The following is a 56,001-nucleotide window of genomic DNA, read 5'->3' on the forward strand; positions in this document are numbered from 1 at the left end:
ATTTTTTCCCAATTACTTTAACCAGACTAAACAAAAACGGAATTAAAGTCGCACTAATAATTGTCGTTGCTACTGCAATACCTGTAGCACTATTTTTCTTACTCAAATGAATCACCCCTTTAGTCGTGCTTCAAAAGCTTTCACTCGTGATTCGATTACATCTTCATCTCCATGCCAGATACAGATAAAGCGTGATGGGAATGCATCTTTCTCTTTATAATCTCCATCATAGTATGCCAGCGGGAATAAGTATCCTGCTTTCACTTCATCCAATATGACATCGAAGAATTTCGCGTTATCTCCATCGCTATAATAAGCAAGAAATTTCTTATAATCTCCAGTTAACACGCTATCTAATAACAACAGCGAACTTGAACCGTTCTGTCTGAAGTTAAGATCAATTGCATAAATGGCTCCTTCTTTATCCACAAGCAAATCAAAGCCGGCAATACCAACATATCCTGCTTCTACACCATTTTGCATAATTTCTAATCCTGCATCGATGACATCCTGCGGGATATTATGATCTATAATATTCCCACGATATTTACCGTACTTTTCAGTGATCTGCTGACTTGAACCAATAAACTTAATACCCAGTTCTTCGCTATATGCATACTGTACACAATAATTATGTACCGGCTCAATAAACTGTTCAATAATCATCTGTTCTGTACCTTCTGCTTCTCGCACGCGTTTAATACTACGCTCAACATCTTCCTGCGTATAGCACAGCATAACGCCATATCCACCGGCAGTCGGATGTTCATCTCCTGGTTTAATCACGAAAGGCAGTGACCACTTACGAACAGTATCTTCAAAGTCTTCAATCGCCACAACATCACGTTTCGGCAGGAATTTACCCTTCGTCCATTTATCCAGTATCGATTTATTGTTAAGCGCTAAAAATTTATCACGCGGTACGACATATTTATCGCCTGGTACTAATTCCTCTTCATGGGTATACTGAAAGAATATCTTTTCTCCATCTGCAACTGCATCGCGTAACACCTGCTCATATGATTCACGTGTATTATACACTCTGAAACCATTCGGCATATCAAATCCAACTGCATTAAACAATGCTTCAGTTTTATCTGTCACGGTCGCTTCGTGTACAACGACCGGCATCTCGGCGATTAACAGTTCACGTGCGCTCAGTAAATTTGATTGATGTTCTTCCGGCTGTAGCCATGGATTAAAAGTATAGGATGGACGTGATGAATACATCACTTTCTCTCCATATAAATCTTTCATAACTAATGGTAAGTTGATTGGTTTAGTCCCCATAAATGTTCTCCTTTAATGTTTCATGTAAATGTTTAATGCGTTGTAGTTCTTCAGGTTTCTCGATTAACTCGATTGCCATCGTTGCCATTATTTTAGCACCTTGTAATAAGGCATGGTCTCCGTGTGCGCTCTTCGCTGCTTCACGAAATTCTACCGTGTGTCCAACAAGCGTTGATGGTCCCATCTTAATATGTGGGTGAATCGTCGGTATGATGTGACTCACATTCCCCGTATCCGTTGAACCGAAACCAAAATCATCATGCAGAATCGGCTCATTATGCATAATAGCATGTTTCTCAAATAAATCATCTAAAAATGTATTTCTGATGAATTCATTAACACCATTTTGAATGTGATTGAGCTGATATTCTGCCCCTGCTGTAATCGCCGCACCTTGTGCTACACGATCAACTTTACCGGTTAATACATCTAAATCTTTTCTGCTGATTGCTCGCGTATAAAATCTCGCTTTCGTATAATCCGGAATAATATTTGCTGACTTACCACCATCTAAAATCACACCATGCACTTTATCCGTCTTCTTAATATGCTGACGCAATTGGCCGATTCCATTAAAGAAACTGATCATCGCATCAAGCGCATTAATACCATTATGCGCATTCTCAGAAGCATGCGCAGTCTTGCCAAAAAACTCCACTTCAAACACGTCTACTGCAAGTGTTGGCACGGTTCTAAACGATTCATGCCCCGGATGAATCATCAATGCTACATCACTATCATTAAATAATCCTGCTTTAACGTATGATGCTTTCGCACTACCGTTTACACCGCCTTCTTCAGCTGGTGTCCCAAATACCTGAATAACACCGCCTAAATCATCAATCACTTCTTTTAAAGCAATTGCTGATAATACACTAGATGTGCCGATAATGTTATGACCACATGCATGTCCTAAACCTGGCAATGCATCATATTCTGCTAGATAAGCGATAGTAGGTCCTGCTTTCTCACTTTCATACGTTGCGATAAATCCTGTTTCATGTCCAGCAATATCACGTTCTATACTAAAACCTGCATCTTTTAATGTCTTGCTCAGTAAATTAGAGGCAAAGTATTCTTCATTGCCTAGTTCAGGTCGTGCGTGAATTTCATGACTGATGCGCAAAAATTTATCTCTATGTTCATCTATATATTGCAATACTTTGTTATTCATATTATTATCTCCTCCGTACTTATAAAAAAAAGACATTCCCAGATAGGAATGTCTACACGTTCTTATCTGCCAGCTTACGCTGTAGGAATTAGCACCTTACATTACTGCAGGTTGCTGGATGTCATCGGGCCCTTCCCTCGATCCGTCTTGATAAGTTATTGAATTTAATACTAACTATATAGTTATCTATAAATTCTGTCAAATATCAAAATTAATATGTCGGTAAAGTAATTAAGAATTTCGTGCCGGCCACTGAACTTACAACGTCTATCGTGCCATCATGCAGTTCAACGATTTCTTTTGCCACAGATAATCCCAAACCACTGCCATTATGATGTTCATTCGTTCTATTTCCACGATAGAACTGTTCAAAGATATGCGTCAGATCTTCCTGCGGTATACCTTGTCCGTTATCCGAAATTTCTATGATTGCGTTACTTCCACTCGTGTACGTACTTATCCATACTTCAACATTAACGTTATGCGTAAAACTATTCGACACAATATTCGTCAGTACACGATCCATGCGTGACGTATCAATATGAATCGTCGCATCTTCTTTATGGACGTAGCTTAACCCTTTATTGCCATATTGAGAGACAAATGCATCAATATACGTTCGTAAACACGTTTCTTCTGTATGGAACTGAATGCCATCACTTTTCAGTTGATAGACCATATTCAAATCTTTCAGCAGCTGATCGATATATAATGCTTTATCTTCAATAATGCTGATAAACTTCTTCTGTTCATCCGGTTCAAGCGGCATTCCACTGTTAAGTATTTTTGCGTAACCATAAATTGAACTCAGCGGTGTTTTTAGATCATGTGTAATACCACGTACCCAGTTTTCACGCTGAATATTCATGTTACTTTGGTAATTTTTATCATCTGATAACTTTCCAGTAAGCTTCGCTATCGCTCCGTCGATTGGACTATACATACGATATTTACGGCGCAATCGGCCATTTTTATATATTTTTTCATTATTTAATACGGAATAGTCACCTTTAGCCAGTTGCTCTACCCATGTTGAAAAATGTCTTAATGGTTGTGCTAAACGGTTACCTAAAAAGAATGATAACAGTAAAATAGCGGCTAATACAACAAGATTCATCCATGCATACCAAATTAAAAAGTTTTTCATAACATTCATAAAATCTTTATCATAAATATAGCTGTTTTCTGCAAATATTGCTTTCGTATCAGCGGGATGTGGATTTTTCTGAACAACATAATAATTTTTATTATCTTTAAAATATGAAACAAAGAAATATTTTTGATAATTGTCGTTATTCTTATGCTTGAACAGCGTATTATTCACGACATCTTCATCAAACGCTCCAGAAATTTTAGTTAAACCTTTGCGCTCAACGACAAATAATGCGAGATTGTGTTCGTCCAGATAATTTTGTGCGTCTTTTTCATTTCTCTCTAGTTTACGTCTCGCTTCACTTAATATCGTATTCTGCAGATAGATGACCTGCTGTCCTTTTGGCATCTCCCAAGTCGTAAATTCTTCAGCACGATATGTATTTAACGGGCGCAACTTAAAGCCTTTTTCTGATGAATAAATCACTTCATCATCTTTATTCTTTACTACAAGTACTCCGTCATGTCGCTTAACATAATTAACCATCTCTTTAATCGGTTTAACTTTATCCCCATCAAACTTAAAGTATTCACTGATAGAAAATGAATCTACACGCTGCATATCTTCTTCAAAGAAGCTTTGCTCACTCGTAAACAGGAAATAGACAAAGAAAGCACAAATAATGAATGTCACCGAAAAATAAAAAATCAGAAAATAACGGATAAAGCGAATCATAAATTTTTTGCTGATGCTCATCTATCCTCACCTGATTTTAAAATATAGCCGATACCACGTGACGTTAATAATAATTTCGGTTTACTCGGCTCAACTTCGAGCTTTTCTCTTAACTTTCTGATATGCACCATTACGGTATTATCATCAACAAACTGATTTTCCCACACCGCTTCATAAATCTGCTCTTTCGTACAGATTTCATCCTGATGTTCATATAGGTATTGCATCAATAAATATTGTTTTCCTGAAAGTAGATATTTCTTATCTCTTACAGTTAATTCTGCATTACGTTCATCAAATGAATATAACACCTTTTCTTTTTTACCGGACTTCATGTAACGCTCAACATTGACTTTTACTCTCACTGCAAGCTCCATCGGATTAAATGGCTTTGTAATATAATCATCTGCTCCATTTTGAAAGCCTTTAATCTTATCTCTATCCTGCGTATTGGCTGACACATAAAGAATCGGCGCATCGGTCATTTCTCGTATTTCATTGCCAAGATCATAACCTGACCCATCTCCAAGATTTATATCTAGTAGATACGTATCATAATGCGCACTAATCATCGACTTCGCCTGTGCAAATGTAGAAGCAATATCAACTTTTTCGAATCCTTCACGCACGAGAATAAACTTTATAAGTTCAGCAATCTCAAGTTCATCTTCTACGATTAATATTGACGGCATATTTTCGACTCCTTTAAAAGATGCATTTATTTAGTAATAATAACAAAATTTCCACTATTTTTGTATTATTCTTTAAAATGATAAAAAAATAAGACTGAAGTAATTACTTCAATCTTAGACTTAAATTATTGAAACATCTTCATGAGATGTTCTATCACTATACCAGTCCACTGCTTTTACCGTCATCACAGTTACAAAGATCAGTTTAGACTGTTCATACGTCTGCACATCAAATGGATACATTTTAGCGAGTTCTCTTTTCACACTATTATAGCGTTCCATCTCGCTCGGATAATATTTCAAATAACTGGTAAACGCAGTCATTTCAATAATCTTTTCGTGACCTACAGGAAAAATATAGAGTTGATGCGTTCTGTCACCTGAAATGCGCTTCACATATTGCAGACTATCTTTAAATTCCGGTGTGATGCTTTCATAACCTAAATTGATTAAAGCCATATGCTGTGTTTCAAAGAGCTGCAAACTTTTAGTGACAATCATCATATCAATAATTGGTTTAGCCGACATACCAGGGACTGCTGTTGAACCGATATGCAATATATTATCGGCGTGCTCTTTAATACTATTTTTTAATTTTCTGCTTTCATCTAAAAACAAATGCTGCCAAATACTATCATATGATAAAACAACAATCCTCTTCATATGCCACCAACTTTCAAATTTTGTAATAAAACTATTATATCTTATTGTGACCATGTTCACAAACTATTTCGTTGTTTTCTACTTTATGTCATGTTATTATTAATTCCGAGTTAACCGATAAGATTACTTAAAGTATAGGAGCGGAAAATAATAATGAGCTTACCTTTTATGGATATATTTAAAGACTGGGCATCAGAATACGATAACTTCGTAACTGGTCAGGACCCTGAGTATAAAGATGTTTTTGTGAACTATGACTTTATGATCGCCCAAGCAGTGAAATACGCTAAAGGCGATGTTGTAGAATTTGGACCGGGTACCGGTAATTTAACTAATTACCTTTTACAGCAAGGTTTAAACGTACGTGCGATTGAACCGAGTGAAGAAATGGCTGCCATCGGAGAAAAGAAGACTGGAATTACTTTTGAGCGTGGTGACTTTTTAAACTTTAAACAGCAACCAGCTGACACATTTATCTCTTCATTTGCATTCCATCACTTAACGGATACAGAAAAAGATATCGCTATCGGTAAGTATGCGGAATTATTAAATGAAGGTGGCCGTGTCATCATTTTAGATACAATCTTCAATTCTGAAGAAGAGAAACAGTCGATGATAGAGCATTATACGTCACTTGGCTTTAATAATTTAGTAGAAGATTTAAACCGTGAATACTATCCATTAAAAGAGACAATGGAAAGCATCGCGAGTCGCAACGGCTTCGATTATCACGATACGCAACTGAACCGCTTTGCACATCTGCAAATTTTAGAAAAAAAAACAATTAAAAAACCATTCGATTTAATCGGTCACACACCGATGATAGAAATTACAGCATTTCCATTAAATAAGGGAAATCGTATTTTCGCAAAACTAGAGCATCATAATTTAGGTGGCTCGGTAAAAGATCGATTAGGACTAAATATTATTATGAAAGCGTTAGATCGCGGCGATATTAAAAGCGGTCAAGTCGTAGAAGCAACAGCCGGAAATACTGGTATCGGGTTAGCACTCGTATGCCAGAAGTTTGATTTAAAGTTACGTGTATACGTTCCAGAGAAGTTCAGTGTTGAAAAACAAAGCATCATGCGTGCTTTAGGTGCAGAAATTATCAATACACCAACAGAAAAAGGGATGCTATTTGCACGCGAGGAAGCTTTGAAATATGCACAGGAAACTGGCGCATTCTTCACAAATCAATTCGAATCGCCTGATAATCCTTCTAGTTATGAAGAACTTGCCAATGAAATTATCGCTGATGTTGGACGCGTTGATATGATCGTAGCTGGCGCTGGTTCAGGTGGTACGTTTACAGGACTAGCACATTACTTTAAAGATGCACATAAAGTAATCGTAGAGCCGGAAGGTTCAATATTAAATGGTGGAGCATCAGGCAGTCACAGAACTGAAGGTATCGGTGTTGAAAAATGGCCAGACTTCTTACCGAAAGATTTAATCGATGCAGTTGAAACGATCTCTGATATCGATGCTTTTACAAAAGTGTCAGAACTTGCTAAGCTTGAAGGGTTAATGCAAGGTAGTTCATCTGGTGCTGCATTACAGGCAGCGTTAAATCAGCAACAACACTTTACGAATCAAAATATCGTAGTCATCTTCCCGGATGCAAGTGACAGATATTTATCACAAGCAATATTTAATATTAAAGGAGAATAACAATGAAGAAAAAAACAATGATGATTCATGGTGGACAAACGACTGATGCTTTTACTGGATCAGTCAATGCACCAATTTATCAGACAAGCACATATAAACAAGATGGTATCGGTAACTTACGACAAGGTTATGAGTATTCTCGTACGAAGAACCCAACGCGTACTGCCTTAGAAACATTAATCGCAGACCTTGAACATGGACACGAAGGTTTCGCATTCGGTTCAGGCATGGCAGCAGTATCAACAGTAGTGATGCTGTTAAATGCCGGTGACCATATTGTGGTTGGTAGCGACGTATACGGCGGAACATACCGTGTATTTACTAAAGTATTTGACCGTATCGGTATTAAATCAACGTTTGTAGATACAACAGATGTTGAAGCGGTTAAAGCGGCAATTACACCTGAAACTAAGATGTTATATATCGAAACACCGACAAATCCATTACTCAATGTTACTGACATTCGTGCAATGGTAGAAATCGCACAAGCAAACAACTTAATCTCAGTAGTAGATAATACATTTATGACACCATATTTCCAGAATCCAATCGATCTAGGTGTTGATATCGTATTACATTCAGCAACAAAATATATCGGTGGTCATAGTGATGTTGTAGCAGGATTACTTGTTTCTCGTACTCCAGAATTATCAGAACAAATCCACTTTATCCAGAACTCTGTTGGTGGTATTCTTGGGCCACAAGATAGTTTCTTACTTGTACGTGGTATTAAAACATTAGCACTGCGTATGGAACAAACTGAAAAATCAACGATGAAAATTATCGAATTCCTACAATCACAAGATAAAGTAACAAATATCTTCCATCCATCATTATTAGATGCAGAACGTAAAGCAATTCATGAATCACAAGCAACTGGATTTGGTGGTATGATTTCTTTTGATGTGGGTTCTAAAGAAAATGCTGAACTACTTGTAAAATCTTTAAAATACTTTACATTAGCTGAATCATTAGGTGCAGTTGAAAGTTTAATCTCTGTACCAAGTCAAATGACACATGCATCTATTCCACGTGAACGTCGTTTAGAATTAGGCATCACTGATGGATTAGTGCGTATTTCAGTGGGTATTGAAGATAGTGAAGATTTATTAGCAGATTTAAAAGAAGGATTTTCATTACTTAAATAATTAGGAGGCATATCATGACACAAAAAATGAACGTTGAAAGCTTTAACTTAGACCATACAATCGTAGACGCACCATTCGTACGTTTAGCAGGTATTAAAGAAGGTATCAATGGCGATGTTATTAACAAATACGATATCCGTTTCAAACAACCAAACAAAGAACATATGGAAATGCCTGCACTTCATTCATTAGAACATTTAATGGCTGAGAACATCCGTAATCATACAGATAAAGTTGTAGATTTATCACCAATGGGATGTCAGACAGGATTCTACCTATCACTAATTAACCATGATGACTATGAAGACGTGTTAGTTATCCTGGAAAAAACATTAAATGACGTTCTTGCTGCTACAGAAGTACCAGCATGTAACGAAGTACAATGTGGATGGGCTGCAAGCCACTCATTAGAAGGTGCGCAAGCTATTGCTAAAGAAATGTTAAGTAAAAAAGAAGGCTGGAGAAATATTTATCAAGAAGGTAAAGCACCAGCAGAATAATTAAAAATCCACCTCGTCTGAGGTGGATTTTTTTCTAACTCAATCACAATAATTCATTGATTAAAATCTAATTAAATTAGCGGCTGCATAAACATCATCATATTCGTTCAATACTTTTAACTGTTCATCAACAATATCTAAATGATATGGCCCAGTCATCTCACCAATTTCATACATCTTCGCACGATCAATGTCATCATGCTTCTTAAAGTTAAACGTTACGCTGTAATCTGATTTCTCTCCAGTACCATAAACAAGTTCACCTAAAACTTTAGTCGTACCATTACCTTCAAAGTAAGGTTTCAACTCTAATGGCAATGTAAATCTGAAACGATAATGCGGTGTATTATGCATTAAATAATTGTATAACACACGATCAATTCTATAATCTAAGCGGAAAGCAACACCATTATCGTTTGGCGTTACGACTAAATTCTTCACCATAAAGTGTGGCATATGAAACTCTTTACCTACAGCTTCAGGTGGTGTCGGTTCCGGTTTTACAAGTTCAACATTGACGCTTTTTTTCTTCTCATCATTATGTTTCAAATTTTGTACCTCATCGTTTTGTTTTTGATTTTTCGTTAAGAAATAATAAAGTGCTCCACTCGCTGCAACAAATACAATTGCACCGACCGCACCAGTCGTCTTTTTACAGTTACATTTCATAGTGACGTCCCCTTTATCTACGTTATTTTATTTCACTATACCCCATTCATCCTTCTTTTAAGCGAAACTATTGAAAAACTATAAAAATCTATAAAAAACTATAAAAAAAATAAAAAACATGGTAATGTAGTGTTTGTACTTTAAGAAACGAGGTTTTATGTATGCTTTTTTCACGAACACCAGTAAATAAACTTTTACCGTTCGTATACACAACACTTTTTGTTATTTTTATATTACTTATATTTGAGCAGATGCTACAAATGGTTATTGTTTTATTATTTCCGGACATATATAGTGTATTACCCTTTACTTTAGACATTTTCTTTACAGAAAATATTAGTGAACTTACAAATATTCCTTCATGGATCATTATTCTGATTGTCATCACCATACTTATCGCATTAACATTCTGGATCGTTGAATTACTCGTAAAATATAATGAGCGTCAGGAAGAACTATACATCGGTGATATCACAGATCATCACCTTTACTTAGCCATATTTACACGTCCAAATGTTAATATAACAGATCTACCGATTTACACCGGAGACTTTATGCGTGATAATAAAGGGACTTCAAGCACTTCAAAAACAAATAGTACACCAGGTGAACTCTATAAATTCATGCATGCAGCACTGTTTAGTAAACCACTTGATGAGGTCTTCTATATACAGCATATTAAAGTTCAGAAAGAAACATGGCGAGGACTTAAATTTACAGGTGAAGCGATAACGAATAAACGTAATCTACTCGTACGAAAGCAGAAGAAATTCTTCCTTTCCCGCTCAGTAAACGATTACGATAAAATGAAAACATTCATTAAAAGTATCGCTGAAAACTAACATTTACAGATAATTTACTTTAAATTCACTCCACCTCAATATTAAAGGGGTAAGATGTCTATCATGGAGATGATAGACATGTTTACAGAAAAAGAACGTTTAAACTTAATTATGTCGTATGGTTTAGAAGAATCCATCGATCTTTATAATAAATATTATGATGAAATCCATTCTATAGATTTAAAAAAATTTAAATCAACAATGAGCATCCAGTATGATTTGCCACAAAAACTTGCTGATGCCATATACTTTATAGAATACCATTATAAAAATCGTGGCACTCACTTTGAAGAGATCATGGACTTCTTTAATACTTTACGCGCGATTGAACGACAAGTGATATAAAAATGGCTCACTACAATATGTAGCGAGCATTTTTATTAGTTTCTATTTCAATTCACTCAAATAACTCTCTCCGAACTCAGGTAATTTCACTTCAAAGTTATCTGCAATCGTAGCTCCAATTGAAGCAAATGTGTCATGTCCTGAAAGTTCACCATTACCGATTGATTTAGAATACATCAATAAAGGTACATATTCTCTCGTATGATCTGTTCCAGGCATTGTTGGATCATTACCATGGTCTGCAGTAATGATTAATAGATCATCTTCTCGAAGTTCATCTAATAATTCACCTAAACGCTCATCAAATGCTTTAATCGCATTCATATAACCTTCTTTATCACGACGATGACCATATAAAGCATCAAAATCTACTAAGTTTAAGAAGCTTACACCTTTGAAATCACGTTTTACAACTTCTAATAACTTATCCATACCATCCATGTTATCTTTCGTACGGATTGACTCAGTGACACCTTCTCCATCATAAATATCATTAATCTTACCGATTGCGATTACATCTAAACCAGCATCTTTCATTTCATTCATTACTGTACGTCCGAAAGGTTTCAACGCATAATCATGACGGTTGGATGTTCTCGTAAAGTTTCCAGGTTCCCCTACATATGGTCTTGCAATAATACGACCGATCAAGTATTTAGGATCCTTTGTAAACTCACGCACTTTCTCACAGATTTCATATAATTCATCTAACGGAATAATATCTTCATGTGCAGCGATTTGTAATACAGGGTCAGCTGAAGTATAGACGATCAAATCGCCAGTCTTCATTTGATGTTCGCCCCACTCGTCAATGATTGCTGTACCTGATGCCGGTTTATTGGCAACAACTTTGCGTCCAGTCATTTCTTCGATTGCTTGTACGAGTTCCTCAGGGAATCCATCAGGATAAACTTTAAATGGTTTATCGATATTTAATCCCATAATCTCCCAGTGTCCAGTCATCGTATCTTTCCCAACTGATGCTTCAGACAATTTCGTATAATAGCCAACCGGTTCATCTACCTTATTTACTACTGGAAGATCAGCAATATTTCCTAAACCTAAACGCTCTAAGTTTGGTAGCTGTCCTTCGTAACCTTCTAACGTATGTTTCAAAGTGTGACTACCAACATCGCCAAACTTGTCAGCATCCGGTGCTTCACCGATACCTACAGAGTCCATTACGATTAAATGAATTCTATTAAATTTCATGATTATCTCTCCTTTGCGTTGTGCTGATTTTGGTGGATTTCAGTGGTGACTTGTCCAATATCTCGTGTTTATTGGACACATCGCTCTCACATCCAATCCAATCCAAATCCAACTATTCAGTAATAACTTTATGAATCAATACTGGTGCTTCTGCACTGTCTGCAATTTCAATATTGTCGTAAATCTTATTCATAACGTCTTCTACATTATCTCGGTTTGCGTATATTGTTACAAGTGATTCGCCCGCTTCAACTTTGTCGCCGACTTTCTTACGTAACATCAATCCTACCGCTAAATCAATAACGTCTTCTTTCGTAGCGCGTCCTGCCCCAAGTAACATCGATGCTACTCCTATTTCATCTGCTACAATCTTGCTTACGACGCCACTTGCTTTCGCTGGTACTTCAATCACATATTCTGCTTGAGGTAACTTCGTTACATCATCAACGACTGACGCATCTCCACCTTGGTTTGCAAGGAATGTCTTAAATTTCTCTAACGCTTTACCATTATCAATTACTTCCTGCAATTTCGTACGTGCTTCATCTAATGATTCTGCTTTACCCGCTAACACGACCATTTGACTTCCTAGAGTAAGCACCAGTTCTGTTAAGTCTTCCGGTCCTTCACCGCGTAATGTTTCAATCGCTTCTTTCACTTCTAATGCATTTCCGATTGCAAATCCTAACGGTTGACTCATATCAGAGATAATCGCCATCGTGTTACGTCCAACGTTATTTCCGATTTTAACCATTGCATGTGCAAGCTGCTCTGCATCTTCTTCTGTCTTCATAAATGCTCCGGCACCTGTCTTAACATCTAAACAAATCGCATCTGCTCCTGCTGCAATCTTCTTACTCATAATACTTGATGCGATTAACGGGATACTGTTCACTGTTCCTGTAACATCACGTAATGCATATAATTTCTTATCTGCCGGTGTTAAATTGCCTGTTTGTCCGATAACCGCTAACTTATCTTCATTTACAATCTTAACGAAGTCTTCTTCTGAAATTTCAACATGGAATCCTTCTACCGCTTCTAATTTATCAATCGTCCCACCTGTATGTCCTAATCCACGGCCACTCATCTTCGCAACCGGAATATCAAGCGCTGCTACTAATGGTCCTAATACTAAAGTTGTCGTATCACCAACACCGCCAGTTGAATGCTTATCAACTTTCACACCTTCTATAGCACTTAAGTCAATCTGATCGCCACTTTCAACCATCGCCATCGTTAAGTTAGCACGTTCTTCATCGTTCATATCCTGGAAGAATATCGCCATCGCTAAACTTGATGCCTGATAATCAGGGATTTCACCATTCGTATATCCTTTGATGAAAAACTCGATTTCTTCTTTCGTTAATGCATGTCCGTCACGTTTCTTTGCTATAATGTCTACCATTCTCATCATTAATGACCTCCATTTATTTTGTAAGCGTTTTCTTTTACACTAAAAGTGAAAGGGAATTAATAATCCCCTTTAGCTTCTTCACCTTTTAAAATTTGTACACCAGCTGATGCACCGATACGTGTAGCACCTGCATCAATCATCGCTTTAACGTCTTCATAAGAACGCACACCACCAGATGCTTTCACACCCATATCAGGTCCTACTGTTTCACGCATTAATTTCACATCTGCGACTGTTGCTCCACCTGTTGAGAATCCTGTAGAAGTCTTAACGAAATCTGCCCCTACTTCTTTCGCAATTTCGCAAACTTTCACTTTCTCTTCGTCAGTTAACAGACTTGTTTCGATAATTACTTTCGTCGTAACATCTCCTGCAGCATCGACTACCGCTTTAATATCTTCACGTACTAAATCAAAGTTACCACTCTTAGCCGCACCGATATTAATTACCATATCAACTTCACCTGCACCATTCGCAATTGCATCTTTCGTTTCAAATGCTTTTACTGCTGGTGTGTTAGCTCCTAACGGGAAGCCGATTACAGTACATACTAAAACATCAGTACCCTCTAATAAAGCATGTGCATACTTTACATGTGTCGGGTTCACACAAACACTCATAAATCCGTATTCACGCGCTTCTTGTGCAAGCTGTTCAATTTGGGCAGTCGTCGTTTCTGGTTTCAAAGCAGTATGATCAATATATTTCGCTAAATTCATATTATTTATTCCTCCCTTATATTCAATCCCATTATAACAGATATTGAACAAAAGTAAAAACGATAAATGAAATTACGTTCAAGTTAAATTAATTGCTTAGCCGTAATGCTATCAGTTATCAGGACATTCGGGATACCACCAGCGAGAGCACCTCGAATGGCTTCTACTTTATGTTTACCCCCTGCAACGAGTATGCTTGTTGGAATCTGCTTTAATGTATCCAGCGTCACACCCATCGTACGATCATCGACCCAGACGTCAGCAATTCTCCCATTCTTATTATAAAATCTTGAACAGATGTCACCCACCGCTTCATGCTTCAGACGTTTCACTTCATCGTCCGATAAAAAGCCAAGCTTAAACAACAGTGCTTCATCACGCACTGTACCGGTAGTATATATCGCAACATCACATTCACTTGCCATGTTTAATATCCCTTTAATATGGCGATCTTCACTCACTAATTGTTTCACCTGTTTGTTATCAAAAATAACAGGTACAGGTAAATCACGCGGAATGGAATTAAAGCTCTTTGCAAATAAAGCTAACGTTTCATGCGAATTCGTCTTTATATTTGAGTATGAAATACCACCCTTTAACTGAATGGTAGACACGCCAGTTAAATTTGTCGGCTTCATTAAGTTAGCAGTTTCATACATCGTTTTTCCCCAGCTGATGCCGACAACGTCATTGTTCTTCACATTTTCATGAAGAAATTCTGCAGCTGCTTCTGCTATAGCACTGAGCACAATTTCATATTTATCACTTGATACTTCTTTAATTAAGACATGCTTTAAATTATATTTTTCTTTCAGTAATTCTGCGAGTTCTTCACTTTTCTCATACGGGTCATGAATCGTTATATTGACAATCCCCATATCTTTAGCAAATTGAAGTTGTCTCGATACTGTCGGTCTGGAAATATTAAGTTCATCAGCAATTGCTTTTTGTCCTAAATTTTCCTCGTAATACATTTTTGCGATTCTGATACATTGTTTGATTTTTTCTTCCATTATGCTCACCTCTACTTACATCCATTCTAAGGGAAAACATAAAAAAATACACTTCAATTCCTTTGAAGTGTATCAATTAATTTATTAACTAATGTTAACGCGTTAGATTTTAAATTATCCTAAGAATGATTTTAACATCCAGTTATGTTTCTCAAGGTTTGTAATCATACCTAAGAACATATCAGCAGTCATTTCATCATCTGCTGCTTCAGCAGTAGTTTTACCTTCTTCTAATTGTTTAATCACTTTATCAAAGTCTTTAGATAAATCTTTCACCATATCTTCAGCAGATAAATTTTTCTTAGCTTCTTTAACAACAGATAAATCTAAACTTTCTTTTAACGTTGCAATAGGATTTCCTTCGATAGCTAAAATACGTTCAGCTAATTCATCAATGTATACGTTAGCTTCATCATATAACTCTTCGAATTTAGTGTGTAAACTAAAGAAGTGTGGTCCTTTTACATACCAGTGATAGTTGTGTAATTTCGTATAAAGGACCGTCCAGTTTGCCACCTGTTGGTTTAATGCTGCTACTACTTTGTTTTCTTGTGTTTTTTTAGCCATTCATAATCTCTCCTTTTAATTTCTTATTTATATTAATTATTATATTATAATCATTATAATTAAGCAAGTGATTTTGTCTGTCTCAATTTTAAATAATTGGGTATACTATTTAAAAAAGAGGAGGCCACCATGTTTAGAAAATACATATTACCTATTATTATCGCAATACTCGCTGCTATTATGCTGCTCACAATTGATTACTGGAAACTGCCGTTAACCGATATACTTACTTCTACCCCATATATCGTTGTGTTATGCATATTTGCTGTATTATTTGCTATTATTGCCTATATTTACAGTAAACTTGCCTATAAAGTAGATAACGATCCTAGTTTAGAACATTATGAACAGGACAGAGCATCATTTAAGAAATTTTCTGAGATGAATATCGCTATCATTATTTCATTTTATTTTGCACTCGGATCAATTTTATTAATCAGTATTAATGATGCACCATTATATCTAGGAATTATCAGTATTATCGTGTTAATCATCGCAGTCCTGATGCGCTACTATGGATATAGCATGATCAACAAGTTGTATCCGGAACGTGACTTACCTGAGAACTTTGAAGCAGATTTTGATGATAAGCTTATCGATTCACTCTCTAAAGAAGAAATGTATACGATATTTACAGGTTTATATAATGCATTTAAAATCACGAATATTTTATTACCTGCAGCTATGATGCTGATTACAATCTATGGGTATGCTACAGGTGTCCCACAGCACTTCGCACTATCAGTTATCGCTTCTGTCGCAATTATCATCAATATCGTCTATCAAATTACAGTAAGAAAGATGATTTAGACCATCTCATAACACAACAATGCCGGATACTCTAAGTATCCGGCATTGTTGCGTTTATCTAAAATCTCACATATAAAAAAGACACCCAATAATGAGTGTCTTAAAAATTATGCTTGTCTATGTTCTTCTAATAATGGCTCATCTGGTTTTACAAAGAACCAAAGGATAATTGCAAGTGCTGCCGGAATCAACATTAAATAGAACGTTGTATCCCAACCAAACTTCTGCACTAATACTCCACCTAAGAATGGACTTAAGAAAGCACCGATATTACCCCATAAGTTCATCCAGCCTGAAACAGTACCTGAGAAGTTACGTCCAAGATCAGCTGCTGAAGCCCAGCTCATCCCCATCGATAGACCTACACCACCTAGACATAGTGATAAGTAGATAATGTTCATCGTCATATCATTCGTTTGAACGGATAAGAATAACGAAATTGCAAATACGATAAATCCAAAGATTGCGATACTTGAACGTGCTTTAAATTTAGAATGACCGCGCGCAACAATCGCATCTGAAATTGATCCACCCGCCATGATTAATACGAACATCATTAACCACGGTGCTGCCGCTAAGAATTTCATATCATTTAAAATAACGTGATATTCTTCTTGCAGGTAAGTTGGTAACCAGATTAAGAATAATGTGATTACAAACTGCACTACGAAATATTGACCTGCAATCGCAAAGAAACTGAAACGTTTGAAGAAACGACCCCATGGTGCAGTATCCTTAGTTGCTCCACCTACAGCATCACGGTTCTCCATGATATAAAGCTTTTCTGCTTCATTGACCATCTTATGTTGTTCAGGTAAATCTTTAGCAATAACAAGCCATAAAGCTGCAATAACAAAGCCGATTGCACCAAAGATATAGAATACAGCTTGCCAACCAAATGCTTGGTAAATGGCAATGGTTACGAATGGAGCGATAACTGGGCCGAAGTAACTACCAGCAAGTAACGCGCTTGAAGCACGCCCTTTTTCTGATTTCGCGAACCAGTATGTATTGAATACAGCGTTTGAAGGATACATAGGTCCTTCACCAATACCGAATAAGAAACGCATTGCATATAGTAAACCGTGATGTTTAACAACACCTGTTAGAATCGTAAATGCACTCCACCAAACTAATGCAAATGTTAATAACTTTTTAGGTCCAAATTTCTCAGCCATAATACCTGCTGGAACCTGCATTAAAGCATAACCTGCAGCAAATATTGACCCAAGCATCCCAAATTGTGCTTTCGACATGTTTAAGTCTTCCATCATTGGTCCCGCAATATATGAGATATTCGCTCTATCCATATAGGCAATAACCCCGATAACAAAGAACATCAATGCGAACATCCAACGCACATTAGACTTTCTTTCATTCATAATATATTCTCCCCCATAATCGTTTTCGACTCACTCAGTCATCCGATGACTATATTTTTTGACTACTCAAAAATACCATAGGATAAAACCGTTTACAATACCCTTGTGAAAAAATAATATATATTTTTTCAACTGCTTCAGCACGATAAGAACAGCCATTCTTGAACTTATCATAAATATAAAAGTTATTAATTTCACAAAGTTGTTACACTGTTATATACAAGAATTATATAACAGTTCTACCGACTCTTATTTCATTAATTCATCTATCTATTGATGCTTCACATATATACAAAAAAACTTAGAAAATCAAAGTAACATTTCATATATATGTTATATAAATATATTCCGAAAAATAAAACAGATAATTTGTAACACACGACACGAATTGGTATAATATAACTATTAAAAAAATAAAATTTATTAAGGAGTGTTTGTCAATGAAAGCAGCAGTATGGTATGGTCCTAAAGATATTCGCGTAGAAGAAAAAGAAATTCGTGATATGAAACCGAACGAAGTACGTGTGAAAGTTGGCTACGCTGGTATTTGTGGATCAGATTTACACGAATATCAGGAAGGTCCTGTATTTATTCCAGTCGATAAAGAAGATGAATTAACAGACGGAAAAGCACCTTTAATCATGGGACATGAATTCTCTGGTACAATCGTTGAAGTCGGAAGCGAAGTAAAAGACTTTAAAGTTGGTGACCGTGTATCTGTTAACCCAACGATTACACATGGTAAAAGTATCGATGAACTAGATGTATATGATGGCTTTAGCTTTATCGGATTACACACAGACGGTGGTTTCACTGATTTAGTAAACGTACCTGAAGTTAATGTCTATCACTTACCAGACTCAGTGTCTTTACGTGTCGCAGCAACCATTGAACCATTAGCAGTTGGCGTTCAGGCTGTAAAAGAAAGTGAAATTGAATTCGGTGATACCGTTGCAATCTTCGGAGCCGGTCCTATCGGATTATATACGACACTTGCAGCACGTGCAGCTGGTGCAAGAAAGATTATCGTATTAGACTTATCTAAAGAACGTTTAGAAAAAGCATTAGAATGTGGTGCTACTGACGTCATCAATTCAGGTGAAGTAGATGCAGTTGAAGCGATTAAGAAAATTGTACCAGGTGGTGTTGATCGTTCATTTGAAGTTGCAGGTGTTGCACCAACATTTAAACAGGCAATCGATGCTACACGCCCTCGTGGTAAAATGGTTATCGTATCAATATTTGCAGGAGACATCTCTTGGCCACCATTACAATTAACAAACACTGGTGTTCAAATCACATCTACAATTGCTTACTCTAGAGCAAGCTACCAACAAACAATCGACTTATTAGGCAGCGGACAAGTGGATACTGAAAATACGATTACAAAAGAAATCGAATTAGATGATATCGTAACTGAAGGTTTCGAAACATTAACGAACGACAAAAACCAAGTGAAGATTTTAGTTAAATTAAACGGTGAAGGATAATTAACTATACTTCAGCTTTACAAAATAACAATAAAATAAAACGGAGATAAGCATCATGCTTATCTCCGTTTTATTTTATAACTTTAATTATTACTATATTCTCTTCTAAACTCTTCCGTAAATGCTTCAAGTTTAAAGTCTTCCGGTACTTGCTCACTACGCACAACCAATACATCACATTTCGCGTAACGTACAATCGCTTCTGAAACACTACCCATTACAAAACGTTCTAATGCATTAATACCGTTAGAGCCACAAATAATTAAATCGCAATTTGCTTTCGGAGCTATCTCTTTAGTAATAACCTGACGTGCTGCTCCGTGACCAATCTTTGTATCCACTGATTTCACGCCTTGTTCTAAAGCAATTGCTTTATAACCATTCAGCATCTTCTCAGTGTACTTATCAGCATTCTCATGCAATGAGCCGCGTTCACTTTCAACATTCGCATATGTTCTAATATCTACGACATGTACTAATGTAATAGCTGCATTATTTCTTTTCGCGATGTCGACACCTTTTTGGAATGCATACTCACTCACTTTTGAACCATCTACCGGAATCAAGATATGTTGATACATCATTTGTAACAGCCCCTCTCTTATCTTCATCTTTAGTATATCACCAAAATGAAAACGCTTCATTCTTTTAGAGCTAAAAATCTAAATTCTCTACATATAAATTGCGAACTTCTAATTTCTGATCTTCGTTCGGCAGGAAATACCATAATCCGTCCGCCATGATCGTACCTTCACCCGTTAACTGATATTTCTTAACGTTGTCTAGTGCACCGCGATAGGATAACCCTAAACCTTTCAAATCATCAAAAGACATGTCCGTAACAACATTACCGTCAATATTTTTCAGGATAGCATCCAGTTTCGTCACCGATTGAACATTCACGATTTTATTCGCTAAACCTTGAATGACAATTTGCTGACGTTCCTGACGACCAAAGTCACCACCAGCACCCTCATCTTTACGTGCACGGATAAATGCCAATGCTTTATCGCCATCTAAATGTACAGTCTGCCCTTTCACAAAATCATAGCCATTCGCACTAAATGTCGCATTACTCTTAATGTCAATACCGCCAACTTCTCCAATCAACTTATGCATGCCGTCCATATTCACTGTCGCATAATAATCGATCGGTACGTTCATTAACTTTTCAACCGACTGAACTGCCATCTTTGCACCACCATAGGCATAAGCGTGGGCAATCTTCTCCTGCGTATTGTTACCGACCATCTCACTATATGTATCACGCGGAATACTTACCATCACTGTATTGTTCTTCTTCGGATTGATACTTAGTAATATAATCGAATCACTACGCCCTTTATCCCCTGCGGATAAGCGTTCTGCATTTGCATCAACTCCGAATAACGCAACACTGATCGCATCTTTATCCTGAATACTTACAGCTTTATCACGTAAATCAGATTTATCGCGACCTTCTATTTTATGCTGAATATTATTAGCTGTCTCCTGCACTTTAAAATAAGCATTAGATATATACCAGCCAATACCAATTAGTATTATTAAACAGAGCAGCACAATCCATTTCAGACAGCCGCCGCCTCTTTTTTCACTTCTCTTCATTAATATACACCTCACATTACACTAATAATACACGCAAAATTTCAATTACGCTATCATACATAAGTTGTAGTATCAAATTTCCCTAACTGAAGTTTATTAGCGTCGAGCCCTACTCCACGATATCCTTGGTCAAGTAATACCTGAATCTGTTCAAGTTCTTCACGTTCGACTTCAACGACATCCAGCACATCATACTTTTGCGTTAAATCTTTCATAAAGATAAATCTCAATTTACCACCATAAAGTCTATCCATCGCTATAATGTGCATCCCTAAATGAAACTTATCTTTTAAGCTTGGTGTATTATCAGGATGAACCGTCGCCATAATGCGTTTATAATTTATCTCAACCTCATTAAATAACCATTCTCCAAGCTTACGCTGCAAAGATAATCCTCTGTAGTCCGGATCCACAATCGTAATATCAGAATAGATTAATCCAGCAGCTTCAGCATCATCAATACCAGCATACGGTCCTAAGTAGTCATCCGTCGGGATATGCATCGTTCTGAAAGCACCAACCTCACCATCTATTTCAGCAACAGCCATTAAACCTGCTTTTATCTCTTCTTTAAGTTCATCTATCGGCACAGGATCTAACGCTTCAGGATTAACAAGGACAGCTAATGCGTGTTGCTGAATGTGTTCAATAGCAACGATATCTCTCAATTCCGCTTTTCTAATATTTATCTCAGCCATTTTATTATTTTCCTTTCAAGAATATCTTTTTAAGTTGTACTATTCATATTATAAAATATCATCTTTTATAATACTTAAAGTAATCAAAATAAATCAGCAATAATAATCTATCCAATAATAAAATGTAAACTTATTATTAAAAATGTTATTGAATGATTAATTTTCTAACAAAACTTATGCATATTATTAGTATATTTTATTATATAGACAAAAAATATATTATATCCATGTAATTAAGTTTCAAAACAAGAAAAACAATGTATATACATTTCGACCTATTATTATTCAAGAATAGTAATAGCTAATAAATTACACTTTTAAATAACCGAGAAAAATAATCGGTTTTCTTTATATTATCACTTAATTTGAACTTTTCAGTTAAATAAATCACCTTATTAATAATAAAATAGTACAAAACACGAACAAAATATCATTTATTTACTTAAAATTAACATTTAATAGGTGTCTTTCATTTATTTTTATGATATACTATCTAAGTTGATGTCATGAAATATCTTACGTGTAAATAATGAAGTTTAGAGAAACTAAATTTTATTAACATTTCAGTTAACACACGGTTTAATGTATGTTTTACACCAACCGCAAAATTATCAAAAGAAATGGGCGAATTTTATGATCGAATTAGAACAATCTTTATTTAAAACAGTCAGCTTGATAGAAGCAAACCTCAATGAATCTTTAAATAAAGCATATGGTATTTCTTATACGGAATTCTTAATCCTACACAAACTTTACTTAGATAAAGAAAGTACGATTGCTGAGTTACAGAAAGATATTTCATATAAGATGGATTCTGCAAGTACAAAGACAAAGAAACTACGTGCTATGGGACTTGTTGCGAAAGAACGTCGTAAAGACGATGAAAGAAAAGTAGCAACGAAACTGACAGATGAAGGACAAGCATTAGTCGAAGATATATTGAATAAATACGACAATCAGTTAAATAAGGCATCAGCAAAGTTTACTGAAAATGATGTTCGTACTTTACAGTTATTAATTGATCGTTATAGAGAGAACTTCCATACAGATTTCGAAATAAACAATTAATAAAAAACGCGTTTGAGTTAACAATCTCAAACGCATTTTTTTTATGTTAAGCGAGTTCAGCTGGTTGTAAATTCTGTTTCTCGAAATGTGCTCTTTCTTCTTTCGTCATCTTTATAATCTTAAAGCCAGTGTAGCCATAGATAATTGAAATAATAGGCACAATGAAATTTAAAATTGCATATGGCGCGTATTCAGCAACACCTACACCAAGTGTTCCCGCGATGAATACACCACACGTATTCCATGGTATAAACACACTTGATAACGTACCACTGTCCTCTAAACAACGAGATAAATTCTTCGGATGTAAGTTCTTATCAATATATGCGCGTAAATACATACGACTCGGTACAACGATACTGATATATTGTTCTGAACACGTTGCATTTGTAGCAAAACAACTCACAATCGTCGCAGCAATTAAGCTGCCTGTAGATTTTGCTACTAATAAAATCTTAGAAATAATCGCATTTAACATACCACTAAACTCTAAAATACCACCGAACGTCATCGCTACAATTGTCATCGAGATGGTAAAGAACATCGATTCAAGACCACCCTTATTGAATAATTCAGTGACTAATTCATTCTTAGATTCCATCTTATAACCTGTTTGAAGTGTATCCATAACAGTCTTCATGTTATCCCCTTGAATAAGTTGCTGTGCACCTGCTCCTAGAATAATTCCCACAACAAGCGCTGGAACTGCAGGAACTTTCAATGCTACAAGTACTATTACAATTGCCGGAATCAACAATAACCAAGGAGAAATAACGAACTGATTCTCCATCGCGTTTAATAAAGTATCGATTTTCTTCGTATCCATATGACCACCAGCGAACTGACGACCAATAAAGAAGTATGCAATTAACGCAATGATGATACCTGGAATCGTCGTAAAGAACATATGTTTAATATGAACAAATAAATCTGTTCCAGTAAGACCTGATGCCAAGTTTGTTGTATCGCTTAAAGGACTCATCTTATCCCCGAAATAACTACCTGAAATAACAGCACCTGCAATCATACCAGCAGGAATATCCATACTTAGTCCAATCCCCATACCAGCCACACCAACCGTTGCCATTGTTGACCAGCTTGAACCGATGGCTAATGCTACAATGCCACAGATTAAACAAATCGTAACTAAAAATAAACTTGGAGAAATCAACTTTAACCCGTAATAAATCATCGTAGCAACGACGCCTCCACCAATCCAGGCACCGATAACTAATCCAACCAGGATAATAATGACAATGGCAGGTAACGCAAGTTTAATCCCTTTGTACATCATCTCTTCAATTTCATCCCACGTAAATCCATGTTGATGTGCTACAATCGCTGCAATCGCCGTACCGATCATCAATGGAATATGTGGCGCTTGCTCTAACACAACAACTGTAAATAACATACTCGCAATCATGAAGACAAGCGGTACGAGTGCCCACCAAACATTTATTTCCTTCTTTTGTTTTAATTTATTATCCATACCCTTTAATATCCTCCCACCTCTTTGAAATCGTTTACATTAATAGTTTAATGGAATAAAGATTAAAAATCTACACTAATTTTCGAAATACTTAAATTATTTAAAAGTTTAAAAAAAAGACATATCTACTAATATGTCTCTCAATAAATAATTTATTTAATTTAATACATATGATTTCTTACAAATCGACCCGTATAGCCATACAATGACTCTGCCCCACTGTATTCAACTTTACCAAGACGTGTATCATCTCCACCGTATAGATCATATCCATATGTGCGAAGTCCATACACTCTTAATTTACTATCAAATAATGGAGAACCTGATGCCCCTGCTCTGAATTTATCTTTCAATACAAATTCAGTTTGATTTAATGTTCTCATAATAAATAACGCTCTATTATAATAACGTTTCTCATAATACTTACCATCAAAAGGATAACCCCACACTAAACAAGACTCTTCCTTGCTTTAGACTATCGATCTGAGCATCGTAGCTAAAAGCATCGGCTTAGCATAATCTGTGAGTTTCTTATACGTATGACCTAAAGCAACATCTGCATAAGGTACATTAACAACCTTCTTCACCTTAAACTGATGAGGAATGTCCGCTTCATTACGATTCATCTCAAACGATAAATACTTAGCAGCCGTTCTCTTACCATCCTTATCATCAATTACGTGTGCATTAGTAAGGATCGTATAATCATCAATAACAAAACCAGTCCCCGTGCTTTCATACTCAGGACCCGCCCAGCCATTCTTGTTTGAAATGCGTCCGATAGCATCGTATTTCGTATAGCGGTTAGGAATGAATTTCATAAACGTAGCACTGATAACTCTTTAATATCGGATAGGCGATATCCTTTGTAGTAGGTTTCATACCATCGTAATAATAATTCGACTCTACAGCATGCGCTGGCAAGTAAGATGTTAATAAAATTGCCCCAAATATAATAGTAGTAGATAATACTTTATATAATTTCATTATTCCCTCCAAATAATTACCTTTTAACTATTATCTCAAAGTACAGTTATATTTGGAATAGAATTATACCTTTTTTAGTTAAAAACACCCTTCCAATATGATTTCTCATTGAAAGGGTGTGCTAATTATATATACTATTATTTCATTTCTTCTTTACGTCGTGCTGAAATTAAAACTAATCCTCCAACTGCTGCAAAGATCAAGCTAATCAGTCCTGTATTAAGAGCAGTTTCACCTGTATCCGGAAGACTTGTTTCAGATGGTGTTCCCTTAATATTATTGACTGGAGCATTTGGTTCACTTTGTTTATTCGGAACTGCAGGTTTCATCGGTGTCGATTGTTCCGAACTAGAAGTAACTATTGCAGACGCTTCTGTTGTCGGTATTTCCGTTGTCAGCATTTCTGTCGTTGGTAATTCTGTTGTTGGTGCTTCTGTTGTCGGTGTTTCTGTTGTTGGTGCTTCTGTTGATGGTATTTCTGTTGTCGGTGCCTCTGTTGTCGGTGCTTCTGTTGTCGGTGTTTCTGTTGTCGGTGCCTCTGTTGTCGGTGCTTCTGTTGTCGGTACTTCTGTTGACGGTGCTTCTGTTGTTGGTGTTTCTGTTGTCGGTGCCTCTGTTATCGGTGTTTCTGTTGTCGGCGCCTCAGTTGTTGGTGTTTCTGTTGTCGGCGTCTCTGTCGTTGGTGTTTCTGTTATCGGCGTTTCTGTCGTTGGTAATTCCGTTGACGGTGTTTCCGTCGTTGGTGCTTCTGTCGTTGGTGCTTCTGTCGTCGGTGCTTCTGTCGTCGGTGCTTCTGTTGTTGGTGTTTCTGTCGTCGGTGCTTCTGTTGTTGGTGTTTCTGTTGTTGGTGTTTCTGTCGTTGGTGTTTCTGTCGTCGGTGCTTCTGTTGTTGGTGCCTCTGTTGTTGGGTTTTCTGGGAAGGTTGGAATAACAGTGTAATAACTATTGTTATTACCAGCTCCATAATTTGCATTCATCGCTGAAGCAACAATGACATCACCCGGTAACAACGGGAAAGGCAATGTAGATACATCAATGTACCAAGTTAAATCTTCATTAATAATTGCTGTTAAATAGGCAGAGGGAAATATATTTCTTTCAATAAAATTACTATAATTAACCATTACATCCAAATAAGTCCCATATAATTCCGGTTGTAAGAAATCAGTAAACTCATTATTAGAAACAACTCCTGTAATAAATGGATCATTTAATTTATAAGGATTTATAATAACTTTAGGAGGAGCTAATTCTGTTATATGATTAAGAACTGTAACAAAACCGATATTCCCAGTTTTTTCTTCTCCTAGAAAATAAGCTAATTTAAAATCATCTCTAACAATATTGAAACCCCAAAAACCATTTGCATCAGTTGTAACATTCACAAAGTCAAAATCTTCTCCTATATTGTCATATTGCAATTTAACCACAAAATCTGTACCAGGTGCTGCTGTACCTGATAAATATTTCACAGGGTCAATACTTCCAACATCAAATTTATCTATAGAAAAAGTCATATCTGCCTTATTATTATTAGCATAGCTCGTAAAAAGTGCATCATCATTTATTATTTTGCCATCAATATATACCTGTTCTACCTGAGTATTTATATTATTAACATTTAAATAATTTGCAGAACTAGCATTGATATCAGTTGCTGAAACAACATTTTGATTTGTAAATAAAATCAAGGACGAAGAAACTGTCACATACGTAGCGATTATCCTAAGCTTTTTAAAATTTACCATATTAGCCACCTTTTTATTTACTGAAATTAATTTTCAACCTAATTTTTTATTTATCATTTAAATTATCATTCTTGTTTTTTCATTAAAATTATAAATTTCAACAATCATCCTTTTATACTATATATAATATATACTATATATAATATATAGTATATTATATATATTAACAATAAAATTATTTTAGTAATATTTATTTTAGTAATAATTATTTTAGTAATAATTATTTTAGTAATAATTAATCACTAGCATTGCATAAAAATATTTGCACCTTCGGTTTTGAATTGAATTTTCAAAAAATTGATTTTCTCAATAAAAAAATTCCTTTATAATGGTTGGAGATAGTAATACTCATCCAAGTCCAATAATAAAGGAACCAACTATGTATAATTTTACTAGAAAATCATCATTTGAACAATGGATATCTCCCATTAATTTTTAAAATGTTTCAAAATAAATAGAAATTTTAAAATCGAAAATTTAAAATTTTAAAATTAGATCACTGTACAAAAAAGCTAGACACATCATCTTTTATAAAGCTGTTATTGTTCTCTCAGTTAATTGAATGTGAAAGTCTAAGAGCTATGAGTGATAGTGTCTTTTCAGAAGACCTACAAAAAACCTTAGGTTTTTCATCAATAAGTTATTCACAACTAAGTAGAAAATTAAATGAAGTTCCAACTGAACTTTTTCAATATATTTTCATGCAGTTACTTAATCAAATTCAACACATGAATAACTTTAATCAAAAAAGAAAGATAACAACACCACTCAAGGTAATTGATTCAAGTACATTGCCACTTAATCTTAGAAATGATCGCTGGGCAAAATTTCGTAAAACAAAATCTGGGGTTAAATTGCATATGAGACTTGTTCATATGCCTGATTGTGACAGTTATCCTGATAACTTCTATATAACAAATGCATGTGAGAATGATCAAAATCACTTAGAACTATTTGGTGATGACAAAGAGTGTTTGTATGTTTTTGTTCGTGGTTACATTAATTATCAAAGATTTGATGAAATGACTGACAAAGGATTCTTTTTTGTATCACGTCTTCGCAAAAATGCAGTACATAGAGTGATTGAAACATTTGAAACCAACGAAAATCAAATAATTTCTGATTAGATGATTGTCATTGGAACTACATTAAATAGAAGTGAGAACTACTTTAGACGAATACTACTCAAAGATTCGTCAGATAAGGAATTAGTTTTAATCACTAATAGATTTGATTTATCTCCTGAGGAGATTGGCGAAATATATAAATCTCGTTGGTCAATTGAATTATTTCTCAAATGGATTAAACAACATATAAATGTCAAAACATTCTATGGTCATTCTGAAACTGCAGTTGCTAATCAAATATATGTAGCAATGATTGTATATTGCTTGAATGTTCTTGTTAAATTAAGAACGAATATTAAAAAGAGTATACTTCAAATCATTAGATTACTTAAAGCTTCATTATGGAAAAGAGACCATTTCTGGATTCGAAGAATCCGCGATAATAAACCCTGGAATATTAATAATCTGTTGCTTTTCCACTGGAAATATAATAGTCAAAAAATGGATGATTACTACCTGTGTTTAGGTGTTTTCAGATTTTGAATTTTCGAAGAAAAAATTATTTCAGAAAATTCTAACTTTATGTGTGCAACACTAGTGATTATTAATATCTTTTTAAAATCTTTTATTTAGTATTGACTCAATTACAAATTACACATATCATTTATAAATGATATAAAATTTCATCAAACTTTTAAATATGGGTATTTTCATTTCTACTAAATATAAGAAATGATATTATTTACTAAAAGAAACGAGGAGTTCATTTGAGAAAAAAAAATTATTCTTACAGTGTACTGCAATTTTATTAGGTGGACTAATGTTCTCCTCCCTTGAATCTAAGGATGTAGAAGCATCAGGCACAGCGAATATACCACAAGATGGTGACATTACTGCACCAAACGCACCAATCGTTACACCTATTAAAGATAAAGATAGATATATTAAAGGATTTGCTGAACCAAATGCAACAATCTTAATTATGGATAAAGACGGAAATAACGTTAAAGGAAAAGTAAAACCTGACGGAACTTTCAAAATTAAAGTGAATGATACGTTTAAAGATAGTAAGAAAGTGAAGATTATTGCGTATGATCACAATGAAAATACATCTCCATTTAAAGTAGTAAAAGTTAAAGATACAACGTCAGACAAATCAGCAGAAACAACTACAAAAACACCAGATAACCACGTTAGTACAACAACAAGCGAACAACCATCTTCAGAATCGACATCAATTCAAACACCTACTATTACTAACACAACTGAGATTCCATCTGTTGCTATTCCACCGGTTAACAATACGACAGAAGCTCCATCTATCGTTATCCCACCGGTTAACAATACGACGGAAATACCATCTATCGTTATTCCACCGGTTAGCAACACGACGGAAACGCCGACGACTGAGATTCCTGGTGGTGGTAGCATGACTAAAATGCCTACTACTGAAATACCGAAACCAAGTATACCTGATCCATGTATAACAGATGGTGGATTACATTCGTTACGAACAGGTATGAGAGAACGTTATTCTATTAATGACAGTACTACTTCTCAGACTACTTCGGTAACTTCAATAGATGCTTCAAATCTATCTATTGGAGACCATGTTTGGTGGGATGAAAATTGGAATAATATGTTCGATGCAAATGAAAAACCTGTTGCAGGTTTAGAAGTTAGTTTAAGAGATTACAGCGGGAATGAAGTTGGTCGTACAGTTACTGACACCCAAGGTAACTATAAGTTTGAAGGGTTAGAAAACGGAACTTATATTTTAAATTTCCATAATCCACTTACTTGGAGTCCTCTAATTGCAAATATTGAAGCAGATTTACATGATATTAACGACTCAGGTGGACCAATTGATATCATCGTGAACTTAAAAGACAATAATTTAAATATAGATCAAGGATATTATTATACTGGTTTAACATCTGCAGATTGTATACCAACGACGGAAGAAACGCCTTCAACGGAAGTGACAACGACGGAAGCGCCAACGACGGAAACACCTGGATTATATTCAATTGGAGATTATACATGGTACGATGATGACAATGATAATGTTCAAGATCCAGAAGAAGCGCCATTTACAAATGTAGTAGTATATTTATATGATGTAAACTATAATTTAATTGCTACAACAACAACAGATGCAAACGGCAATTATATCTTTAATGATATTGCGCCTGGAGATTACACTGTAATGTTTGAAACACCAAACGGTACAAGACCAAGTAATCCAGACGATATTTATGTAACAATTACTGACAGTGATGTTCTTACTGCAGACAAAGGTTTCTATACACCACCTATTAACTGTACTTTATCATACAACAATGATTACTTAGCTGGTTTATTAGCAGATAATTTAGTTCCCGGATCAATCTTATCTTATTTATTAGATGGTAAAGTATTTACTAATACTGTAGATGAAACTGGATTTGTCTGGGTTGATATTTACGAATTAAGAACAGAGCCTAGAACTGAAGGTATAGTGCGATTAGAATCGCCTGACGGAACAATTGTTGAATATCCTGATACAATTTGTGCAAGAGAATTAAAAATTAGAGAATAATAATATATAATTATCTATTTGCCATATTTAATATGTACACAAAAATAAGAACGTCACTTTAAAGTGGCGTTCTTAATTTCTTATATATTCACTTATAAATTATTCATTTCTAGTATTTATGTGCTCTAACAAATCGACCCGTATAGCCATACAATGACTCTGCCCCACTATATTCAACTTTACCAAGACGTGTATCATCTCCACCGTATAAATCATATCCATATGTTCGAAGTCCGTACACTCTTAATTTACTATCAAATAATGGAGAACCTGATGCCCCTGCTCTGAATTTATCTTTCAATACAAATTCAGTTTGATTTAATGTTCTCATAATAAATAACGTTCTATTATAATAACGTTTCTCATAATACTTACCATCAAACGGATACCCTACACTATACATGCGTTGTCCACGTTTCAACCGCTTGATTTGATAATCCGTTGCAAGTTTCATCGGTTTCGCATAATCCGTAAGCTTCTCAGTAGTATGTAGTAATGCCACATCTGCGTACGGTACTTTAACAACTTCAGTAACTTCAAATTCATGCGGAATATCATCACCATTACGATTCATCTCAAATGTTAAATATTTAGCTTCTGTTGCTTTACCATGTTTATCATCAATAACGTGTGCATTCGTTAATATTGTATGATCATCAATAACAAATCCGGTCCCCATCGTTTCATATTCAGGACCTGCCCAACCGTTCTCATTTGAAATACGCCCGATAGCAGTATACTTTGAATAGCGATTTGGTATGGATTTCATAAATGTACTCGTATTCGGATATTGTTGAATAATTGGATAAGCGATCTTTGTATTCTCTGGTTTCATACCATCATAATAGTAGTCCGTTTCCATTGCGTTGCTCGTCGGCATTAAGAGTAAATTTAAAAATAGGATACATGTTAAAATTTTTTTCATTTTAATGTACTCACTTTCATATAATTTTGGTTCGCTCAGTGCTCTAGAAGAACCACTTTTAACTTATTTGGTTCATTCACCACTCTGGACGAACCACTTATACCTCATTTAAGATATAATGATCGTCAATCTTCTCAAAATATTTATCAAGTACGCGTTTCGTAATATGTCGGTTAGATCTACCAGTCCACTTGTAAGCTTCTTTAGCTGAAAACGGACGATTTAACAACAGCGCTAACTCTGTTAAAGTCTGCCGAATCCACTTTTCTTTTGTCTTTGCATTGCCACACGCCTCACAACAGACTAAACGTTTCGAAGATTGACCGAAGTCGATTTGCATCGCACATCGTTCACAGATAATTCCTTTCCGTAAAGTATCCATATTAAATTCCGGACGCAGATTATAATAATTTATGGGGCGATGTAATCCCATCAAATGTTTTTGAATCGTAAATTCAAAAGCACTTACCACACGTTCCTGCTTCATCGCTCTAAAAAGAGGAGCTATATCTTTAAAGTACAATATTTCATCTGTTTTTCGATCAATATAAAAGTGTTCACTAATAAATACTAATTTACAAACTAACCGATGGGTTAACTGATGATAATGGACATATACTTTCAAACCATCTTTCATTATTGTAAACTGTGACATTGGACTTTTGAATGAACTATATTTATTTCTCCAATACTCGCTTTCATCTACGCAAGGTGCGGAATAATGCTTAACATCAAAAGCATAGATAGCTTCGCCAGTTATGATTAACCTATCAACTTCAAACTGATACCCATCCACATTGATATTAATATTAAACAATTCAAGGTGACCTTGTGCAATCTTAAATAAATTAAAAAATTTCAACTCCCCAAGAAATCCATGTTGTACTCGGTAATAGGCATCACTAAACCGATAATCTGTCATTCGTCGAAATAATATCTCCTCAATTTGCATCATCTTCGGTGGTTTTAAGGTCAGAATTTCAATTCCTCCTGCAATAAAAATAATTATTCCCTTTATTATCTCAATTAAAAATTACAACACTAATAAAAATGTATAAAGAATTGTAAATAATTTATTATTTTTTCTTTATTATAACTTCCAAAATCAAATTATTAACATCATTTAATGTTACCAATAAAACAAACAATCCACTAACATTTGTTAATTCATCATCACGCTTTTAATGTATTAGAATTATTTTAAAACTGATAAAAAGACGATAAAAAGATAGATATACCAGTAAATCAGTATTTTTCGTTGTATTGAAAAACACAACAAGTTTTATTTTCCGAAATATAAATAACATTTTTTCAATTTAAAGTATATACAATAAAATAATTATATAATATTATATTATAAAAAATGATAGAAAATTTAAAATTTTATTTATTATTTCAGTTAGGAAGTGATAGATTTATGTGTATAAAAAATCATTTCATGTTGACTATGTATTTAATTTGCGGCTTTCTAAATGTAATTATTATTTATAAATTTTTTTTAAATCATGAAACAATATTCGGTTTGATAACGATAACGTTCATTTTAGGCATTTCAAATTACCTCATTTTCATAATCTTTCATAATGCTCTTGTTAATTATATGAGTACACTATTCAGCAATATCGAACAAGGCAATTTGTCATTCCGAATTGAAAAATCAAATTTTTATTTATCAAGACCATGTATTAATCAATTAAACAGAATGATTCAAACCTTAAATAAAAAAATATATTATGACAATTTGACACAGCTACCTAATCGTGTGGCCTTATTAAAACATCTCGATGAGTTATCAGAACATAGTGATGATATCAGCATTTACCTATTTGATATTGATGGATTCAAAAGTATAAATGATAATTACGGTCATCATGCCGGTGATGAATTACTTTTTGCAGTTGGAAAACGACTAAACGAAGTATTACCGAAACATTTAAAGCTATTTAGAATGGCCGGCGACGAATTTATCATCGTTTCATCAAATCCACAAAACATCGATAGTACAACACATAAATCAAAACTGCACGCTATCCTTGAAGAACCTTTTAATATCGATGGCAATACAATACAAGTAAATATTAGTGTAGGAAGTGCAAAATACGATAAGACATCTCAAGATTTCTTCACAATAATTAAGCAGGCAGATACTGATATGTATACTGAAAAAATGACAAAAAAGAAAGATGGAGATAGGTATGATTAACACAATATTTGAATTCTGGTCGAGTTTTGTATTTTTGTATCCTTTACTTATGGCAATTGTATGGTTAGCAGGATCAGTCATCTACTATGTCAGGCGTGAAGGTAAACGCTCACGTGAAATTCCTGATTTGGACTGGCCGCTGATTTCAATTCTAGTTCCATGCTATAACGAAGAGGATACCGTTGTAGAAACTGTAGAAAATCTTCTTAAACTTGATTATCCGAACAAAGAGATTATCTGTGTTAATGATGGTTCAAAAGATAACACTGCACAATTAATTCATGATCTCGCTAAGCAATATGATATTGTTCGTGCCATAGATAATAAAGAGAATAAAGGAAAAGCAAATGCCTTACGTTTAGCACTTTTCGCATCAAAAGGAGAATATTTGTTATGTGTGGATTCGGATGCAATTTTAGATAATGATGCACCGTATCATCTCATCAAACATTTCTTCCTGAAAGGAGAACGTGTAGGTGCAGTGACTGGCAATCCACGCATTCGAAATCGTGATACGATGCTTGCAAGAATGCAGGTTGTTGAATATGCATCTATTATTGGAGCCATTAAACGTACTCAACGTATCATCGGTAAAATTATGACCGTGTCTGGCGTTATCGTATGCTTCAGGAAGAAAGCTTTAGTAGATGTCGGACTATGGGATGTAGATATGATTACTGAAGATATCTCCGTTTCCTGGAAACTCCATGAACGTTTCTGGGATATACGATATGAACCCAATGCTTTATGCTGGATGCTTGTGCCAGAGAAAATTAATGGTTTCTGGAAACAACGTGTTCGCTGGGCTCAAGGTGGACAAGAAGTAATTATGCGCCACTGGAAAATCATCCTGAACTGGAAATATCGAAGATTATGGCCAATCTATTACGAACAGTGGACAAGCATATTCTGGAGTTATTCACTCTTATTCATTACACTTTACTATTTCATCTTTACTGTAGATACATGGGAAGGACTTTTCTTATTATTAACATTCTCAGCATTTTCTCTAACAGTATTAAGTGTTGTTCAGCTTACTATTTCCTTACTTATTGATTCCAGGTACGATAATGTCACTAAATCGTATTTCTGGGTAGCCTGGTATCCTTTTGCTTTCTGGTTTATCAATGCATTAGTCGCTATATTTGCTTTACCAAAGGCGATTAAATCTCGTATGAGAGGAGGGTATGCTGTATGGTCAAGTCCAGATCGAGGCAACAGAGAGATCAAATGATCATCAGAACAAAGAAAAATCCACTACTGGAAGCAATATTACATTTATTCTCTTTTCTGCTTTGGATTTATGTAATATATGCATTACTATTCTTTATATCATCAATCATCTATTTACCTATTGATATCATCAATGTAGTTAAGCTTATATTGAACTTAAGAAATGGTGACATTATTGACTTCCTGCAATTCGTAGGAACATTTACCCTTATTATTACGGGATTACTTTATGGTTGGGCTTTATATAACAAATTAAGATATGGCAGACTAAATAGAAGAAAGTATCCCGGTCCTGCCACGAAAGAATCGATGCTCGCGTTAAACTATATTGACGAAAAAACATACGACTTGCTGCAAGATGCTAAAGATATAACATTTGAAACAAATCCAATTCAGGATGATAAAGTCAAATGAAGAAAGTAATACTTGTAATATCCCTTGTAACCATTATTATTTTACTAAGTATCAATATATACAAGCGCATCGATAGTAATATAGAACATACAAAATTCCAACTTTATAAAGAAGAAAACAGCTGTCTAGCTCTAAATTATCATCGCGTTAGAAATGGGACAATATCAACGAAAATATTCAAATTTCTATCAGCAAACAATGAGTTACGAAAGTATTCTGTCCTTACAGAGGACTTTGAACAGCAATTAAAATGGATGAAAAAGCATGGAGCAACATTTGTTTCAGAAGAAGACTTCTTACATGACTACAATAATAAAAAGTTTAGAAAAGGTTGTGTCTTTATCTCCTTTGATGATGCTGACATTACAACGTTTAAAAATGCATTCCCTTTGTTAGAGAAATACCAAATACCTGCGACTGTGTTCGTCATTGCAGGTCAAGTTGGCAATAAAGACTTTAATAATATCGAACTTGCAGACTGGGAACATCTCAAGATTATGGATAAAAGTAATCTGATCACCTTTCAATCACATACGTATAATATGCATGAAATGGTATTAAATAAGCCGATTTTTAATAAAGTGCCACCTGAACAATTTAAAAAGGATTTAGTTAAAAGTAAAAAAGTACTTAAAGAAAAGCTAGGTGATGAAATACTTACTTTCGCTTATCCATATGGAAATGCCACTGATGAAGTAGTTTCAACTGTTAAAAAAGCAGGATTTAAAAATGCTTATATATTAGCACCAAAACCAGTGACCCCTAATAATGGACCGTATCGCATCAATCGTATTATGGTGGACGATGAGAGTTTTGAACATATTAAATCCTGGCCAGGATTTGAAAAATAAAAAGAAATCCATACCTAAGTTTAAGGTGTGGATTTCTTTCTATATCACTAAAAGAATAATTTCAATCATTACATTATATATTTATTCAATCTATGCTCTATATTGCGGAAAAAAACTACTACCGGCCACTTCTTTCCCACGCAGTTTCACTAGTTCATCGTATTTCTCCTGATTATAAATCTTCTTTCCAATAGAGAAACGTAGACTACTATTCTGATTAAACTTCTTCTTATACTTTAATAAATCATCAGCTTGAGATCCAACACCGCCACCTAAGTGTAAGTACTTATAACGATTCCGTGCTCCCCATAAAGCAGTATTGAGTAATATCGCATTGTTCGGTGCTAGCTTATGATACTTTTGATCCGTACCTGATAAATGATAATGCAGAATCTCTCTGCCTAATAAAATAGCAGCAATCGAAATAATCTTACCCTCATACTTCGCATAGCAGAACATCACATTATATTTAAGATCTACAAACAAACTATCATAGAATTCATCTTTAAAGAAATAATAATCTGAAGCATCATTCTTCTTCATCGTCTTCGTATACAAATTGATAAACTCTTCCTTCAATGCACTATCATTAGAAAAATAAATCTCTACCCCAGACTTCATCGTCGTTCGTATCTTTGATTTCATTCGCGGTTGCAAATTTGACCATATAGTCTCCTCATCAGCTAAATCTAATGCAACGGTTTCACCTAACTGAATAATTTCAAATTCATCTTGCAGTAACTTATAATTATTAATTAAAGGATGAAATCTCACAAACTCACATACAATATTCTTCTTGATACAATAGTTCTGTAACGCCTTAAAATAAGCAGCAATATCCGCTTCGTTTGTTGTTTGAATTAATGTACCACCATAACCATAAGGAGAGATGAGATCAAAGTACTTATTCTTAGGTAAAGACTTAAAATGTTTATCAGTCCGAATATCGCATTTAAGAGCAACATTGATAATTTCAGTTTCATCATTAATGTAAGTAAACAATAACGGTTCTCCATCACCATTTTATTTTAACCCCTTAACGTAACCCCAGTCTTTATAAATATCAGCTTGGCATGAATGATGAATAATGTTATCCCAAGCTTCTTTATCGTGGTGTGAAATAACTTTGAACATCTGTTTACTCCCTAGTCTATAATCTCTATGTTTTTAAATAAACGCACATTTGAAATTATTATAGCAAATTATTATTAAGATTTGAGAGTTTATGTAAAGAACTGTTAAAATTTTAGTGAATGTAAATAGAATCAATTTCATATTAAAAATAAAACGAAAAAAATAATATTAATTTTGATTTTAATAATACTTTAAAATGTATATATAGGGAAGTATTTGAAGGCGGAAAACCTCATTTCTTTTTTGAAATAGGCATTGACTTGATATCATTAGAAATAGAAAAATTATTTAATAAGAAAAAGCTAGATGAAAATTTACAAAAAGACAGTGTAAGTATACTATCAATTAGCCAAGACGAATTAATAAAAATTTTAATGCAAACGAAAAAACTTTGAATTATAAAGATATCTATTATTCAGTTGCTCCGACTATTAGCAGTTTACTACTATATTATCTTGACAGATGATTATTACTGAACAAAAAGCGGATCAAATATCAATTGTGATTTGATTCGCTTTTAATTTTATATCCTAATTATTTAATAATAAATATTGATATTCATAATTATATATTATTTAAATGTTTTCCATTAAATACATTGAAGATATTTCATATCTATTTTTAAGTACTATTTTAATAAAGAAACATTACACTTTAGGGAGGCTGTATATATTTTTTTATTTAACAATCAATCTATCCATCTCTTCAATATACCTAATTGCCAATTTTTTGCGATTAAAATTTTTCTTTACAAAAACGTATCCATTATCTCCCATTTCAGAAAGTTTTTCGACATTATTTTTAAAATCCATAATAATTTTTGTTGTAGTATCTATATCTTCCGGATCGTAATATTTACCCGAATTATTTTCTTCTACAAGTTTTCGAGCTGCGCCATCAATACCAATTAAAATAGGTTTTTTACAAGACATGTAATCAAATACTTTATTTGGATATACTGTTTTAAAAGTATCATTTTTTTGTAATATAGCTGTACAAACATCTGAAGCATTTATGAAAGCATTCATATTTCTTTTAGGTTGAGCATCAATAAATGTAACATTAAAAATATTATTTTCTTCTTTATATTTTATTAATTCTTTTTTTAACATACCATCTCCAATTAATAAAAAATGTATTTTTTTATCCTTATCTTTGATGTTATTTGCAATTTTTAACAAAGCTATAAGATTATTTGCTAAACCATGTGCTCCTGAATAAGTTATTACAAATTTGTCTTTTAAATTATATTTACTTATTATTTCTTGTCCACTATCATCTTTTTTAAAAATATCAAAATCAGCACCATTAGGTATATACATTATTTTATTTAGATTTACATTTTTATTTTTTACTAGCTTTTCTTTAAAGGCAGGTGTTAAAACATTAATTTTATCTGCAAATTTATAACCCATTTTTTCTATAAAATATGATAACTGTATTATATATTTATTTGTAAGAACACCAGTATCTATTGCAGATTCTGGCCATAAATCTCTAACTTCAAATACAAGTGGTTTTCTGTATTTATATTTTGCTATTATTCCTGTTAATGCGACAAATAAGGGTGGTGAAGTTACAATAATAATGTCAGGCCGTTTAGCTTTAAATAGAGTTATAGTAGATGAAATAGTAAAAGAAAAATATCCAAATAATCTTCCGAAAAAGTTTTTATTATAGCTTTGACTTACATAACAACGATAAACAGTTAGATTTCTTTTCGGTTTTTCCTTATAAATATATTTACCTTTATAACATTCGTTCGTAGTTCCGGTTGTATAATTTAGAGTGCCCGAAATTACTGTAACTTCATGACCTAGTTCTAACCAATATTCTGTGAGTTTATTAAACCTTGATCCACCAGGATCATCATCATTCAAATAAAATTGATGTACGATTAATATATGCATGTTTATTCCCTTTACTTTCAGTTTTCAATAATTTTTGTAATCACTTTTTTTTGACCTTTTAAATTAAACACTATTTGATTAGCCTCATGAATTTCTCCATATGTACTAGAAGACCACCCCTTAAAAGGTAATAGACTCCCATAATATGTTTCTAAATGTAGATTATTTTTTGTTTCTACTTTTAGTAATAATTTATTATCTATTATCAAGCTATTGTTATTTTTTTTAATAATGTCTCTTTCAGTCAGCCACTGCAAGTTAAGACTACTAGATTCATCTAAATTCTTAACAATATCTTCAATTATAATTTCATCACTTTTTAAATTGATTTTTCGAACGTGCTGTTTATCAGCATAATTTAACAATGTGACTTCTATAAAATATGAATCTTTAGATTCTCGAATTTTAGGTTTCTTAGATTTTGACCAATAATACCAAACAAATCTATTCCCCTTTGTCATTTGGTGTTTGTTATTTATGACAATAGTATTATGAGAAAATGTTCCATTAAAATAGTTTAAGAGTTCAGCATTTTCATTATATGAATATGTTCCTGCATCACCAAATATACATTTATCTTCATACCATATTTCTGCATGGTTCATATCAGCTTGAACGGGTCTCTCTTTGTAACTCTTAGATTTTATTATTACCTTCCACTTATTTTTAACAAGAACATAAAGTCCTCCCTCTGGAAAACTGTATATACCATTCTTTATTAGCTGATATTTAATTTTTTCAGTATTTTTAGTTGCACCAAATATTTGAGTCATTTCAAAAATTGAATCTTCAAAATCTATTAATTTCTCATATAATAAATAATGGGCACTCTGAATGACAGGTCTATAATCGTTATAAGGTAATTCGGTAAGTGGAAATATGTAAGATCCATCATTCATCCCGTAATTTGGAACTTGTCCATTTTTGTTAATCATTATTAAAAAGAAGTTTATTGATGCGTTTAATTTTTTTGAAAGCCAAAAAGGAATAGGCAGTTCTTTACTTTTTAAAGAAATTAATACCCAGGAAATATCTTGAATTACTAATCTGTGATAATTATGCGAATTTTGGATATAAGAACCATCTTCTCTAATTTGCCATTTAATTTCTTTTTTTAGAATATTCAAGCCTTTTTTCTTGTACTTCTTAAATTCATCAATAAAATCAAATGTGTTTCCTAATACAATTAAAGTTGATGCTTCAGAAATACTATGATTATTTTTAACTGCTTCAACAGAAAAATTGATATGCTTTGAAATATGTCTTGCATAATGAATTAGATGTTTAATCATTAATCTAATTCTTAATTCTGTAGAATGGTTACTCTCAATGAAATAATACAAAGCAAATAACCAAGCATTTGCTCTAAAAGACATCTCTTGACTACAACGATAGTTCGGACCCATTTCTAAAGGGTTGCTTTTTATAAAATCTTCAAATAAAGACCAAAATTTTTCGATATATTTTTCATCATTTGTTTGTTGATAAGATCTTACTAAATCATATGCAAAAGTAAATCTATTCAAATCCCATATCCATTTGATATCCCCGAAGTCACTAGACATATCACTGATTTCAGACCAATGTAAATTCAGGGATGCATGTTTATTAGTTTTCGGAGAGAAATTCCAACCATTAAATTCATATGATTTATCAAAAAAATATCTAAATTTATTATTCAATATATCATCTGTTCGTTTTAATAGGCTTTCCTTTTCTGACTTTTTAATACTTATCTGATGATTCAATTGCTTCAAATTTTTATTAATCGAATTTTTAATGGTATCAATATCATATTTTTCATCTATTACGATTGTATTAATAGGTTTACTCGGATATTGCTTTTTTATATATCCACTTTTCTTTTTTAATTCATACTGGATTCTATATAAAGTCCATCTCAGTCCCATGTTTTTTATAAGATTAGATTTCATTTGCTCCCCTCATTTTCTTATCTAATTCTATTGCAATACGTGCACTTTCAACTAAGTCATCAAAAGGAATTAAAGCTTTTTCACTACTTACACTCTCTAAAAATAGATTGATACAAGCTTCATGTCCTTTATCTTGCTTAGCAGATCTTAATGTTTTAAAATTTTTAAATCCATATCCTTTCAATATTTTAAAGTTATTGTTTTCTAAAATTTTATTTTCACAAGTTACTTTGATAATTTCTTTTGGGTATGATTTATCGCCGTTTGCATTATAATTTATCGTAGCAATAGATCCATCCTCGAATTTTAATAATATAGAAAATGTATCATTTGTTTCATCAATAGTATCCATGCAAACAATTTCATATTTTATTATTTTACTTTCTGCTAAAAACATTGCTAAATCAATAAAATGGCAAGCTTCACCTACTAATCTTCCTCCTCCTATTTTTTCATCCTGTGTCCAATGATCTTTTGGGATTTTTCCTGCATTTATTTCTATTACTATATTTTTTGGAGAAGATAATTTTGATAATAACGTTTTCATCTTTATAGTAATTGGTGAAAAACGTCTATTAAAGCCCACCATTAAATGCTGTCCATTGTATTCTTCTTCAATTTTTTCTAAATCTTCGTTTGATATTGCTAAAGGCTTTTCTACAAATATTGATTTATTAAAATGCAATCCTTTTCTAACTAATGACGCATGACTATCATGTCTTGTAGTTATAAGTAATGTATTAATTTCACTGTCTTCAAAAATTAAATCAATATTTGAGGTAGCTGATTCAAAGCCATGTTTCTCTCCTACAAAAGATGCATTCATTCCTCCAGGACTACCTATAGTTTTCAATCTATATTTTTTATTTATTTTTGGTAATAATGTTTGATTTGTATAATTTCCAGCTCCAATCAAACCAATAGTAGGCTCATTCATAAAATGTTTAATTCTACTATTATTTTCTAAATGACTTATTACGCTTAAATTAGTATTTTCTGCATCATATTTAAATAAAGCTCCAATGACATTACTTTCTTTACTGATATCTGTATAAACTTGACTAGCATCAGTGAAATTTAATTTATGAGTAATTAAGTTGTCAAAGGTCAAACTACCTTTTTCCATTAATTTCAAAATCGCTCGAAAATTTCTGTTCTCTGTCCATCTTACATATCCATATGGATAGTCTATTCCATCACTTTCATATTGCTTATCGTATCTACCTGGACCATATGAAGATGAAACCTGGAAAGTAATCTCTTTCTCATAAAAAGGTGTTCGATCAATATCTAGACCAACAACTCCAACCAAAACTATTTTCCCTCTTTGTCTAACCATATTTGCAGATTGTAAGATAGGTTCATTACTTTTTGTTGAAGCTGTTATCAATACTTTATCTGCACCAAAACCATTTGTTTCATTTTTTACATAGTTGACAATATCAAATCCTTGTCCAACATTTACTGCATTAATTCCATATGATTTTGCTAGTTCTATTTTCTTTTCATCAACATCTGTACCTATCACTGTACAACCATTTGCTACTAGTATTTGAGAAGCAATTAGACCCATCAAACCTAAGCCTATAACGACAATTGTTTCTCCAATTTGAGGCTCTAACAATCTTATACCTTGTAATGGGATAGAAGAAATTACAGTAAAAGCCGCATCTTCAAGTTTAACGTTAGAAGGGATTTTTGCAGCAAGATTTTTATTTACTGCAACAACTTCCGCATGAGAACCATTAGAAATTACAAAGTCTCCTACTCTGAATTCTTTGACATTATCTCCTATTTCAATAACTTCTCCTGCTGAACTATAACCTAACGGGATAGGCTTATCTAACTTTGATTTAACTGCATTATAAGTGGTACTGATACCATCAGTTTTCACTTTATTTATTACTTCTTTAACTTTTTCTGGTTGTTGTTTAGCTTTTTTTATATAATTTGCCTTACCAAAATCTACTAACATTTTCTCAGTTCCGATAGAAATCGCACTATAATGAGTTTTAATTAGAATTTCATTTTTCCCTACTAAAGGTTTTGGAACTTCTTTCAGTTTAATCTCTCCATCACTCAAAGAGTTTAATAATTGTTTCATTTATTTTTTCCTCCAATAAAGTTTTTGAATACTTTAAAACTTGTTTCGAGACTATTCAAATTATTATTAATGCTGTTTATATCTGTTATTTCAAGTCCTTTTGAAACATCTTCAATCTTTTGAGCAATTTGTAACTCGATATCATTTTCGATATCAATATTACTTATATTATATTCAGTTATTAATCTTGAATATGCATCAATGTTAGAAACAATTGGGTGACAACCAGCTTTTACACCTTCTAAAAAACTTAATGAAAGTTGATCACTTTTGGGTATATTAATGAAACAAATAGATTGATTATATAATTTATTCAATTCAGCTTTAGTTTTAATATTCGAATCCATAATAATGCTATCTTTATATTTAGAGTTCTCAATTAAATTTTTTACTTCATCACTATATTTTCCTTTATCACTATAAGCATCTGAAAGATATAAACTAATATTTTCATCTTTATTTTTTTCTTTAAAAATAATAAATCCTTTAATTATCTCTTTAGTATGGTAGAGAGATCCTATTCGACGATTTGAAAACACATATTTTTTTCCTTTTATATTTTCATTAAAAAATTCTTTTGTAGCAGGAATGTTAAAAAGAAAAGTTCTTTTAAGATGTTTTGGAAATAAATTTTCAATCACATTTTTAGATGCAATAGATGTACAAGAAATAGATTGGCTATTACTGAGAATAATATCCATAATAAACTTTCTAGTAATACTATCTTTACACTTAAATAATTCAGATCCATAAATTGTAATGATGAAAGGTGTATTTAAAAATAATGATTTTATACCGTAGATACCTGCACTATGAGTATGAACAATATCTATTTTATTTTCTTTTATAAATTTCCTTATTTTTAATATTTCAGAAATAACATTTCTTTTTTCAACTAAATCACTTTTACTTAAAAATAAATAATAATTGTTGTTATCAAATTCATAAAACTGTTCCCAAGTGGAAATATGTGGTGAGTCGTAGTTACCATATACTAATATTTTCATAGTCTAACCTCTTTTCTTTTTTATATATTCATTCGCTATTAATGAAAGTAAAAACAACGTTAAATACGATATGGTTGTTGATAAAGCTGCACCGTATATCCCCATCTTAGGTATTAATATTATATTTATGACAACGTTTATAATTGCAGTAATCATAAGTAATATGCATGATAAACTAGAATAGTTTTCAATAAGTATAAGTGCATTTGATACTTTATATAAACTCCAAAATAACGCACCTAACGATATTAATAAGTAAAATACATACTCTCCATATTCATTTTCTCCATATAAAAGTTTATAAATTTCTTCAGAAAATAAGCAGCCAAATATTAAAATAAATGTTCCATACATTAACAATAGTAAATATGCTCTATTTTTTTCTTTTCTAATCGAAATTGAGTTCCCATTATTTTTAAAACTATTAATAACTGGTTCAAAATACATCATGTAAGCTGTAGTAAATATAATGATGATTTGAAACGGTATTGTATATCCTTTTAAATATTTCCCCGTAGCTTCTTTCCCTAAAAATAAATCAAGCATATATTGATCAGAAGATGACAAAATCCACATAAATATCGAAGAAAATATTAATGGCCTAAAATATTTTGATAGTTCATATTCTGATATTTTTAGATTTCCTGAATTAAACTTATTATTTTTCAAATCTCTGTAAGCAAGTAAATAAATCAATAATGAGCTTATTGACATTGCCCAAAAAGGGACAAGATGGTTTTCAAATAATATTAGTAAAATTATAGTGAAAGTAAATCTAAATATTAACTCTCCAAAAGAAAATAATATAAACTCTTTTTGAAAATTCCCTGCTTGAAAATAAGATAGGACATTTTTATATAATAAAAATGTAATAAACACTATGACTAAGCATGCAGTATCCAACATAGAAAATGTAGGGTTGATCAAGTTATAAAATGATACTACTAAAATAATTGCTAATATAGAAAACATCAATAATCGTTTTAGTAAGATATCCATTCTATTTTTAAAATTTTGCTCATTATTTTTATATTTTGAATAGAACCTTATGATTGTTGAGTTTACAGAGTAATTAGGAATAATAATGCACAATTGAAATAAAGAGTTTAATAATGCATACATTCCAATTTCATACCCAGACAGATAATTATTCAAAATTGGTAATAATAGAAATCCAAATAAGGAACTTGATATGACATAAATCAAATATATAAATCTATTCATTATTTTGTACCTCTAAACATATTCCTAATGTTGTAAAATACATTTGCGTTAATGGGATATAAGTAATTCCGTCTCCAGTTAAATTGGATATTATAAATAGAAGGGTGATTAAAGAAAATGTTCGTTTATTTTTACATTTTATAAATGTATAGAATATTAAAGTAATAAATGAAGATAAATATAATAAACCACCTTTAACTGTAATATTCAAGAATCCATTATGTGTGCTTTCTAGCCCTAGGTTATTAATCGGTAATTTACTAAATTCAACAAAACCGAAACCGATAAACATATTGATAATATTATTTTGTAATGCTTCTAGTGTATTATTAAATAAATACACTCTATATAACGTTGAATTATCTAATTTACTTTCTCCATTATTAGAAAACGTGTATAGAATTCTATCAATATATCCAGTCTCTACTATAAAGATAATAAATAATAATAAAATTATTGAACTTAGGCCAAGCCACACAACATATTTCCTATTTAAAAGTTTAATACCGTAAAAATAAAAATAAATAATAAATGCAATAATATACGCTGTTCTAACAAGAGAGGTAATGATAAGTATAAATATAAGAATAACCAGAATGATTTCTATTCTTTTACTCACCAAAAAATACTTATTGTTCAATATTATAAATAATGCCAATGCAAAAATTAGCATAGTAAAAAATAGATTTCCTGTATTTATCTCAATATTCAAATATCTCATATAAAATAATCTAGATTGAGAATTTAATTTTATTAATTCTGAGAAATTTTGAATAATAAAAATTAGTAAAAATGTGATAAAGCTATAAAAAATTGTACGAATATATATAACATCATTTAAATTTTTAATACAAATTCCAAACAGTATAAATATCAGTACACTATTAACTTTAAACATTCTTAAAAAATCAGAATTTGAGACTGTTTGATTAATAATCATTGAAATTAAAGATATAAATACGATTGTCAACAAAAAGAAAAGTAAGCTCTTACTCATTTTAATATTTTTACAGTTTAAAAATAGGAAAATCAATACCAATGGAATAGCCAAGTTGCCTAGTTGCATTTTAAATAAAGAAGTTAAATCTTCAGTTAGTATACTTTGAATGATAATAAATATAAGTATTACATTAATTTGTTTCATTTATACACCTAATCATCAATTTATAGTTTATTTTTCACCATAATAATAGTAATAATCCCCGTCATCTTTTTTATCTAAATCATTTAATACAATTCCTAATGTCTTTGATGAACTTTTATCTAATTGATTCTTAGCATCAGCTACTTTTTCACGATGCGTTAATCTTGAATTTACCACTAGTAAAGAACCATCAACCAGGTTTCCTAGTATTTGTGAGTCAGCTACAGCAAGCACAGGTGGCGTATCAAGTAATACTAAGTCATATATTTCACTCAAATTAATAAGCAAATCTTCCATAGCTAAAGAACCCAGCAATTCCGCTGGATTTGGCGGTACCGGTCCTGATGTTAATAAATCTAGTCCAGGTTGTACTTCTGGTTTAATCGTTTCTTCAATCGCAACTTGTCCTGCGATTAAATTTGAAAGGCCTTTTACGTTCATTTGTTCAAATATTTTATGCTGTGTCGGCTTACGTAAATCCGCATCGATGAGTAGTGTCTTATATCCAGCTTGCGCGAAAGATGCAGCTAAATTGGCTGATATCGTTGATTTACCTTCACCTTGTTCTGATGAAGTTACAAGCATCTTTTTAATTTGTACGTCTGCAGAAGTAAACAAGATATTTGTACGTAACGTTCTAATTTGTTCTGAAATAACCGACTTTGGGCGATTAACGATTTCTAATTGATCAATATTGGTTTTTCTTCTTTTCTTCTTAAACATAGCGCACCTACTTCTCTATCGTATAGATCTTACCAAGCGTTGGTAGACCGATATATTTATCAATTTTTTCTTCTGTATTTAAACGTGTATCTAACATTGAACGCAAGAAAGCAATTGCAGTACCAAGAATTAATCCTAATAATCCTGCTACAATAACATTCATCAATGGTTTCGGTTTAATCGGAGCAGTCTCTTCATCAACATCTGCTTTCGAGAAAACTGATAAATTATCAACGCCCATTACACGTTTCACTTCTTTTTGAGCAATATCCGCTAAAGCATTTGCAATTTCAGCAGTCTCTTTTTTATCAGGTCCTGCTACATTAATCTTCATCAGTTGAGATTCTGCTTCACTTGTCACAGATATCATTGGTTGTAATGACTTTTCAGATACATCTAAATTCAATTGATCTACGACTTGCTTTCGAATCACTTTTGAATTAATCATCTGAGAATATGTATTTATTAATTGTAAGTTAGTTTGAACTTCTCCCGGATTGTTATAGACATCGGCATTTTTACCTTTTTGGTTAACGATGACCTGTGATTCCGATTGATATGTTGGTTTAATTAAGAAAAACGATACAATACCTGCGATTAATGCGAATGTAATGGCTAATCCAAGTATTAACTTTAAATTCTTTTTCAGTATTTCAATAATTTCCTTTAAATCAATTACTTCTTCCATATTTCCTCCTAGATTACTCCGATTTATTATTCCTTAATATAATATACGTGTAATTTCATTCAAAGTGAATAGAACAAAATTACAAATTTTCCCCTCTACTCAAATTATTACATTTATGTTACAAAATTTTGTATATATATACAATTTTTATGAATAAATATGTTCCGTCACATAAAATAGTAAGCTATTTATTATGGTATACAATTTATATTATTCTTTATTTCTATTGATTTATTGATAAAAATATTGATATTATTTAACAAAATCTTTATTTAAAAGTCATCCTTTTGATTTATACAAAAACAATACAATGTTACAATTATGTAATTTTTTCGACCTATCTATTATGATTTGATAATTTATAGTTTAATGTTTATTTTTCATTAAGCAAAAAATAAAAGTGATTATGCACCCCTTTCATGCTTAATCACTTTCATCTGATTTCGTTTTATCAATAATCATCGCCACTACCGTTAATGTACCGATGATTAGAGAAGATACAATTGCATTATTTGGACCTACGGAGAATAGGTGCAGCTGTGCTAATAACTGTTCCATACATTATCCGCTCCTTTTCATCGTGTAATGTATAATCTATATTTAATACATTATAACTACTATTATCTGAAAATTCAAACATATAAATGTAACAGTTTGATTACAAAAACTCATAAAAAAAGTAACACACACTCATAGAGTGTGTGCTACTTAAATATATAAACTTAGTTATTGATTCAGACGTCTCCAAACCAATCGATAAGTTTCTTTATTATTTACGACGAGAACCGAATAATGCAGCTCCACCTAATAATGCTAATACTGAAGCAATTGCACCTTTGTTATCTTTTTCACCTGTATCAGGTAATACTGATTTACCAATTTCAGCTGGTTTAACAGTTTCAACTGGTGCTGGTGTAGTTGGTGCAGGCTCAGATGGTTTAGTTTCACTTGGAGGTGTTGTTTCACCTGGAGGTGTTACTTCTCCGCCGCCACCTGGAGGTGTTGTTTCGCCTGGAGGTGTTACTTCTCCGCCGCCACCTGGAGGTGTTGTTTCGCCTGGAGGTGTTACTTCTCCGCCACCACCTGGAGCTGGAGTTCCAACGCCATAGTAACCTTGGTCTACATTATAATTAGAAGCACCTTTTAAGTTAACGATAACGTCAGTTGGTCCATCTGAATCAATTGCTTCTGAAACATCATTATCGATGTTCGCAATAACTGGTGACCAGTCTAATGGATTATGGAAGTTAACAATGTATTGACCGTCTGATAAACCATGGAATGCATAGTTACCATTTGCATCTGTAGTTGTTTCAGCGATAAAGTTACCAGCATAGTCACGAATAGATACACGTAATCCTGCTACTGGGTTTTCACCTTGATCGTATAAGTTGTTACGGTTCGCATCCCACCATACGTGGTCTCCGATTGATAGATTACCTTGTGATGGTGCTGGTTTAACTTCTCCACCATTACCTGGTGCTGGAGCTGGTGTAGCTTCTCCACCCTGTGCTGGCGCAGAACCTTGTCCATTTAAAGGAATGAAACCAGTGTCTAAAGTAGTGATGTTAGCACCATTAATATCAACTAATACGTCAATTGGTCCGTCTGAATCTACATCTTCAGAACCGATGTTTGCTACATCATTTGCATATCCTGCAGGTACTTCAAAGTTAACAACATAAGTACCATTTTTTAATCCTGAGAATGAATAGTTACCATTTGCATCTGTTGTAGTTGTTGCAACATGGTTACCTGCATAATCACGGATCGTAACTGTTAATCCAGCAAGACCTGTGTCTCCTGCATCTTGAACGTAGTTACCATTGTTATCTGAGTAAACACGGTCTCCTAAAGAATATGTTGCTTCTGCAGCGTCAGCTTGTTGACCAGCGCCTAGGAACAATAATGAACCTACTACTACTGAAGCTGTTCCTACTGTGAACTTTCTAATGCCATACTTATTCATAAAAATCCTCCTCTTATCTCTCTTTATTGCAATTTGACAAATCGCCATAATTCTCAGATTATGACTTATTATTATTTTAATACTATTATTTTACAATGCCACACTTACTTGCATATTCCATATAAATGAGTTATCAACAATCACGTATAAAAATACATTATATTTGTATAAATTGTTTATATATTGCATGATACATTTATGTAGATACATTTAAATATATTTTTATTTCAGTATTTATATACTAAAACACTTTATTCATAAAAGATACATTATACAAAATAATGAATATTGTTATCCACAATTAGCACTTCATCTTAAATGTGACAATTTTGTGACAAATAGTTTATAGTAGTGTTTTATACTTGCATTTATTACTATGTTAAAAATATTAACGCATTCTTTAATTTATATATCAATATTTTATATTAATATTTTAATACAATTCTTTTCGTACAATTCTTATTTTAGAATAACGCTACCATAATCTATAAAGCCATATTGATTGATATCAATATGTTGAATTGCAGAAGTATAGATAAATACTTTTTCATTGATTAATACATTAGAATAATAATAATTATCCTCTAAATTTTTCAAATGACTTATCGCTTCTGTTTCTAAAGCTTCAAAATTATCAAATCGAAACTTTTTATTAAATAATTGAAATGGTTCTTTATCGAGATACCATTCTTTGAACTTGGCATGCAATAATAAATTATTCAACATAAATGGTTGCTCCTGATGAATTGCTTCAGTCATCCACACGATGTCAACATCATGCTCACTCAGATGATGCTTTATGTAGTCTTCATGTTTTATAACGATTAATTCAATACATTTTCGTTCTTTGTTTATCTCATTCACAATATCCTTGAATACCTTTACATTGAATTCATCGATTAGTAATCGAACTGGTCGATGAATATTATCCATACTTAGTTTTTTATCTGGAATTTCTCCATTCCATTTAAAGTATTTATCATTATGAAGGAAATATTCGTATAAATAACTCTGTAATGTTTGTATCGTCTGTTTTCTTTCATCAAAATTTAACGTTGTATTTGGATTCATCAATAAAATACGATGTCCAAGATAAAATCGCTGCGTCTTGTTTGTATCATATTTATCAGATGAAATATATTCAGAGAAACGCTTTTTATTTTCTACGAAATATAATTGCTCAATTTGTACGAGACGTTTATAATACGGATTCGCCTGAAGAATAAGTTCCTTCGGTTTTCTAGACTTAAGATAGTACGGACCAGTGCCATACACTTCATTATCTTCTTCAAAATATATAGAACTATACGGTTCACTCAGTAAATATTTAATATGCTCATTCTTTTCTTGTAACGTAATCGATATTTGAAAGTCATCTATTAAATCCACGCTAATGACATCACTGAAAAACTTTTTATATTTTGAATAAAAGATTAATTTATTTAATGCTAAGCATACTATTGATGCTGTAAGTCGTTTACGATCAGGAAAGAAATCATCTTGATGCAGATAAATATGCAGTGTATTACCAACCCATTCATCATACTTTGCTAAATCGTATTGAATATTATATTCCTGATCAATGGTATAAAGCGTACGCATTATTTGAGAAATCACTTGAAAACTGACCATGCTTTGAGCTGTTAACGGATGGATATCATGAGGAATATTGTATACAAAATCAATAATTGAATTTTGATTATTACCGTTTGTTGCAAAATTATTTTTCAGCTGTTTAACTATCACTTCTCTTGATTCTTCGTCCCATGGTAAATCAAGATATGATTTTACTTCCTGAATCGTCATATCTTTATGTGTTTTTAAAGCATGATAAAAAAGCTCTTTCTCCACGTCGACATTAAATGTGATATCCATTTTACCACCACGACCAATTGCTGGTGAATAATTGATATAACCTTCATCTTGCCATTGGCTTAACAATCTAGACAATTGACGTTTTGATAGCTGTAAATAATCTGCTAAACTTTCACTCGGTTCTGATAATGATAAATATTTTTCAACATATAACAGTCTTTTGTCCATTTAAATCAAGCTACTTTCCCAATATATTTCTTTTTTTTACTATATATTTATTTGTATAGTAATATCGTAACTTTTAAGTGGACATAAAAAAAGCGACATTTTTTTTAAAAATGTCACCTATTATTTGATATTTTATTCCCTCACTATGATTTCCCCATATAATATAACGCCATCGTTATTAAATACAACATTCTTATGGCCTTTCAATACGATAATATTACGCAACTGTTTTACATTCTCTGCATACCACGCTTCATCTATAAGAAATGATTGAAATTGCTGTTCTACTTGTGCCCATTCTTCAATAGGCTTATGTGTTATTTGACGATTGAATGCTTTACTTTCATCAAAGTAATTGAACCATGTTTTTATATTTGTATTATTAAGCAAAGAATAATAATAGACTTCAGGGATATACGAATGACCAATTAAAGTAAAATCAATTGGTAATGCTTCAGTATTATCTCTCAACGTATCTTTATAAGATATATGATATTTATTCATATTAAAACCAACTGATTTTAAATAATTAAATAAAGGCACCAGTACATGAGAAGTTAGATCAATCATTCCCATAACAATCGGTTTTTGTGTGATTGGCATACTTTCGATATGCTCATCAATAGCGCCCTGGTGGAACCTCTGTATATAGTAAAGCAACTGTTTACGTTCAACGTAATCAAGATCTGTAAAGTAAGGATTGAATATTGTGAATCGTATCATCTTAATATCATGGAGCAATAATTCATGATATTTATCTTCAATAAATTGCTTATAGTTACTGTAACTATTTACTAGATATACTTTTTGCACTTCCGGTAAATTATGATGCGTTGTATGACGTGCCTGCAATACAATATAATCTTTCGTAACACGATCCACACTGTATACATTGGTACCAATGTAGTCCGCACCTTCTTTTAAATAAATACTTGCGTAAGGACTCGACAAATCAAATTTCAATTTATCAATATGTCCGTCAAAAGTTATCTTAAGCACAAATAAATCAATAACCTCTACCTTTTCAATATAACTTAATAAATTGTTATACCATTTATCATTTACCAGTCGATCTAGACAATGCTTGATATCTTGGGCAAGTAACTGCTTACCATTCGAAAACGTTATATCCTGGAACATAAATATCGTTAAACTATCGTCTTCAATCGTTTCATGCTGAATAAGATGACTTTTGAATTCCAGGCTTCCATCTACTTCATATAATCTATCCATCGTATTATAAACGAGCGCATCTAAAGCTGTATCCATCGGTTGTAATGGATTTAAATCATCTGGAAATCTATAGATATAATCTACAGTAATCGCTTTACCAATCATTTCTACAGGAATAATGTCCTCATCAATTTTGACTGCATTATTAAATAAGCCTTTGATCAAATTTTTTGAAGACTCATTCAAAGGCAAATTTAAGATATTTGTAATTTCCTCAATAGAATATGTATCTAAATGTGCAGGCACACTCATAATAAATTGTTGTTCCACATCAACATTAAATTTAAATGTCGATAAATTGCCACGGCCTACACCAACACTGTACTCAATTAAATCATCCTCTTGCCATTGCTTAATTAAGCGTGTCAATTGGCGTGGCGTGATTTCTAGTTCTTCTGCTACTTCGTCACGAGAATATTCATTATTTTGAAGGTATTTGTAGAGAATAAGGAGTTTTTCATCGTGTGCTTTCATGCCAATCCTCTTTTATAAGTAAATTTGAAGTAATTCGAAAATACTAATAATTTAAAATATATCAATATTATTATTTTATATGAAGGAATAAAAGTATTCAATATTACTTAACAATATAAATCGACAATCTTGTACAATTAAAATAAAAAGTAAATTTTAATTTAAACCATAAAAATAACTGAAGGCAACACCTTCGATAGATGTTGCCTTCAGCATGAAATATAAATTTTGAAGTTTAAAATATTACTTAGACTTTTTATCTTCGTTCTTTTCGTTCTCTTTTTTAGTTTGATCAGTGACGTGACCTTGAATAACACGTTTAGTCTCATCTTTCACTGTTCCTGAAATTGAACCAGTTTTCTTTTCAGCCATTACAATCAGCCTCCTTTACTTCTTTCTTACATTATAACATTACTTTTAGTTATATACCCGAAATATCTATTTTTACACACTGAGTAAAGAAAGAAGAAGGCTCAAAGTGAGCCTGCTTACTTTAATTAGATGTATTCATATCATTACGACGCTTACGTGAAGTAATTAGTGCAAATCCACCTAATGCTGCAAGTAATGCAATACCTGCATTATCAGAATCAGCTTCACCAGTGTCAGGTAATGTAACTGCTTGATTTTGTTGCTGAGTTTTTTCTGGTGTTGTCACATTTCCAGCTGAATTCACTTCAGGCTTACTTGGTTTCACTTCCGGCGCTGGCGGTGGCGTTACTTCAGGTGTGCCTGGTTTCACTTCCGACGCTGGCGGCGTTACTTCAGGTGTGCCTGGTTTCACTTCCGGCGCTGGTGGTGTTACTTCAGGTGTACCTGGTTTCACTTCCGGCGCTGGTTTTACTTCTGAACTACCTCCACCAGATTGGAACCAGTATCCTTGGTCTACTGTCATATTATCTTGATCCTGGATATGTGCAATAACATCAATTGGACCATCTGAATCTAATGTATCATCATTTGGATTAATGTTAGCAATTACTGGTGACCAGCCAAGTGGCGCATTGAAATTAACAATGTAAGTACCATTTTTCAGACCAGTAAATATATAATGACCATTTGCATCTGTCTTTGTAGTAGCAATTGTATTACCAGCGTAATCACGTAAAGTTACTACAACTCCCTCAATACCTTTTTCATCACTATCCTGCATACTATTATGGTTGTTATCTAACCAAACATAATCACCTAAGTTATATAGTTTATCACTATTAGGCTCAGCAGGTTTCACAGGCGGTTGCTGATCTTCTGGTACAGGCGGAGTTACTACCGGTGGTTGTCCTCCATCTGTTGCCGGTGGTGTTACCACTGGTGGTTGTCCTCCATCTGTTGGCGGTACAGATTTTATATAGCCTTGATCAATATCCATGTTGTTGCCATCTTTAATCGTCGCGATCACATCCGTTGGACCATCTGAATCTAAACTTTCTGTACCTACGTTCGACACAACCGGTGACCAGCCTGTCGGTGTAATGAAGTTTACGATATATGTGCCGTTCTTCAAACCATCAAACTGATAGTGACCATTCGCATCTGTCGTTGTTTCAGCGATGAACTGACCATCGTATCCTTTTAATATCACTTTAATACCACTTAAAGGTTTGTCGCTGCTATCCTGTACATTTGGTACTGATCCTTCATCTGACCATACGTAGTCGCCTAAACTATATAATTTTTCAGGTTCTGGCGTTACTACCGGCGGTTCTGGCGTTACTACCGGCGGTTGTCCACTATCTGTCGGAGGGACCATCTTAATATAGCCTTGATCAATATCCATGTTGTTGCCATCTTTAATCGTCGCGATCACATCTGTTGGACCATCTGAATCTGAACTTTCTGTACCTACGTTCGACACAACTGGTGACCAGCCTGTCGGTGTAATGAAGTTTACGATATATGTGCCGTTCTTCAAACCATCAAACTGATAGTGACCATTCGCATCTGTCGTTGTTTCAGCGATGAACTGACCATCGTATCCTTTTAATATCACTTTAATACCACTTAAAGGTTTGTCGCTGCTATCCTGTACATTTGGTACTGATCCTTCATCTGACCATACGTAGTCGCCTAAACTATATAATTTTTCAGGTTCTGGCGTTACTACCGGCGG

Annotated in this window: 50 protein-coding genes, 1 pseudogene and 1 riboswitch; of the genes and pseudogenes, 14 read left to right on the forward strand and 37 right to left on the reverse strand. The window is 33.1% G+C overall.

Annotated features, from left to right (window positions below):
- Positions 1–111 precede the first annotated feature (111 nt).
- From ldmS to BFS35_RS10565, 5 genes are all read right to left on the reverse strand, one after another.
- Positions 112–1,290 (reverse strand): L-aspartate--L-methionine ligase LdmS, encoded by a 1,179-nt coding sequence (ldmS, locus tag BFS35_RS10545; protein ID WP_099581487.1) that lies wholly within the window; start codon positions 1,288–1,290, stop codon positions 112–114.
- Positions 1,280–2,464 carry a M20 family metallopeptidase gene (locus BFS35_RS10550; RefSeq protein WP_099581489.1) on the reverse strand — a complete coding sequence of 395 codons (1,185 nt, stop codon included), beginning with the start codon at positions 2,462–2,464 and terminating at the stop codon, positions 1,280–1,282. Before BFS35_RS10550 ends, ldmS begins: the two co-directional genes overlap by 11 nt.
- A gap of 59 nt (positions 2,465–2,523) precedes the next feature.
- Positions 2,524–2,621: riboswitch (SAM riboswitch) on the reverse strand.
- 54 nt (positions 2,622–2,675) lie between these two features.
- Entirely contained in the window at positions 2,676–4,313 is a 1,638-nt protein-coding gene (locus BFS35_RS10555; RefSeq protein WP_099581491.1) for a sensor histidine kinase, read from the reverse strand.
- A complete protein-coding gene (locus BFS35_RS10560) occupies positions 4,310–4,984 on the reverse strand; it encodes a response regulator transcription factor (RefSeq protein ID WP_099581493.1) in 675 nt (224 codons plus the stop codon). Before BFS35_RS10560 ends, BFS35_RS10555 begins: the two co-directional genes overlap by 4 nt.
- 120 nt (positions 4,985–5,104) lie before the next feature.
- A complete protein-coding gene (locus tag BFS35_RS10565; RefSeq protein WP_158554304.1) occupies positions 5,105–5,647 on the reverse strand; it encodes a GrpB family protein in 543 nt (180 codons plus the stop codon).
- Positions 5,648–5,800: 153 nt separating this feature from the next.
- Between BFS35_RS10565 and BFS35_RS14230 the strand changes: the two genes are divergently transcribed.
- The 3 genes from BFS35_RS14230 to BFS35_RS10580 are packed head-to-tail and all read left to right on the forward strand — an operon-like array spanning position 5,801 to position 8,969.
- Entirely contained in the window at positions 5,801–7,321 is a 1,521-nt protein-coding gene (locus BFS35_RS14230; protein ID WP_099581497.1) for a pyridoxal-phosphate dependent enzyme, read from the forward strand.
- A gap of 2 nt (positions 7,322–7,323) precedes the next feature.
- Entirely contained in the window at positions 7,324–8,469 is a 1,146-nt protein-coding gene (locus BFS35_RS10575; RefSeq protein ID WP_099581499.1) for a bifunctional cystathionine gamma-lyase/homocysteine desulfhydrase, read from the forward strand.
- A gap of 14 nt (positions 8,470–8,483) precedes the next feature.
- Positions 8,484–8,969 (forward strand): S-ribosylhomocysteine lyase, encoded by a 486-nt coding sequence (locus BFS35_RS10580; RefSeq protein WP_099581501.1) that lies wholly within the window; start codon positions 8,484–8,486, stop codon positions 8,967–8,969.
- Between the two features lie 60 nt (positions 8,970–9,029).
- Here BFS35_RS10580 and BFS35_RS10585 read toward each other — a convergent pair whose 3' ends face one another.
- The gene (locus BFS35_RS10585; protein WP_099581503.1) at positions 9,030–9,638 is read right to left on the reverse strand and encodes a hypothetical protein; all 609 of its coding nucleotides are present in this window, start codon (positions 9,636–9,638) and stop codon (positions 9,030–9,032) included.
- A 161-nt stretch (positions 9,639–9,799) separates the two neighbouring features.
- Between BFS35_RS10585 and BFS35_RS10590 the strand changes: the two genes are divergently transcribed.
- Positions 9,800–10,480: a hypothetical protein gene (locus BFS35_RS10590; RefSeq protein WP_099581505.1), complete on the forward strand. Its 681-nt coding sequence runs from the start codon at positions 9,800–9,802 to the stop codon at positions 10,478–10,480.
- Positions 10,481–10,558: 78 nt separating this feature from the next.
- Complete coding sequence (locus BFS35_RS10595; protein ID WP_099581507.1) at positions 10,559–10,825, forward strand: hypothetical protein; 267 nt, start codon at positions 10,559–10,561, stop codon at positions 10,823–10,825.
- A gap of 42 nt (positions 10,826–10,867) precedes the next feature.
- On the opposite strand, the gene deoB is transcribed toward BFS35_RS10595, so the two are convergent.
- The 5 genes from deoB to BFS35_RS10620 form a co-directional block, all read right to left on the reverse strand.
- Positions 10,868–12,043: a phosphopentomutase gene (deoB, locus tag BFS35_RS10600; protein WP_099581509.1), complete on the reverse strand. Its 1,176-nt coding sequence runs from the start codon at positions 12,041–12,043 to the stop codon at positions 10,868–10,870.
- A 106-nt stretch (positions 12,044–12,149) separates the two neighbouring features.
- Complete coding sequence (locus BFS35_RS10605) at positions 12,150–13,451, reverse strand: pyrimidine-nucleoside phosphorylase (protein ID WP_099581578.1); 1,302 nt, start codon at positions 13,449–13,451, stop codon at positions 12,150–12,152.
- A gap of 59 nt (positions 13,452–13,510) precedes the next feature.
- Positions 13,511–14,173: a deoxyribose-phosphate aldolase gene (gene deoC, locus BFS35_RS10610; RefSeq protein WP_099581511.1), complete on the reverse strand. Its 663-nt coding sequence runs from the start codon at positions 14,171–14,173 to the stop codon at positions 13,511–13,513.
- Positions 14,174–14,256: 83 nt separating this feature from the next.
- A complete protein-coding gene (locus tag BFS35_RS10615; protein WP_199798225.1) occupies positions 14,257–15,186 on the reverse strand; it encodes a sugar-binding transcriptional regulator in 930 nt (309 codons plus the stop codon).
- Between the two features lie 114 nt (positions 15,187–15,300).
- The gene (locus BFS35_RS10620) at positions 15,301–15,753 is read right to left on the reverse strand and encodes a Dps family protein (RefSeq protein ID WP_099581513.1); all 453 of its coding nucleotides are present in this window, start codon (positions 15,751–15,753) and stop codon (positions 15,301–15,303) included.
- Between the two features lie 129 nt (positions 15,754–15,882).
- Between BFS35_RS10620 and BFS35_RS10625 the strand changes: the two genes are divergently transcribed.
- Positions 15,883–16,563 (forward strand): hypothetical protein, encoded by a 681-nt coding sequence (locus BFS35_RS10625; RefSeq protein ID WP_099581515.1) that lies wholly within the window; start codon positions 15,883–15,885, stop codon positions 16,561–16,563.
- A gap of 107 nt (positions 16,564–16,670) precedes the next feature.
- On the opposite strand, the gene BFS35_RS10630 is transcribed toward BFS35_RS10625, so the two are convergent.
- A complete protein-coding gene (locus BFS35_RS10630) occupies positions 16,671–17,945 on the reverse strand; it encodes an MFS transporter (RefSeq protein ID WP_099581517.1) in 1,275 nt (424 codons plus the stop codon).
- Positions 17,946–18,385: 440 nt separating this feature from the next.
- On the opposite strand from BFS35_RS10630, the gene BFS35_RS10635 reads away from it, so the two are divergent.
- The gene (locus tag BFS35_RS10635) at positions 18,386–19,435 is read left to right on the forward strand and encodes a 2,3-butanediol dehydrogenase (protein ID WP_099581519.1); all 1,050 of its coding nucleotides are present in this window, start codon (positions 18,386–18,388) and stop codon (positions 19,433–19,435) included.
- Between the two features lie 83 nt (positions 19,436–19,518).
- Here the strand turns inward: BFS35_RS10635 and BFS35_RS10640 are convergent, their stop codons facing one another.
- Genes BFS35_RS10640 through BFS35_RS10650 form a run of 3 tightly spaced genes read right to left on the reverse strand, consistent with a single transcriptional unit; the run spans position 19,519 to position 21,738 of the window.
- Entirely contained in the window at positions 19,519–20,046 is a 528-nt protein-coding gene (locus BFS35_RS10640; RefSeq protein WP_240628430.1) for a universal stress protein, read from the reverse strand.
- Positions 20,047–20,089: 43 nt separating this feature from the next.
- The gene (locus BFS35_RS10645) at positions 20,090–21,040 is read right to left on the reverse strand and encodes an LCP family glycopolymer transferase (protein WP_099581523.1); all 951 of its coding nucleotides are present in this window, start codon (positions 21,038–21,040) and stop codon (positions 20,090–20,092) included.
- 53 nt (positions 21,041–21,093) lie between these two features.
- Positions 21,094–21,738 (reverse strand): GNAT family N-acetyltransferase, encoded by a 645-nt coding sequence (locus BFS35_RS10650; protein ID WP_099581525.1) that lies wholly within the window; start codon positions 21,736–21,738, stop codon positions 21,094–21,096.
- Between the two features lie 633 nt (positions 21,739–22,371).
- Between BFS35_RS10650 and BFS35_RS10655 the strand changes: the two genes are divergently transcribed.
- On the forward strand, positions 22,372–22,806 hold the full coding sequence (locus BFS35_RS10655; RefSeq protein WP_158554305.1) for a MarR family winged helix-turn-helix transcriptional regulator: 435 nt from the start codon (positions 22,372–22,374) through the stop codon (positions 22,804–22,806).
- A gap of 46 nt (positions 22,807–22,852) precedes the next feature.
- Here BFS35_RS10655 and nhaC read toward each other — a convergent pair whose 3' ends face one another.
- From nhaC to BFS35_RS10680, 5 genes are all read right to left on the reverse strand, one after another.
- Positions 22,853–24,295, reverse strand: a complete 1,443-nt coding sequence (nhaC, locus tag BFS35_RS10660; protein ID WP_099581529.1) for a Na+/H+ antiporter NhaC — start codon at positions 24,293–24,295, stop codon at positions 22,853–22,855.
- 161 nt (positions 24,296–24,456) lie between these two features.
- Positions 24,457–24,744 (reverse strand): hypothetical protein, encoded by a 288-nt coding sequence (locus tag BFS35_RS10665; protein ID WP_099581531.1) that lies wholly within the window; start codon positions 24,742–24,744, stop codon positions 24,457–24,459.
- A 21-nt stretch (positions 24,745–24,765) separates the two neighbouring features.
- On the reverse strand, positions 24,766–25,116 hold the full coding sequence (locus BFS35_RS10670; protein ID WP_099581533.1) for a trypsin-like serine protease: 351 nt from the start codon (positions 25,114–25,116) through the stop codon (positions 24,766–24,768).
- Complete coding sequence (locus BFS35_RS10675; RefSeq protein ID WP_099581536.1) at positions 25,100–25,282, reverse strand: hypothetical protein; 183 nt, start codon at positions 25,280–25,282, stop codon at positions 25,100–25,102. The genes BFS35_RS10670 and BFS35_RS10675 overlap by 17 nt, the downstream gene beginning before the upstream one ends.
- A gap of 137 nt (positions 25,283–25,419) precedes the next feature.
- Positions 25,420–27,030, reverse strand: coding sequence for an LPXTG cell wall anchor domain-containing protein (locus BFS35_RS10680; RefSeq protein ID WP_117946020.1), 1,611 nt, complete (start codon positions 27,028–27,030; stop codon positions 25,420–25,422).
- A gap of 379 nt (positions 27,031–27,409) precedes the next feature.
- On the opposite strand from BFS35_RS10680, the pseudogene BFS35_RS10685 reads away from it, so the two are divergent.
- A pseudogene (locus tag BFS35_RS10685) lies at positions 27,410–28,532 on the forward strand (IS4 family transposase); the annotation flags it as partial.
- A gap of 385 nt (positions 28,533–28,917) precedes the next feature.
- Positions 28,918–30,678: an SdrD B-like domain-containing protein gene (locus tag BFS35_RS10690; RefSeq protein ID WP_099581538.1), complete on the forward strand. Its 1,761-nt coding sequence runs from the start codon at positions 28,918–28,920 to the stop codon at positions 30,676–30,678.
- 109 nt (positions 30,679–30,787) lie between these two features.
- Here the strand turns inward: BFS35_RS10690 and BFS35_RS10695 are convergent, their stop codons facing one another.
- Positions 30,788–31,603, reverse strand: a complete 816-nt coding sequence (locus BFS35_RS10695; protein ID WP_099581540.1) for a trypsin-like serine peptidase — start codon at positions 31,601–31,603, stop codon at positions 30,788–30,790.
- Positions 31,604–31,700: 97 nt separating this feature from the next.
- Positions 31,701–32,525, reverse strand: a complete 825-nt coding sequence (locus tag BFS35_RS10700) for a nuclease-related domain-containing protein (RefSeq protein WP_158554306.1) — start codon at positions 32,523–32,525, stop codon at positions 31,701–31,703.
- Positions 32,526–33,203: 678 nt separating this feature from the next.
- Here BFS35_RS10700 and BFS35_RS10705 point away from each other — a divergent pair.
- From BFS35_RS10705 to icaB, 4 genes are read left to right on the forward strand one after another with little or no spacing between them, the layout of a single operon-like run.
- On the forward strand, positions 33,204–33,806 hold the full coding sequence (locus BFS35_RS10705; RefSeq protein WP_158554307.1) for a GGDEF domain-containing protein: 603 nt from the start codon (positions 33,204–33,206) through the stop codon (positions 33,804–33,806).
- The gene (gene pgaC, locus BFS35_RS10710) at positions 33,799–35,040 is read left to right on the forward strand and encodes a poly-beta-1,6-N-acetyl-D-glucosamine synthase (RefSeq protein ID WP_170137310.1); all 1,242 of its coding nucleotides are present in this window, start codon (positions 33,799–33,801) and stop codon (positions 35,038–35,040) included. Before BFS35_RS10705 ends, pgaC begins: the two co-directional genes overlap by 8 nt.
- Positions 35,001–35,453 carry a hypothetical protein gene (locus BFS35_RS10715; protein ID WP_117946023.1) on the forward strand — a complete coding sequence of 151 codons (453 nt, stop codon included), beginning with the start codon at positions 35,001–35,003 and terminating at the stop codon, positions 35,451–35,453. The genes pgaC and BFS35_RS10715 overlap by 40 nt, the downstream gene beginning before the upstream one ends.
- Positions 35,450–36,304: an intercellular adhesin biosynthesis polysaccharide N-deacetylase gene (gene icaB / locus BFS35_RS10720; RefSeq protein WP_099581550.1), complete on the forward strand. Its 855-nt coding sequence runs from the start codon at positions 35,450–35,452 to the stop codon at positions 36,302–36,304. The genes BFS35_RS10715 and icaB overlap by 4 nt, the downstream gene beginning before the upstream one ends.
- Before the next feature lie 90 nt (positions 36,305–36,394).
- Here icaB and BFS35_RS10725 read toward each other — a convergent pair whose 3' ends face one another.
- The 15 genes from BFS35_RS10725 to BFS35_RS10785 all read right to left on the reverse strand — a co-directional run.
- Positions 36,395–37,306, reverse strand: a complete 912-nt coding sequence (locus tag BFS35_RS10725) for a GNAT family N-acetyltransferase (RefSeq protein ID WP_099581552.1) — start codon at positions 37,304–37,306, stop codon at positions 36,395–36,397.
- 809 nt (positions 37,307–38,115) lie between these two features.
- Entirely contained in the window at positions 38,116–39,348 is a 1,233-nt protein-coding gene (locus tag BFS35_RS10730; RefSeq protein ID WP_099581554.1) for a glycosyltransferase family 4 protein, read from the reverse strand.
- A 17-nt stretch (positions 39,349–39,365) separates the two neighbouring features.
- On the reverse strand, positions 39,366–41,282 hold the full coding sequence (locus BFS35_RS10735; protein WP_099581556.1) for a heparinase II/III family protein: 1,917 nt from the start codon (positions 41,280–41,282) through the stop codon (positions 39,366–39,368).
- On the reverse strand, positions 41,272–43,386 hold the full coding sequence (locus BFS35_RS10740; RefSeq protein ID WP_099581558.1) for a bi-domain-containing oxidoreductase: 2,115 nt from the start codon (positions 43,384–43,386) through the stop codon (positions 41,272–41,274). Before BFS35_RS10740 ends, BFS35_RS10735 begins: the two co-directional genes overlap by 11 nt.
- A complete protein-coding gene (locus BFS35_RS10745; RefSeq protein WP_099581560.1) occupies positions 43,383–44,393 on the reverse strand; it encodes a glycosyltransferase in 1,011 nt (336 codons plus the stop codon). The genes BFS35_RS10740 and BFS35_RS10745 overlap by 4 nt, the downstream gene beginning before the upstream one ends.
- Positions 44,394–44,396: 3 nt before the next feature.
- Positions 44,397–45,617, reverse strand: coding sequence for an oligosaccharide flippase family protein (locus tag BFS35_RS10750; protein ID WP_099581562.1), 1,221 nt, complete (start codon positions 45,615–45,617; stop codon positions 44,397–44,399).
- Positions 45,610–46,761 carry an O-antigen ligase family protein gene (locus BFS35_RS10755; protein ID WP_099581564.1) on the reverse strand — a complete coding sequence of 384 codons (1,152 nt, stop codon included), beginning with the start codon at positions 46,759–46,761 and terminating at the stop codon, positions 45,610–45,612. Before BFS35_RS10755 ends, BFS35_RS10750 begins: the two co-directional genes overlap by 8 nt.
- Positions 46,762–46,788: 27 nt before the next feature.
- Entirely contained in the window at positions 46,789–47,484 is a 696-nt protein-coding gene (locus BFS35_RS10760; protein ID WP_099581566.1) for a CpsD/CapB family tyrosine-protein kinase, read from the reverse strand.
- A 7-nt stretch (positions 47,485–47,491) separates the two neighbouring features.
- Entirely contained in the window at positions 47,492–48,172 is a 681-nt protein-coding gene (locus tag BFS35_RS10765) for a YveK family protein (protein WP_099581568.1), read from the reverse strand.
- 423 nt (positions 48,173–48,595) lie between these two features.
- Entirely contained in the window at positions 48,596–48,730 is a 135-nt protein-coding gene (locus tag BFS35_RS14145) for a hypothetical protein (RefSeq protein WP_269152385.1), read from the reverse strand.
- 211 nt (positions 48,731–48,941) lie between these two features.
- Positions 48,942–50,141, reverse strand: coding sequence for an SdrD B-like domain-containing protein (locus BFS35_RS10770; RefSeq protein ID WP_158554308.1), 1,200 nt, complete (start codon positions 50,139–50,141; stop codon positions 48,942–48,944).
- Between the two features lie 459 nt (positions 50,142–50,600).
- A complete protein-coding gene (locus tag BFS35_RS10775) occupies positions 50,601–52,184 on the reverse strand; it encodes an ABC transporter substrate-binding protein (RefSeq protein WP_099581572.1) in 1,584 nt (527 codons plus the stop codon).
- A gap of 132 nt (positions 52,185–52,316) precedes the next feature.
- Complete coding sequence (locus BFS35_RS10780) at positions 52,317–53,891, reverse strand: SgrR family transcriptional regulator (RefSeq protein WP_099581574.1); 1,575 nt, start codon at positions 53,889–53,891, stop codon at positions 52,317–52,319.
- A 243-nt stretch (positions 53,892–54,134) separates the two neighbouring features.
- Positions 54,135–54,263 carry a hypothetical protein gene (locus tag BFS35_RS14150; protein WP_275068227.1) on the reverse strand — a complete coding sequence of 43 codons (129 nt, stop codon included), beginning with the start codon at positions 54,261–54,263 and terminating at the stop codon, positions 54,135–54,137.
- 121 nt (positions 54,264–54,384) lie between these two features.
- The coding region (locus tag BFS35_RS10785; protein WP_117946029.1) for an SdrD B-like domain-containing protein at positions 54,385–56,001 on the reverse strand (1,617 nt) is incomplete at its 5' end.

It is taken from the genome of Macrococcoides goetzii (assembly GCF_002742385.2).
GTDB classification, from domain to species: Bacteria; Bacillota; Bacilli; order Staphylococcales; family Staphylococcaceae; genus Macrococcoides; species Macrococcoides goetzii.

Coding starts and splice junctions, on each gene's coding strand:
- BFS35_RS14230 (WP_099581497.1), top strand. CDS start 5,801: ATGAGCTTACCTTTTATGGATATATTTAAAGACTGGGCATCAGAATAC.
- BFS35_RS10700 (WP_158554306.1), bottom strand. CDS start 32,525: ATGACAGATTATCGGTTTAGTGATGCCTATTACCGAGTACAACATGGA.
- BFS35_RS14150 (WP_275068227.1), bottom strand. CDS start 54,263: ATGGCTGAAAAGAAAACTGGTTCAATTTCAGGAACAGTGAAAGATGAG.
- BFS35_RS14145 (WP_269152385.1), bottom strand. CDS start 48,730: ATGGAACAGTTATTAGCACAGCTGCACCTATTCTCCGTAGGTCCAAAT.
- nhaC (WP_099581529.1), bottom strand. CDS start 24,295: ATGGATAATAAATTAAAACAAAAGAAGGAAATAAATGTTTGGTGGGCA.
- BFS35_RS10590 (WP_099581505.1), top strand. CDS start 9,800: ATGCTTTTTTCACGAACACCAGTAAATAAACTTTTACCGTTCGTATAC.
- BFS35_RS10695 (WP_099581540.1), bottom strand. CDS start 31,603: ATGAAAAAAATTTTAACATGTATCCTATTTTTAAATTTACTCTTAATG.
- BFS35_RS10550 (WP_099581489.1), bottom strand. CDS start 2,464: ATGAATAACAAAGTATTGCAATATATAGATGAACATAGAGATAAATTT.
- BFS35_RS10560 (WP_099581493.1), bottom strand. CDS start 4,984: ATGCCGTCAATATTAATCGTAGAAGATGAACTTGAGATTGCTGAACTT.
- BFS35_RS10775 (WP_099581572.1), bottom strand. CDS start 52,184: ATGGACAAAAGACTGTTATATGTTGAAAAATATTTATCATTATCAGAA.
- BFS35_RS10680 (WP_117946020.1), bottom strand. CDS start 27,030: ATGGTAAATTTTAAAAAGCTTAGGATAATCGCTACGTATGTGACAGTT.
- pgaC (WP_170137310.1), top strand. CDS start 33,799: ATGATTAACACAATATTTGAATTCTGGTCGAGTTTTGTATTTTTGTAT.
- deoC (WP_099581511.1), bottom strand. CDS start 14,173: ATGAATTTAGCGAAATATATTGATCATACTGCTTTGAAACCAGAAACG.
- BFS35_RS10595 (WP_099581507.1), top strand. CDS start 10,559: ATGTTTACAGAAAAAGAACGTTTAAACTTAATTATGTCGTATGGTTTA.
- BFS35_RS10780 (WP_099581574.1), bottom strand. CDS start 53,891: ATGAAAGCACACGATGAAAAACTCCTTATTCTCTACAAATACCTTCAA.
- BFS35_RS10640 (WP_240628430.1), bottom strand. CDS start 20,046: ATGAAGATAAGAGAGGGGCTGTTACAAATGATGTATCAACATATCTTG.
- BFS35_RS10745 (WP_099581560.1), bottom strand. CDS start 44,393: ATGAAAATATTAGTATATGGTAACTACGACTCACCACATATTTCCACT.
- BFS35_RS10655 (WP_158554305.1), top strand. CDS start 22,372: ATGATCGAATTAGAACAATCTTTATTTAAAACAGTCAGCTTGATAGAA.
- BFS35_RS10715 (WP_117946023.1), top strand. CDS start 35,001: ATGGTCAAGTCCAGATCGAGGCAACAGAGAGATCAAATGATCATCAGA.
- BFS35_RS10585 (WP_099581503.1), bottom strand. CDS start 9,638: ATGAAATGTAACTGTAAAAAGACGACTGGTGCGGTCGGTGCAATTGTA.
- BFS35_RS10675 (WP_099581536.1), bottom strand. CDS start 25,282: ATGAAATTATATAAAGTATTATCTACTACTATTATATTTGGGGCAATT.
- BFS35_RS10765 (WP_099581568.1), bottom strand. CDS start 48,172: ATGGAAGAAGTAATTGATTTAAAGGAAATTATTGAAATACTGAAAAAG.
- BFS35_RS10740 (WP_099581558.1), bottom strand. CDS start 43,386: ATGAAACAATTATTAAACTCTTTGAGTGATGGAGAGATTAAACTGAAA.
- BFS35_RS10690 (WP_099581538.1), top strand. CDS start 28,918: ATGTTCTCCTCCCTTGAATCTAAGGATGTAGAAGCATCAGGCACAGCG.
- BFS35_RS10670 (WP_099581533.1), bottom strand. CDS start 25,116: ATGAAATTCATTCCTAACCGCTATACGAAATACGATGCTATCGGACGC.
- ldmS (WP_099581487.1), bottom strand. CDS start 1,290: ATGGGGACTAAACCAATCAACTTACCATTAGTTATGAAAGATTTATAT.
- BFS35_RS10755 (WP_099581564.1), bottom strand. CDS start 46,761: ATGAAACAAATTAATGTAATACTTATATTTATTATCATTCAAAGTATA.
- BFS35_RS10730 (WP_099581554.1), bottom strand. CDS start 39,348: ATGCATATATTAATCGTACATCAATTTTATTTGAATGATGATGATCCT.
- BFS35_RS10630 (WP_099581517.1), bottom strand. CDS start 17,945: ATGAATGAAAGAAAGTCTAATGTGCGTTGGATGTTCGCATTGATGTTC.
- BFS35_RS10635 (WP_099581519.1), top strand. CDS start 18,386: ATGAAAGCAGCAGTATGGTATGGTCCTAAAGATATTCGCGTAGAAGAA.
- BFS35_RS10555 (WP_099581491.1), bottom strand. CDS start 4,313: ATGAGCATCAGCAAAAAATTTATGATTCGCTTTATCCGTTATTTTCTG.
- icaB (WP_099581550.1), top strand. CDS start 35,450: ATGAAGAAAGTAATACTTGTAATATCCCTTGTAACCATTATTATTTTA.
- BFS35_RS10750 (WP_099581562.1), bottom strand. CDS start 45,617: ATGAATAGATTTATATATTTGATTTATGTCATATCAAGTTCCTTATTT.
- BFS35_RS10650 (WP_099581525.1), bottom strand. CDS start 21,738: ATGGCTGAGATAAATATTAGAAAAGCGGAATTGAGAGATATCGTTGCT.
- BFS35_RS10605 (WP_099581578.1), bottom strand. CDS start 13,451: ATGAGAATGGTAGACATTATAGCAAAGAAACGTGACGGACATGCATTA.
- BFS35_RS10575 (WP_099581499.1), top strand. CDS start 7,324: ATGAAGAAAAAAACAATGATGATTCATGGTGGACAAACGACTGATGCT.
- BFS35_RS10620 (WP_099581513.1), bottom strand. CDS start 15,753: ATGGCTAAAAAAACACAAGAAAACAAAGTAGTAGCAGCATTAAACCAA.
- BFS35_RS10645 (WP_099581523.1), bottom strand. CDS start 21,040: ATGAAGAGAAGTGAAAAAAGAGGCGGCGGCTGTCTGAAATGGATTGTG.
- BFS35_RS10770 (WP_158554308.1), bottom strand. CDS start 50,141: ATGAATAAGTATGGCATTAGAAAGTTCACAGTAGGAACAGCTTCAGTA.
- BFS35_RS10760 (WP_099581566.1), bottom strand. CDS start 47,484: ATGTTTAAGAAGAAAAGAAGAAAAACCAATATTGATCAATTAGAAATC.
- BFS35_RS10615 (WP_199798225.1), bottom strand. CDS start 15,186: ATGGAAGAAAAAATCAAACAATGTATCAGAATCGCAAAAATGTATTAC.
- BFS35_RS10735 (WP_099581556.1), bottom strand. CDS start 41,282: ATGAAATCTAATCTTATAAAAAACATGGGACTGAGATGGACTTTATAT.
- BFS35_RS10625 (WP_099581515.1), top strand. CDS start 15,883: ATGTTTAGAAAATACATATTACCTATTATTATCGCAATACTCGCTGCT.
- BFS35_RS10580 (WP_099581501.1), top strand. CDS start 8,484: ATGACACAAAAAATGAACGTTGAAAGCTTTAACTTAGACCATACAATC.
- BFS35_RS10565 (WP_158554304.1), bottom strand. CDS start 5,647: ATGAAGAGGATTGTTGTTTTATCATATGATAGTATTTGGCAGCATTTG.
- BFS35_RS10705 (WP_158554307.1), top strand. CDS start 33,204: ATGAGTACACTATTCAGCAATATCGAACAAGGCAATTTGTCATTCCGA.